Genomic DNA, 48454 nt, shown 5'->3' with positions numbered 1-48454 from the left:
AAAAACAAACAAAATGAAATCAACAATAGTGAAATAGATCTGGTCATTTTCTAACACCTCAATGTATTTTAGGTGTAGTATTCCCAGCTTCATTAAAATTAAATTGACATTGCTTGTTCAACTAAACCTCGCCGTTAGCCATCCATGACGCGCCAAAAATCAACACTTCACCACAGAAAATGAAAGATGATTAAGTTCTTTCATGGGAGTTGAATAACTTAATAATCAGTTGTTTGGAATAGCACACCTTATTTTTAAATGTTGGAGTTGGGAGGCGTAAGCTTAAAAGCAAGGTATGTTGAGATTGTGGTAGCACATCATTAAGTTGATGTGCTTTGTTAAGTCTCTCAGACAGCGCTCAGACGACTCGAGTATCAGTTAGACATACACTTGGTTGCATGGGTTGCTATCAGGTAGGTTCTCAGAGCTACTTTCCAATTCTTATGAACGTTGATCAAGAGCAGGGAGCATAACAAAAAGGACTTGTGTATGATATTACGCACAAGTCCATAGTTTGAAGTGTGATAGGATGTTGTTCCTCTTGTTGAAAAATGACTCATAAAATTATTTTTTCTCCAAGATAATCTAAATCCCTTTTTAAGTTAAAAATAATAAGTATTCTATGAGACCTTTCTGTAACTCGACCAAAATCTACAATTTGTTGTATTTCAACTATGTCATTTGTATAAATTTTTTGTGAGTCTCTAACTTCGGTAATCTTTTCGCCTAAATTGTCAATAGATTCCCAATGTACAATGTTAAGTTCAACTACTCCTTGATAAGAAGCTTTTATACTCAAATCATCATCTCCCTGCATCTTAAATAACTGAAAATTATGTCTATTAAGAATGATAACACAGAAAAGTTTGATTTGGTAGATAAATAGAAAAATTTACCAGAGGTTTATTTCTATTACAGTAGTCCACACAATAAGGTCAAAACAGATTCTTAATAAGAACAGCGACGCTTCTTGCACAATCGCGCCCGATTGTGCAGGATCGTTATTCAACTAAGAATATATTTTTTAAGGTATTTGCATTATCATTATTTAGTTCTCCGTGACTTTTGTATTTATCAATGCTAGCAATTGTTCCTGTACCAGTATTTTCATTGAACCAAACTCCTAATTCCCTCAATCTTTCAGGCTTTTTATCATCAGTGTAAAAAAATGTAGCTTTTACATCTGGATTTCTAGCCATGTTAACCCCTGTATCTTCCCATTTAATGTTTTCGATTGTTTTCTTTAATAAATCAACCGTTTCATTATCTGTTATCATTAAAACTTCTTCGTAATTTCTTTCTTTACTTAACTTTTGAAAATCTACTCTTGTTAATTCCCTTTCATCTTCACTATAACAGGCAACTAAAAACATTGTTGCAAAAAGAAAAATAATAGTTATTATTCTTTTCAAATTCATAAACCTCCAATATTAGTTTTCAATACGCAAATATTCGGAAGGATTTCTCATGACAAAATGTTTTTCAATAGACATTAGGACTTCATCATTTCCAGGTAATGAAACCGTGGCAATTGCCTCTTTAAACGATAACCATTTATATTCGCTGTGTTCGTAATTTAATGTGACTTCTTGTTGTTCTTCAACATATCCAACAAATACAGGTGCAACATAAATATAATTTTCTTTTGGTGAAAATATTTGATCAAATTTGTTAGTAGTATATAATAAAATCTTTGAAATACCTGTTTCTTCTTTGACCTCTCTTACAGCAGACTCCCAAGCCATTTCTCCTTCCTCGATACCTCCGCCAATATAACACCAAACATTATTTAATACAGATGTAGACCTTTTCAATAACAGTACTTTATACTCTTTTTCAATCTTTTTTAAAAGTACAATTGCAACACCTGTACATTTTATTGGAACTTCACCATAATCTCCACTCATTTACTCACCTCGTAGTGTTTTTCTATAACCCTTAAATTTCCTTTTTGCTTTAAATAGAATTATTCATAATCTCAATATAGAGAACGAAACTTAGTGGTAAATGTTTCCTTAAAGTGTATAAAAACGTCCCTCAAGAATATGGCCCGATTGTTGAATACAAGTTAAACAACACTGTTCAACTAACCTGCCCCTTTAGTTTAAGTAAATTTCTTCACAATCTCCAAAGAGTTTGGGGCCGGGATCCTGTTTTTTGCGGCCCGGAATTTTACGTTGTGGTACAATATGTTAATTAATTACAATACTTTCTAAAAGGAGGATACATAATGAAAGCAACGAAACTCGTATCATTAGCAATACCTATTCTATTATTAGTAGGTTGTGCGGTAGAAAATAAAGAGTCTACTCCTAAGACTGAGCAGGTAAGCAAATCAACAATGAAAACAGTAATATCAGAGAAACAGTATCCCTATTATATTTGTGAACAATTAGTAGAGTTTCAATACTTGAAGGATTTATTCATAGTAAACTCGATGAAAGCTACGAAAGACAAAGAAAAAGAAAAAGATATTTTAAAAACAGCAAACAAGATGGATGAGATTTTAGACAATATGGAATATATAAAAGTTCCTGATAAATACAAAGACATTCACAAAGACATACAATTAGGGGTAACAGATGCAAGAAAAGGAACAAAGACTATTAAAGACGCTAGTAAAGAGGATAAACCGAATATGCAAGAAGCTGTACTAAAAAGTATGCCACATTTATCAGGTGTAGATGGGGAATATTGGAAAAGGGCGGGTTATGAGTTAAGTAAGGAAAACAAAGATGCTTATGTTAAAGCACTTGAGAAATTAACGAAAGAACATTCGGAAAATGACTTCCGCTAACGATAATTATGTAAATGAGCTGACCATATGGGCGGCTCATTGTATTTTTTGCTTAGCATGGGTTTTTTCCAAAATGCTGGCGGTACCCCAATCAATCTTTATTTTAAATAATCGAACTTTGTTTTAAATGATCAATCTTTTTTATAAAACTACAGTATTTTCAGATAATGACTCCTCCCAACCTTACAAACCATGCTATGACTGACTTTTAACAAAAGTGTATAAAAAGCTGTATAAATAATGTTCATAAGAAAAGCCACGAAACGTTGATTTAACAACATTAGCGGCCTTTGAGTTCGTCTCCAAACTTGTATTTGGGAACGTTTTTTTGAATGTTTATGTATTTACTTATATTTACAAAACAAGTAATATGTAATAAATTTATTACATATGAAACATATTAATAATGGTGATGAATTACTTTTGTTTTTGGAAGCTTTATCTAATCCTCATAGATTAAGAATTATTAGCATTTTGTCTAATGGTAAACAGTACGTTAGTCAGCTTGCTAGAGAGCTTGGTATGAGCAGACCCCTTTTGTATTTGCATTTACAAAAGCTTGAAGAAGCAAATCTTGTTTCAAGTGATATGGAATTACTAAAGAGTGGTAAAGCTGCGAAATACTATATGCTAAATTCTTTTAAATTACAGTTAAATGAGGAGCTTATTTCAAAGTTAGAACCAACGCTTACTCTCAAAAAAAATAAGAAGATGGAGGATTAAATCAATGTCTCATGGTGCGACAGGTGTAAATGCAGGAGATACAGTAGCAACAATTATTATGTTAGGATTTATGGTAGTTCCAATTTTTTTAGTAGTTTTATTTTACAGAGCGTATAAGAATAACGTTAAACGTGCAGAGGAACGATTAAATGTTGAAAAACAGCAAACATTTAATTTACAAAAACAAGTGGATGAATTAAATGAACGAGTAGGGAAAATTGAAAGTTTATTAAAAGAAGTAGATTAATAGTCAACAAAAGCCTTTATCCGAAATGATTGGAAAAAGGCTTTTAAAGTCCAAAAGTGTCCTTTGGGTACATTTCATTGAGATTCTATTTATATGTTACCGCCATTCAGAACAAGTGGATCGATCAGTCTTCTTTAAAATTATTTTTCGCAGCGTCTCAGAGTGTTATTTTATTATCACAAGATCAAACTACGACATTGTGAACTTCACCTGTAAAAAACATCGATAATCCCATCAATGAAATTAAGATACCAATATAAAATGGCCAAGGGTTATCTTCTTTTTCCTTATCAAATGTAAAGTAGGTTAGTATACAAAAAATCAAAGTAATTATGGATAGACCGTATTGTGGGAAAAGGAATGCCAATATACTAAGAACAACCGCCATCATGCCATACGGATTTTGGATTCGTATATGCTTCATTTGTTCCTCAGTTAATTCCATATCTTTGTCTCCCCAAATATCAAATTTTTTCATTTTGTTAAGAAACTCAATTATTTTTTTAAAGATATCCATAATTCTCCTTTGAAATTAATAATAATTCTTTGAAAATGGTACGAAATAACAAATATAATAGTTTCAAAATTTTGGGGTTTTTATTTTAAATAAAGGCGTGATTTAGATGCATTTATTGAATAAGTAGCTAAAAGCAAATACCCCATTCAAATTACTTCAATAATACTAAGATAATCTCTTCTTCATTTTCCCCTTTATAAGTGAGCTTTTCATCACGTCCACGTTATCCAAAAAGAAAATAAATCCCAATCCCTAAAATCCCCTCATTATCACTCAATCAAATTATACCAAAATAATCCAAACGTTTGTTGAACTACTCTTCCCCTCCATTCAGAACAAGTGAATCGAACAGTCTTCTTTAAAATTATTTTTCGCAGCGTCTCAGAGCGTTATTTTCTAATAAAAACAGCGACAAGCACTGTTAAATCAGTATTTGTCGCTGTTTGAAATGTTACCAACCTTTTGTTTGGGAACGTTTTTTGAGTAACATATACATGAAGCATTAATTAAGCTTCTCCAATTCCCATGGCTAATAATAATAGAAACGCAAGAACTAAAATCACTAAATTTGCGATTAACCCGATTAATCCGATTAATAATTTACTTATGCGTCCTTTAGACATCCATAAAGATATTACAGAAAGTATAATACCTATAATGGATAAAACCCCTGAAATATTAATTATTAAGTAAATATCAGCATTCGGACCTCTTTCTGTATAGTAAAAAATAACACTTACTATCGCAGGCAATATAGATAAGAATCCTAAAGTTGTCCCTACTTTGCTTTTATTCAAAATCCATCCCCCTTACATTAAGCTCTCCCTTTTTCAATATAGACATAAATTGTAATTAAATTGTTCCCAAACCCTCGTTTGGTCACATTTCTTAACTTAGCGTTGTAAATCCCCATAATTTTGAAGGTACTCCTTGTTGCACTAAACTGCCCCGTTAGCTCAATAAGAAAAAAAGATGCTGCCGCAGCAACATCTTTTTTAACTCTTGCACTCGTTAGTTTAAGAAGAACAGCGACGCTTATTAAACAATCACGCTCCCTTATCAATTAGTCGACTCAACTTTAAACACTAAATAACCATCTGTTGAGAAATTCGCCAGGTGGCTAATTCGTTTTATAAGCGATTATAGTTACGAAAGTAAAAATTATTTTTCTACTACTTGCATAGCTCCTTGAAAAATAACAAGCATTCACTCATCAAGAAGAAGTGTTTTATGCAGGAAAATGATCTTCAAGAAACGCACTCCGTTAGTTGAAAAAAATCCTTTAACTCTCCCGCCTACATTGTATAGTGCTTTCTTTTTCAGAAATACCCTTTTGTATTGTAACTTTATTTATTTTAACACCATTTTCTGGAGTATCAGTCAACGTGATATAGATTCTATCAAAGGGAGCGTCACCATGATGTGCACTATAATTTAACGCACTTGCATGAACTATATGTCTTCTTGTATCGCCATCCAGTCTTTCAACTTTATCTATTTTTGGACACATGATAAAATCTGAATAAGTTTCAGCGAGATAGGAAAAATATCTGGTATATAAAGTTTCTTCAAGCAACTCATCTTTAGGTGACCCAACACTTTCATATTTCCAACCAACTAAGAGCCAATCATAAAATTCTAGTGATTTCAATCGAACCTTTTTGTTATTTCGAGTATATATAACCTCACCATCTGCTATCGTGCATGTTTTTACATGGTTTTCGGACACACAATTATATGCAGGTTCAATAACTGCAACGTCCCCATCTTTCATTTTTATTTTCATTATCGAGACTATGGGAGTTTTATTTAACTCAATTACTCCTTCGGAAGGACTTGCTGTGTTTATCCAGTTAACAACCTTACTGATAATCACTTCCTCATATCCATCATTTTCTTTAAATAAACGAGTTTCCTCATTTAAACGGTTTACTTGAATAAATGAAACAGCCTCTTTTTCTAATTTTGGTTGAAAACTCGCTTGTACTAATAGTAATTGCATCGAGAAAAATAATCCAAAAATCACCGTGACTAGTATAACTAACTTTCTCAAGAATTATCGCCACCTCTATTGTGAATTTTGTAGGTATTTTCCCCTTATATTAAAAATAAATACTTAAAGAACAAAGATGCAAATCAAACAGATTACGATACAAAAAGGAACGTTATTCAATAGCCCTTCTTGTTCAACTAAACTGCGCCGTTAGTTCAATAAAGAAAAAAAGAGCTGCATTATGCAACTCAATGATCTTCAAGTAAAGCCCCTGTTTGTTTAATAAGAAAACATTATTTTTTTACAATCGGTATATAAATATTAAAATGCGGATCATTCGGATCACGATCAACTGGATAATGTTCATGTTTAATCGGCATATAAGGATCATAATAATCTACACCAGCTTCTCTAAATGCGGAATAGTCACTATCAAATAACCATTGATGTAAATCCGTATAGGTCTTTTGTATATCTTCTCCTTTATTATGTGTCGTCTTCACATACATCCATTCAGGAACCCATATTTCAATCATCCCATCAGGAATTTCCTGCTCCTCACTCACTTCATACACCGCGTAATGTACAAATCCATTCTCAATTACATGATAAGATAGACCTAATTGAACATTTGGATTCACCTTATTCTCTAACTCATCAGCACGGTCTTCAACTTGTTGAATGACATTTTTTAAATTCGGTACAATTTCAGAGAATGTTCCCTCCCATTTTAATCCTACTGTCCGATAGGCAGGTAACGTTATAATTTCATAACTCAATTTATTCTACCCCTTTCTCCTAAAGCGTCATAAATTCCTTTTAACATTTTTCGCTATCTATTTGGAGAATACCTTCTTTCACTAACTTGCTCCGTTAGTTCAAAAAAAAAGAGCTGCATATGCAACTCGTATCGGAAAATACCGCCATTCAAAATCAATAATATCCTTTGAATTATTCTGTTTTGAAAGCTGCAATAACTCTTTAGATTCTTTACTATCCCTTGTAAAAGGTTTTTCGCATACAACATTTATTCCTCTTTGCAATGCGTATTTCACCATTTCAAAGTGATGAATTGGTATTGAACTCACAAACTCAAGTTCCTCCTTCTCTAACATATCCGTCCAATTTTGATAATGAGCAGGAGGATTTTCACCATTTAATAATTCTTCAGGTAATTGATGACACTCCATAGTGCTAACAGCAGTAATTTTCATCATAGGATGTATTTTACATGATAGGGGCTTGAACTTTTAAACCAAAACCGCCCCCGATTATTCCAACTTTCATATATATATACCCTTGTTTGCTCAACAAAAGTCCCTATCCCGTTATAGTTCGGATCATCCTCTTATTTTTTGAGCGGTTTAACATTATATATATGCGTCTCTGATTTCCCTTCAACAATTGTACTACCGATTATCCTAATGATATTGCCAACTTCATCGTTTTCTACACGTAATCTTTCCTCTTCGTACAATTCCAATAGTGGATCGATATTATAAAAGAAATCCACTTCAGAAAGCCAATTGTTTTCGTAAGTGTATTCCTCATACTGAAGATCGGCAAATTCCTCCGTCCAGCAACCACTTCGTTCATACTTCATCAATTTTCCGTTTTCGTATATGCACTTGGACACCACTACTAACTCGCCTGAATTATCAAATTCTAAACCATAAACAATATCATCAATGTATATCAAATACTCTTCGTCAAATCTACTGTCTGGAGTTGTAAACTCATTCACACCCTTTACTCGAAGTAGCCTGCCGTCCTTATCAAAGCCATATTCGTATGTGTAATTCCCGAATTTAGGTTTCTTCTTTTTGAACAGTCTACCCCTTTTCATCCCACCAACGATTAAATCTAAAACGGGGCTCGGACAGTAGTATCCACGATGGATTGTTTCTCCTCCTTTAGAATACTCTAACCTTACAATTTTCTTCTCCGTAGCATTGCGTAAATCTAACAATTTGTCCGCATACTTATGTTTAATACTGACCAACTCTGCAATAACCTTTACAAAAACATCTAACTTTGATTGATCGATTTTACCCGAATCCTTTATTTGCTTTTTTACATCTACTAACCAATCATTAAATTCCGCCATAATATTCTCGAACTCATCCACATTAACACCTTCCTGTTCTATAAGTATCTTTAATTAACGCACCTCGTAGTTGAACAAGATAAATGTTTACCTCTTTCGACTTTCTAACCAAGGTTGAATGTATCATCATCTGAAGATAAAACATCTTGCACATGTGGGACAATTTTCTTCTGGAAAAGTTAAAAGTAACTCTAATACGCTTGGTGCCACTGGCCAATTCATATCTTGAATCCATTCGAGAAGGTTTGGCAGCAAAGGTAATATTTTATCTCTATCTATTTTTTAATCATTTCTACTCTATCATTATCAAATTTATGTCTTGGCAAAATATCTTCAAAGTTTTCCATATACATCCCTCCCTTAAATTTATATATATTAGATGGAACTAGATGAGTAGCATGTCGTTGTATGCTGATTAATAGGGGACTTGAAAAAAAATAACGCTGGTGACGCTAGACTTTCAATAACATTAATCCCATCCGTAAACTACAATTAAAACTACAAAAACAATGGCACAGATTATAGTAAAAATAGACCATGCTTTCATTAGGGTAACTAAACAACCTTTGCTATTTCTGTCAATATATAATCCTCCGATATTCATTGTTAATAAAAGTATTACACTTATTATTAATTTTATATCCATTTCTATCTCCTTTAAATTAGATGATGTACCTTGTTTTCTATATACATGACTTGCAAGATTATAACAATTCATCTTCTTGTACTTCGTAATATTAAACCGGCGGACGTGATTTCGTAATTACATACTAAACGATACCACCCGTTAGGTTGGTCGTTCCGTAAAAGGGAGTGGAGGGGGATGTACGGTATGGTACAGGGGACCCCCGCATTGAATTTAATAACTTTTCTATATCATCGTATTTAATGAGGAAATCCTGTCCTAATATTTTGATATCTTTCATCAATGTATTCTCCGTTAGTAAATAACTTCTCTACTTGTAGGAGAAACACACCCGCTCTAATTTCTTTCCATAGAATACTTGACCTATCAAATCTTAACAATGTATTGTTTTATTTTATATATGTAATTTTTTCCTCATTCAACTAAACTGTTCGGTTAGTTCAATAAAGAAAAAAGAGTTGCATATGCAACTCTTTGATCTGATCTTCAAGTAAAGCACCCGTTACTTAATAAACTCTAAATCTTTTGGCGTTTATTAACCTTATTTCTTAAATACGTTATCAATGCAAAATAACGCTACCTTTTAGAGTTCCAATTTCTTAAGTCGTTTAAAATCCTTATTCATACAGGAATTTTTCAATTTTCTACTTCTTAACAAATCTTTAATGTTAGAGACATTGTATGAGAGTTGAATGTAAAAGTAGTTAATAAACTCTAAAATTGCAAAAATATATATGAAGAAGGTGATTGTTAAACCATCTAATGGCAAAGATGGATACCATTTTATGAAATCAAAAGCAAACACAATAATTGTGGTCATAATTATAATCATATTCACTGTTTTTAAACTATGTAATTGTCGAACAACCTGAATCGGAGTTATAGGGTTATTCTCATTTCTTATTCTTTTAAGTTTTACATACCAATAAATCGTTCCTTGTAACAAAAGAAACTCTAAGAGAATAAAAGATACCCAAAATGAATATAGAGAATACAATTGTAGATTGGGAAATGCGTAATTTATTAGATAACTAGTAGGTACAAAAGTGATTATAGAAAATAATTCCCCTGAATATAAATAAGCCAACCTATTTTCTAATGTTTTTTTCATCCTTACCACTCACCTCTTTCTTATTATTCAATTTACTTTTCTATACGAATTCACAACCTAAAATTTATAATATTATCCTATTTCGTTATTCTACAAACCTGCACCGTTAATTCAATAAGAAAAAAAGAACTGCATATGCAACTCAATGATCTACAAGTAAAACACTTGTTAATTTAAGTACAATGTTTCACAAATTGATAACTTCCTTGGAATTTAATACAACAAAAAGGTTCTAAAACCAAAGCCTTTTTAGTTAAATTCACCTTTTAAATCCACCTTCTGAATGAATAATCTGACCTGTAATCCAATCTGCTTCATCGTTCACTAGAAATTTAATAGTTTTTGCAACATCTCTCGGTGTTCCTATTCTACCAAAAGGAAACATCGGTTTTAATTCATTTTTTATTTCTTCTGTCATCCAACCTGTATCAGTTGGACCTGGATTTAATGCATTAACCGTTATTCCTAAAGGGGCTAGTTCAGCCGACAACGTAATAGTTAAAGCATCAACTGCTCCTTTTGTTGTTGCATAAGCTAATTCGCCAGGCATTGGTCCTTGAAACTGACCTGAAGTAATATTGACTATTCTTCCACCTGATTTCTTATCAAACCTTTGAGCAAATCTACTACTTAATAATGTCGTTGCACGCACATTTACCCCAGTTGTTCATATCATGCCTCATGTCTATAATTTAATCGCTGATAGTAAAGTGAATGCAGGTGATATCATTACACACGTCCTCCCTCTTGAAAAAGCAATACATGGTTATGAAATATTCGATACAAAACAGGAAGACTGTATTAAAGTGGTTTTAAAACCCTAAAATATAGCGTTTAGGTACTTTTGTCTCTCTATTACAAAAGTACCTTTTTCTGTTGACTTGGGGGTACATTTATACTTGGTACTTCTAACTTTTATTAATCTTGCACTAATCTGCCTTCCTAGTAAACTGCCCTAATGACGGTCTCAGTGTTGCGTTAAAGCACCCGTTGTGGGTCACTCTCTTTTTATTCTACGTTAACATCAAAAACAAAAGTTTGTTTTCCTTTAGACCATATTGTTATAAGTTGATAAATATAATATCCACTTTCCGATGGCATCTTAATTTCATTATCTTTCATTTCGACAATATCAGTTGTACCATCTTCATTCAGTTTAGCTACCTTAATTGAAGTAGGATTTTTATCAATTTCAAATTTTAATGTATCGTCTTTTTCAACTTCTATTGTTTCGAATAGTTCAGCTAATTCATTAATATCGGCAGAACTTTTTGTACTAATTTCAACATTGTCTTCTTTCCACTGGTAATCACTTTGAATCATTTTATATTGTTCCCCGTTCATAATCACTTTGCCTTCTGGTTGACTAAGAGTATCGGTTGGGAATACATTGCATCCAGTCAAGATAATAACTATCAATATGGATAAAATTAATTTATTCATTTCATTACTCTCCTTTATTTTTTCATTTAATTTCATAATTTTCTTTTTATTTTAACATATATATCCAATAAATCTGTTGGATGTTATTAAAGTAAACTGCTTGTTCGTTTAAGTACATTTCTTCGCAATTTCCAAAGTGATATTATCATAAATTCCCAATAAAAAACCTCACCTCTTAAAATGAATAGAGGTGAGATGTTTTTAATCAAACTTTATTACAAATTATTTATCTTTATTATTAATGATCAAATTTTTTTTATAAAGCTACAGTTGCCATTTTAACTTCTTTCATCGGGTTGTATCATACACCTTTTCTCAAGCTTTTCTTGACCAAATGACAACTGGAATAAGGAATAAAGATAATAGACCTCCAGCTAAAGATAATGTCGCATAACTCGCATTAGCTACTACCATGCCTGAAAGAGCACCGCCTGAAGCTCCTGCTAATGCAATTAAAACATCAATTTTCCCTTGCGTTTTGGCACGAGTAGAAGGTTCGGTCGAATCAACTATTTGAGCAGTGCCACTAATCAAGCCGAAGTTCCAGCCCAACCCAAGTAAAGAAAGAGCAATGATTAATAGAACCATCGAATCACTCGGTGCAAATGCCGCTAATAAACCAGCAAATAACAAAGTAACTCCTGAAGCGATGCTCATGGCTGTTCGCCCAATTTTATCAACAAGAACGCCTGTTACGAGCGACGGAAGATACATAGAACCTACATGAAATCCTATAACAATTCCAACCGCAGCTAAACCGTGACCATGATGTTTCATATGTATTGGTGTCATTGTCATGATAGCAACCATTACAATCTGGGTAAGTACCATCACTGTTGCACCGACTGTAAGACCTCTTTTATTGATAGTTTTTTCATTAAAGGTTTGCGTCTTATTTCCATATTCATTCTCTCGTCTGTGCGCTTCTATCATTTTTGCAATTTCTAATGGATCTGGACGTAACATAATAAAAAGGATAAGACCTGCTAAGATAAATGCTGTTGCTGATAAAATAAATGGACCCGCAAGCGACGGAACACCAATGGAAACAGCAAATTTTCCCATAACATCTACTAAATTTGGACCTGCCACAGCCCCGAACGTTGTCATCATCATTGTTGTGCTGATAGCCGTTGCTCGTTGTTTATTATTGGCTAAATCTGTCCCGGCATAGCGAGCCTGTAAATTCGTCGCAGTCCCTGAACCATAAATAACTAGAGAGGCGAATAATAAAATAACACTATTCATCATAGCAGCAATTACTACACCAATTGCACCAAGTCCACCGACAATAAAGCCTGTCGATAAACCTGTGCGACGCCCATAACGTTGTGATAGTTTTCCTACAATGAAAGCCGCACCCGCCGACCCTAAAGTAAATAAAGCGGATGGTACTCCTGCATAAGCATCTGTTCCTAGCATTTGCTGAGCTAAAAGTGCCCCTACCGTAATACCTGCAGCTAGCCCCGCCCCGCCAAAAACTTGTGAAAGACTAACTATGATTAGCACTCGTTTATATAAGCTTTTTAGCTTTTCAGGGGAATCAATATAACTGTCTGTAATTTCTTGTGCTTTTCCAAGCATTTTTCAACACCTTCTTTTTACTTTTCTCAATGATTGACCATATTAAAGCAGCGTTCGCGGACCTAAATGTATTCCACTCTTTTTCCGTTTTTTTGTCTCCAAAATATGCTCTAATTTAATTATTGCGCGGATTGAGCCATTCTTTAACGCTTAAAGACGAAAGCCTCTATTCCAACTCTTCGATAGGAATAGAAATAGTAAAAAACCCCAAATCTCCACGAAATGTAGATAAAAACATAATTTAAAAGCTAGAGCTGTCAAAAACATGTACAAATTTGACAGTTCTTATTTAATGGGCATGCATTACAACATTCTTTTTCTTTGAATAGAATAAAAAAGTGATCGTTAAACTTAAGCTAATAATACCAAAAACAAGCCCCAATCCACTTAAACCAACTAAATCTAGCATCATGCCTGTTGACAATAAGACGACTTGAAAGATGACAGAATCAATCATATTACGGAATGAGAAAAATCGCCCATGAAAATCTTTTGGCACTTGCTTTTGAAAAATCACCATTGTCGTTGGGAAAAAACAGCCTACTGAAAAACCAAAAACGCCAAAAGCCACTAATGCTAAAAATTTAAAATCCGCGAATATTAGCATGAGCTCCATCGAACCGATGATAAATGCTAATATAAAAAGTAGTGTTCCAGTGTTCAGCCGTTCTGTAATAAATTTCAAACCAGCTGCACCTAGCATAAAACCTATTCCCTCAACTGTATATAGTAATCCTGATATTGTCGTTGAATGATGAATCTCAGAAATTTTCATAATCACTAAATTAAAGGAACCTAAAAATAATGTTGGAATTAACATTAAAACAAGTGTCATTAAAACAACAGGGTGCTCGCTCACCATCGGTAACACTTCTTTAAAGTCGCCCTTTTCTTTAGTTGATGACGTTTGTTGTGCCGTTTCATCTAATTGTAGGAAGTTCGTAATAACAAACATCATGATATAGACAATAAATGAAATGATGTACAACCATTTCAGATCAAAGAAACTTAACATGAATCCCGCGGCGGCAGTCCCAATAATCCTTGAAATCGTTCGAGCATTCATTTGCCAAGCATTTAATGTAATTAAATCCTTATCCTTAACAATCATTGGAATAATAGATTGTAGAGCAGGCATATAAAAGGCGGCTGCTATTTGCAACGTAATTAAAAAAAGAATCATCCACATAACCGAATTTGTATAAAGTGCCACAAACATAAATAAAACACTGATAATGCGCCCTATACTAGCCCACTGTACAACCGTTTTTTTCATCGATTTGTCAATAATACGCCCGGCCAACGGACCTACTACTAAACCCGCCAATATACCGCTAGAAATAATTAATGATTTGTAAAAGTCAGAGGGAACGACCTTTTGCATGAAAGCTAGATTCCCTATAATGCCAGCCCACAATCCTAGACCTACAACAAATTCACCTAATAAAATTATCCACACATTCCGATTACGCCACATGCTGATCTCCTTGTTGTATTCATTAATTAATAAATCGTAACAAAATTACAAATATTAGTACATAGTCATTTTACAATAACTTCATTAAATGTATGTCTTGAATATACTTAGATTGATCACATCTAAAAATATTGTCATCATGAAGAAAGCAATAAAAAAACATCGTTTGATTCCCTTATCAAACGATGTCTAATTGTATATAAACGCTTTTAGTTTGCATAAAGCTATTTTGCAATTTTTAATTGAGAGACCCGTCTTTAGCAATTTATGAGGAGCCTTAAAACTGACACTACGCAAAATTAGAAAGATCTCACTTTCCATTCATATTAATTTTCTTACAAGGCGACGCCAGCCTATCCAGAAAATAATAACCATCATGCCTGCACCAACAGACTCGGTCAGTTTCCATAAAAGTATAAGAATTAACAAAAAAATTAACGGAAGAATCGTTAGCTTTAAATCATCTAACTTTTTCATTTCATGCACTCTTCTTTCTAAAGTGACATAATTAGTACTCAACATATTTCTGACAAGCACAAAACACTAAAATTTTTCTTGTTTTAAAAGTGCTGGTGTTTACTCTCAAATTTACATTTTTGTATGAAATATCTCCCCCATCCTACATTTACATAACATGGATATTGCTTATCTACATCATATTCTGAAGGTAGCGTAATGGAAACCACATGCTTTTTTATTTTCACTTGATGCTCCTCCATCAAAATTTTCAGTATCTTTTCTTCTTTTTTCCAAATGATGCAGCTTTTTAATAACAGTCGTTGATAGCAGCACTGAATTCTTTACATACTCGCTTTCCCATATTTCAGCTGATACTTTTCCATTACTCGGCTAAAGAACGAGGCTAGAACTTGCTGAAATAACATACCAAGCACTACAGGCATAATCGTTTTTGCAGGAAAGTATGTAGTCGCTATTACGACCCCTACAGCAATATTACGCATCCCTCCTGTAAAAACGAACATCGTAACAATGCTTTTATCCTTCCAAAGCATATGCCCTAATATTAAACAAAAAGCATATCCTGAAAAAGCAATTAGAAAGACGACCAAAGTAACACTAACAAGCTCCACGTTCATATTTTTAATGTATGGGGCAATTGCACTACTATTTATCATCACGATACTAAATAAGCTAAGTTTTGAAAAAGGGGCTAATTTTTTACCTAGTGTCAATTCAATTTTTCCTTTAGTAAACTCATTTAATGCTACTCCTATTAGAGAAGGCACAACAATCATCCAAAGTAAATCTAGAATGAGACCAACAGTATCAATTTCAATTGTTTGCCCTACAACAATATGAAGTAATGCAGGAATGACAACAGGTGAAATGAGTGTATCGATTAAAATAATTGCAAGACACAATGCAAGATGACCCCTACAAATACTAACCCAAATAAAGCTTGTTACCCCTGTTGGTATAGCGACTGCTAAAACAAAACCAATTGTCAGTAGATGATCGTGAAAAATAATGTTTGATACAAAATAAGCCCAGATTGGCATGAGTAGGTGTAAAAATGCAATAACAATTAATATAACTGTTGGGTATTTATTAAGACTTTTTATTCCTTCTAAATTCATGCTTAAACTACCTGCAAATGTCATAAAAGCAAATAGCCACGGCACGAATAATAATAGCTGATGCCCTACGTTCGCAAACAATACACCAATCACTAAGCTAAACGGTGTTAAAATAGGCATCCATTTTTGGAGGAATTTATTTAAACTATTTAACATCTCTTTTTATTCCTTCCTACTTTCATAAAAAAATAGTTTCCTTCAGTCTATAAACTAGAAAAATTTGCAGTTTATATCCATATCCTTCAAACTATTAACATGACTAGAAAGAAAGGATGACTGAGACAAATGAAAAAATTAGTGTGCGTGTTATTGCTTTTCATAGTTTTTATGGCAAATGAATACACTGTGCAAGCTGCTGGCTTTAAAGATGTGCCAAAAGATCACTATGCCTATGATGCCATCATGTGGGCAGAGGAATATGATATCATCAATGGCTACACAGATGGTACATTTAAACCGAATGCAACCATTACAGAGCAACAATTCGCAAAACTACTTGTAAATTTTTATGAGCTTGAATCACCGTTGGTTAAGCTAAAAAAACAGACCCCAACTGCAATCTGGTCTGATGAATTTTACAATCGACTTGCAAGCTATGCTGTTCCATTAAACGGGTATTTCGATAATACTATTAGAGCGGCTAATGTGAAGCGCGGTGTTGTGGCACAGGCCATTACACATTTAGCTAATGGTAAAAGTGGATTAGATCAATCCATACAGTTTTTACTCGATTATTACATTTCCACTGGTCAAAACTTTCAGTATGAAAATCGCAATTTACAGAAGTTTTTTGGGGTAACAAATTTTATGACACGAGCTCAAGTCGTGACAATGCTCCACCGAATGGATGAAAGAAATTTTTATGAGATTTCAGAGGACGCACAAGCAAGTCATGATAATAAAAGTAATGATTCTTTAAATACACGCGCGAAAAATGGCCAAAATCAATTAGATAAAATAATGCAGCTGACAACACCTGCTAAAAGTGCTTGGAATGGTACCTATTCATACTACTATAAATGGGGGAATGGCATAACTGATTTTAATCGTCGTGATGCCTATATTTCAAACGCAACAAGCAAAAACTTTCATATTTTCATTACCTCAAATGATGGCATAGCTGCAGGGAGTGTCGATGGGACAGCGACGATTACATCTAACACAAAGGCCGTGATGAATAAATCCTCAAACGGCAATCGTTGTGTATTAGAATTTGAACGTCTTAATAATGCACTTAAAATTACCGAGGTAGATTGTCGTACAGAGCATGATGAAGGAACTAATTTTTCTGGTACTTTAAAGAAACAATAAATTTCTCATAGGTCAACTGGAAATCTTCAAACTTATATAAATAACAATAATACTCTTTCATAGTGAAAAGAACTAAAAAGTGCGAAATGGATTAAAAAATTCATTCGCACTTTTTGGCCTACGTTATTCCTTTCAACACAATGATTCTCCCTTTTTCTATAAAATGCAAGAATATGGTCTACACATCCATTTTTTCAAACAGTCAGCAAAAGGAAAAGGATTGTTCAAAATGAAGTCCAGATTCAAAAAAATGCCATTATAACTCCTTATACGTCTTCATTGCAATTTCTATAAAATCAGCAAGGTACAGAGATATATGTTTATTCTTATGCCAAGCGATATCCGTAAAAATATCTGCTAAATTCACGGATGTATCCAGTTCTATTAAACATCGGTTTTCTAACTCCTTCTCCACCACCATTTTAGGTAAGAATGAAATACCTAAACCTGCCATCACACATTGCTTAATGGCCTCAATACTTGCAAACTCAATCATTTGTATTGGTAGCGCACCTTCCTGCTGTAGCTGTACTTCCAATTGATTGCGATAAGAACAACCGCTTTCCGTCAACAGCATCGTTTCATTTGAAAGTTGCTGTAAAGAAAATACGGCTCTCTCCTCGTTGCTATCAATAGGCGCACCAACAAAAACTAATTGCTCTTGAATAAGTCGCTCACGATGTAACATAGGTGTTTCCTTATATGCATCCGTAATAAATGCTATATCTAGATTGCCTGACTGTAATAAATCTTTGGCTATTTCTGTTGTATGTACAGGCTTAAAAATAATTTTGACTTGTGGATGGGATTTCTGAAATTGTTGTAAAACACTTGGCAGACGGTATACACATTGACTTTCCTGTGCACCTATTTTTAATATCGCTTGTGTTTGTTCATTTAATACAGCTTTTTTCATCTCCATATTTAAATCTAGCATTTTTTGGGCATACTGCTGTAATCGTTGGCCCTCCTCCGTAAGGGTAATGCGTTTTCCAAGCCGCTCAAAAAGAACTACGCCAAGCTCTTCTTCAAGCGATTTAATTTGTGCTGTAATACTCGACTGAGCATAATCTAGTAGCTGTGCTGTTTGCGTAAAACTTAACGTTTTCGAAGCTGTTAAAAACGTTTGCAGCTGCTTAATATCCATCTTCCCCACTCCTAAATCGTTTTTTTCGATACATTCCATCGAAACATTCAGCTTTATCGATAATAAAGATAAGTTTACACTAGTTATAACCTTAGAGATAGAGGAGGATTCTTATGAACATCACCGCATTTATTGGTAGTTCTAGAACTGATAGTAATAGTGAACAACTAGCCGATTATGTATTAGAGGGCTTAAACCATAAAAAAATAGATCTGAAAAATTTAACGATTGAGCCCATTTACGATTTGCGCCATGATAACAAAGGTTTTCAGTTTGTAGATGATGATTATGATCAAATTATCCATGCGTTGTTAACAAGTGATATCGTTATTTTTGCCACGCCGATATATTGGTACAGCATGTCAGGCATAATGAAGAACATGGTGGATCGATTGAGCCAGGCTATTCGAGATGAGCGTTTTCCACAGCTAAAAGAAAAATTACAAACTACCGAGGCCATTGTTCTTGCTGTCGGTGGTGACTACCCACATATAAAGGGACTACCAATGATTCAGCAATTCCAGTATATCTTTGACTTCTTAAAGATGCCGTTCTCCTCGTATATAATTGGAGAGGCAAACAAACCTGGTGACATAAGTCACGATGAACAAGCACTTGCGCAGGCGTCTATTTTAAATAAGCAGTTAAAAGCACGTATCTATCCGATATAAAAAACCGACCTGAAAGCGGCTATGCTTTTAGGTCGGTTTTTTATGTTAAAAGAAAATAATTGAAAAGAATCTTAGTGAAAAAAACGGGCTATTACTATAGTTAACGCTAGTTTCTGAGAAAGCTATTTCGCTATCCCATGCTTTTTAAATTAAACTGTAATCTAAAAAAACGACCACATTTTAATGGTCGTTTGTAAATTCAAGCTCTTTAGGTGGTTCGCCTTTTTTATTCATCAGGCGCATACGGATTGGCTCAATTTTAAGTGTAATCATTTCATCATGGTTACCAACGAAGATGCTTGTAAAAAATTCGGCTATCTTATTTTTTATTCCTTCCTCTAGAATTTCTGTTAGCTTTCCTTCAATTTCAACGTACGTGTCACCAAAGCCCCCATTTTCGTATCCATATAATATATGTGTATATGGGTTTTTGCGGAGCTCCTCCATTTTTTCAGAATGTTGGTTTGTTACTGTGTATAATACAAAATCTTCATGTTGGAATGTCATATAGCGTGAGTATGGTTTGCCATTCTCCACGGTTGCCATCGTCCCTATTTTTTCACGATTTAAAACTTCTAGTATTTCATCTCGTACAGAGGTCATCTCATCCCATCCTTTCTTATCCCTACTATTTTGTCCTTATTTAGCTTACCTAATCATATTTTTTGAAAAATATGAATTGACAATCTTCGTTTTATTTTAAAATCTATTGTTATAATAATTTGTTGAACAACATGAATTTTTAGAGTGAGGGTTATAATGATGAAGCAAGCATTTTTCACACGGTGTCTGTTCTTCTTAACGGGTATTTTGCTTTTATCCTTAGGTATAACATTGACAATTAAAGGTCAGGTTTTTGGTGTTGGTTCGTGGGATGTGTTACATATTGGGCTAGCTAAAACTTTAGGATTAACCATTGGTACTTGGTCCATTCTCATCGGATTAGCCATTATAGCATTTGATATGGTAGTAACGAAGAAGTTTCCACTTCCCGGTACATTTATAGATATGTTTTTAGCAGGGATTTTTATTGATATTTTTAACTATTGGATTCCAGATATAGATGGTTTTTGGATGCAACTATTATCGTATATATCTGGCTTAGTATTACTTGGCTGGGGTTGCGGTATGTATATGGTGGCGAATTTAGGGATTGGCCCTCGTGATTCATTAATGCTTCTAATGGTCCATAAACTTGGCTGGAGTGTCACACGCTCTCGAACAACAATGGAAGTAACAGTTGCTATACTTGGTTTTTTACTTGGCGGACCAATTGGAATTGGAACGGCTCTAATGGCTTTTGGACTTGGGCCAATTGTACAATTTGCTCTTACATTCAACGAGAAATTATTTACGAAATGGACTGGGATCAAAAGCGCCGTGGTATAAGCTTACAAGACAATGCAAAAAGTGCATTGTCTTTTTTTTATTCAGTTGCAATATACAGTTCAACTATATATAATCAAACTATATAGTTGAACTGTATATGAGGTGAACTTGTGAAAAAACATAAATTACTACCTTTATCCGAAACCATGCATTATATTCTACTCGCCTTACGTGAACCGCTTCATGGCTATGCGATGATGCAAAAAATCGAGGACATGAGCGCTGGTAGTGTAAGGATTGCGGCTGGTACTATGTATGGAGCCATTGAAAATTTGCTGAAATATCATTGGATTGTGCCTGTAGAGACACAGGATACGAGACGCAAGGTTTATCAAACAACAGCTGAAGGACTAGCAATATTAGCGGCCGAGCAACAAAGATTACAGCGCATTTTATCTTTATATGAGGGAGCTGATAGACATGATAAAGTTTAAAATTTTTTTTGATATTGAAAAGGAAGAACAATGGTTAAATCATATGTTGTCCGAAGGATGGGTTTGTGCAAATGTAATTTCTGGAGGCTTTTATACATTTAAAAAGACAGATAATCTTGAACGAGTTATCCGTATTGATTTTCAGCAGGATCTTAAGAAAGAAGAACGCACTAATTATAAACAATTGTATGAGGATTTTGGATGGCAATCATTAAAAGAAAAGTCGTATGATGGTTCTTATTATTGGTTAAAAAGAAAAGATGGCAACGATGAATTATTTTCCGATAATGATTCGCAAATTGCTAAATATAAACGACTAATGAAACATTCCAGTAATTGGGCAATAATCTTTTTTATATGGCTAATGATGTTTTATTCAAATGATAACTTTTATCCTTTCAATATAAAAGACGCTTATTTTACGCCAGGTTTATGGGATAAAGAAGGTTTTTCTTTCGCCTTTTCCTTCTTATTTGAAACACCCCTTGCCATTATGCGGTTTATCGTACCTTGGCTATTTTTCATAACTTTCAGTATGTACGTAATCATGTATTTCCGCTATCGCCAATCCATTCAGCAGTATACAGAATAAACAGCAAGGAGCCGCTTACCACGTGTAAGATGGCTCCTTCTCTGTTTTTATTCTTCTGAAGCAGATGGATTTTTCCCAGTAGCCTCGATTACTTCAGGGGTTCCATCCACTGTGTCTTCCTGCACATTTTCAGCAGCAGGCGGTGTAATCGTCACTAATGTATAGTCATCTTCCTGTAAAATTTCAAAGGAAAACTTTTGACGAATATCTCCTACATAAAGTGATGTTCCGATCGCTACATCCGTCACATCAACCTCTATTGTTTCGGGGATATTTGAAGGATTTACTTTTATTCGAACTTCTCGATTAGGTTGTAATAGGAATCCACCATCCGCAACGCCAATGGCCTTCCCAGTAACCGTTACTGGAATATCAACCTCTAGTTCCTCGGACATATTGATGGACTTGAAATCTACATGCTTTACATTGCCTTTTAACGCACAGCGTTGCACTTCTGTTAATACTGCATTGATCCGTTTACCGTCTACATCTAGTTGAAAGACATTTTTATTGCCAAACTGCGCTAACATTTTTGCAAATTGTCTGGCATCCATTGATACTGCTGTTGATTCCATTTGATAGCCATAAACAACTCCTGGAATAGCACCGTTCTGTCTAAGTTGAGTCAATGACGAATTACGCCCTTTATCGCGTTTTTTTACAGTTAAAACAGTATTCATCGTATTTTCCCCTTCCATGGAAACTAGTCTCATAAAAGGTTTTGCCCGTTCTATAGATTTTTATACATAGACATAGTATAGATTTCCCTAACGTTCGTCATTCATGGATCCAACAAAAAAGCCGAGACATTTGATGCTCGGCTAAATTTACATATTATAATCTTCCAGCTGCGCTCAAAGTCACTGCTAATAATTTAGCAAACTCTCCACGGCTAATAAATTGATTTGGTAATAAATGAGGACTGTCATTTAGCGCACCGATGGCATACAAAGTCTTAGTATGCTGCAATGCTTCCCCCTGAAGGTAGTAGCCATCCTGATAAGGTAAAACCACATATTCTTTTTCTTGAACATAATCAATAGCTTCTAATGTTCGACCAAGCATTAAAATGGCCTGTTGACGTGTAATTTTTCCATTTGGATCAAATGTAGTTGACGTTTTACCATTTATAATTCCTAAAGAATGTAAGGCACCAACATAACCACTATACCAAGATTTTTTGACATTAATGTCTTTAAATTGTTTTGTCGGTATTTGTTGAAAGCTAAATGCACGGGTTAACAATGCACTAACCTGGGCACGTGTTAAAGAATCGTTGACACCAAAATGATCTGCTGTTTTGCCTTGAACAATGCCCCGCTTCGATAAACTAGTAATATACGAACTATATGGTGAATTTCCTAGATCACGAAAATTATTTGGCTGTGAATAAACAAATGTTAATTCTGCATTATTGTGAATCGTTGCAATTACGCGATCCTTTAAATCTCGATAAGCAACTGGCTCCATTTCACCTTTTTTAACAACCTGTTTTAAGACCCCATTCTGACCATTTTTAAAAATTTCCACTTCTAAGGGCTGACGGTTATTGACAATATTAGCTTTAACACTAAAAGTATCTCCTTTTTCTGATGCGTTAATGGTAGCACCATACGCAGAGTACACTGTCATATTTGGCGTTTGCATATGTACATAATCGGTTGGCTTTTGATAGGCATGTACCTGCATTGGAATGACCAATGCTATACCAAACAATCCTACTAATACACCCTTTGCTATTTTTCCTTTCATCTTATATCTCCTTTCTTTCCATCTAAGACTGATACTATCTATCCAAAAAACTACACTTCATTTGTTCGGGTTTATGAACAGTTGAAGTGTAGTGAGAATATGTACCTACAAAATTTCGACTTTGTGACCTAATAACAAATGTAAATCATGAAGTTTTTTTATTTCATATTGTGGTTGAATATCGCTTGTATTTTTTATATCACGTATATTAAACCAACATGTATCAATTCCAGCTTGAAGCCCACCTTTGACATCAGATGTTAAGGAATCACCAATAATCAAGGTCCTATCCTTATTTATATGATCAATACGTTCAAAAACATAATCGAAAAAAGCTGGCATTGGTTTTTGGTAGCCTGTTTGCTCCGAGATAAAAATCCCTTTAAAAAATTGTGCTAAATTTGCATCCTCTAGTCGTTTATTTTGGGTCATTGTTTTACCATTTGAAACGACATATAAATCATAGTCATCTGCAAGCTGTTCGATGACTTCATAGGCACCATCTACATAATGATGCGCCTCTTTCAAATATTTTTGGAAAATCGCTTCAAAGTACTCCCCATCCACATCTAGACCGAATTCCTTTAAAGCAATCGAAAATCGAGTATTATGTAATGTATTTTTAGAGATCTCACCACGTTCAAAAGCACGCCACATCGACTCATTAATCTCCTTATAACGGGCAATCATCGTTGGCGTCATAGCAATATTTTCCTGATTAAATAATCGGTCAAGCGCTGCATTTTCAGCTAAGTCAAAATCTAATAATGTATCATCCACGTCAAACAATAATGTTTCATATTTAGTCATGTCATTTCCTACTTTCTTTGGTACTGTATTACCATTTACTCCTTCTATCATAACGTAAATTTACCCATTCATCCACTTTCCAAAATTTTAGGATATTTCATGGAAGGAGGAGAGCTAATATTTCCTTCATTGGGTAACAAAAATGATCATCTTGCCTAAAAATAGCCCTTTCGATAATTTCATATTTGAATTTATTAACGAATATGAGACAATAGAGTGCTAGAAAGGAAGATGTAAGAATTATGACGACCCTACAAAAAATTACGCCTGCCTTTGATCCATGGGAAGCGTATTTAGATGTTGAACAACATGGGCAAATGACCCTATCCAATATTGAATTTACAACAACAACTCTTTGTAATATGCGCTGTTCACACTGCGCTGTTGGCTATACATTACAAACTAAAGATCCTGATGCTTTACCAATTGAGCTAATCATTAAGCGTCTCGATGAAATTCCACACCTTAAAACAATTTCGATTACTGGTGGAGAGCCGATGATGTCTAAGAAATCCGTTCAAAACTATGTATTACCTTTATTGAAATATGCCCATGTTCGAGGAGTACGCACACAGATCAACTCCAACCTGACATTGGAGCCTGAACGTTATTTACTGATTGCCCCTTATTTAGATGTACTACATATTTCACATAACTGGGGTACTATTGATGAATTCGTTGAGACAGGCTTTGCCATGATGGAGCGAAAACCTACTTATGAACAACGTGCAGCTTTATTCCAACGCATGATCGATAACTCAAAAATGCTTGCTGATCACGGCGTAATGGTATCGGCAGAAACAATGTTAAACAAAAAAACTTTGCCGTACTTAGAGCATATCCATAACCAAATCATCAACGAAATGAAATGCGCACGACACGAGGTGCATCCGATGTACCGAACGTAAAGAATCTCATGTTAGCGTTACAGCTACTAAACACTTATTAATAAAGGAATTCTATCATATTTATCACCACTATTAATATTAAACATAAAAAAGAAGCTACTCATCAAGAATAACTTCTTCCTAAAATATATCTTATTATGTGCATTATTTAATGTACTTTAATAACAACCTAGCAAACAAATCTAAATTAGGCTCTCCAATATATAAATATGTACGTCCATCTTTCTCGTATTTATTTACTTTTGAATTAGGCGGTGCTAATTTTAAACTCCATTCAATAAACTCTTCTTCAGTTACTACCTTGTCCATTACATATCATCCTTTCTCACATAATCTATAAATTCAAATTTCAAACCGTTTTCTTCATGTTCTTCTTTATGTATTATTTTAAATTGTTGTTTTACTTTTTCGTAAGGAAAGAATACATCTCCCTTTTTATTATCATAAATGTATGTAATATAAATTTTATCAGCATATGGTAGTACTTGTTCATATAATGAATTTCCACCGCAAATCCATAGATCTTTGTCTTGGCTACCAGACTCTAGATAGTGATTTAACACTTTGTCGAATGAATTTTCAACAATTACTCCTTTTGGAGCTTTATAGTTCTTATTAGAAGTTAAAACTACATTTAAACGCTTATCTAACGGACTTGATAACTCTTCAAATGTAGTTTTACCCATTAAACATATATTAGGATGACCATTGTTATTTTGAGTAAGCTGTTTAAAACGTTGAAGATCCTTCTTAATTCTATATAGTAAATAACCATTCTTACCTATAGAATTTGTTTCATTAATTGCTGCTATGATATTGATACCCATGTATTCCTCCAGTTTAAATTTGACTCAATTTAATGTTAAGTAGTAATATCAAGATGTGACGACTAAACCGAATTTTCCTGATTCACAACAAAGTCACATACATGAGTGAATGTCCTTATTGGTATTTCACTCTTTTTATTTATCTTTCTTGGCATGAATGATTTTCCTGTTATCGTATACAGTAACCACTTCCCATCCATCAGATTCTAATTGTTCTACCTCACTGTAATTTTTGTAATTGTAGTAAATATGTTTTTCTTTTGTTGAAAATGAAGATACTAATATTGCAAAAACTAATATTCCTATACCTATGTAAATATTTATTTTGGAAAAAGCATAATCTTTAAAATAAACACTCAATGGGATCATTATCATTAGCAATAAAACTGCCACTACAACTGTCCATAAGTAAGGATTAGCTATCCACTCTTTAATTATCAATTGATACTCCTTCCTTTTTTGTTTATATGATCACACTGCTAATTCAAATTTAAGTTGTGGCAAGATTGGGTTATAACCAATCAACTCAAAATCCTTTTCTGAAATGTCATAGAAATTAGTACCATCAGGGACATTTAGAATTAACTTAGGTTGAGATTGAACCTCTCTAGATTTTAATTCTTCTACTCGCTTCAACATTTCTATAGCGTTATCAGAGTGCTTGTCATAGACATGGAGATTTTGAGTTAGCATATTAAACTTACCAACTTTCATTGAAGTGTGTTTAGCTATCATCATTTGAAACGCTAAATATTGCATCCTATTTATGTGTCCTGCTGTTAGGTAATCACTGCTACGAGATGTTAATGTCATATCTAAAAAGAAGTCATCTTTTACTTTTCTTACTGTAAACATAGTTTGATAGCAGCATGGATTCAAACCATTAGATTCCTTAAAATCCTCATTCTGCCACATGGATAAGATATGTCTACGACCAAACTTGTTATTCATTAAACCGTCTAATAAATTATTCATTAAGTCATATTTCTTTACTGTTGCGCCATATCTAATACCTATTGAACCGTCTCCGATATCAAATTCATTCCACCAGTCAATATTGTAATTGTCACGTAATAGCTTCAAATCGTTACTTTGATCTTTATAAATCCATTCAATTTCTCTAATGGCACTTTTAATTGCAATTGGACGTAATTCTGTAATAGGAGTCTCACCTTTTGAAATATCATATGTTTCAAATACTGGACTGATAAATGCGCTATATGCGGGAGTTCCGTCTTTCCATTTAGGTCTAGGATTATCGTCCATACATCCTTCATTAGCCAATCTAGTTAAGTTTTCAATCAGATACTTTTCTGCTTTATTTAATTCGGTCAATCAAAGCTCTCCTTTTATGTATAAAAGTAATGAGAGCAGAAATTAATCTACTCTCATATGAAGTTATGTATTTTATTTATTAAGTAATTTCTTTAATGCTTTCTTAAGTTTACCTTTCTTCTTTTTAGGTTGCTCCACTTCTAATTCAGGCTCAATCAATTCGATCTTCTCTTCTTCAATTTCACTTTTGTTATTGTTTAACTCAACTTCGTCAATCTCGTCTCTGCGTTCTTGAACATACTCTTTATAAGAGTTAATTACCTCATCAGCAACTTTTTCTACTGATTTATCAAACTGTATAAATTTATTATTGAATCTTTCTGTACCTGTACCATAGAAATCTTCAGCAGAAATTACACCATTACCATTATATTGAGGTGCAAAAGGCACTCCTTTTTGTTTAGCTTCTAACTTTCGTTCTTTACGTGATTTCATCATAAATATCTTTCTCCTTTTATTTTTTATGTATATTTCATACTAACTTATTAAAACTCATCTTGCTTTTCTAAATCACTACTAATTAAGTTTCCAATAATAAAGGTGCTACCACAATTTTTAAATTCAATACTGTTTTTGATAACTGTTCCATTTTCAGGATTGTATGTATAACCTTCTTGTTTGAACTTATTAATTAAAGCATCATTTACGCTAATTCCAATTCCGTGTGAAGAAACTATTACTCTATTAAATCCGTCTTCTTTAACTCGTTTTACAATGCGCTCTGATAGTTCAATCAAAGAATAAACGTCTAACTTATACTCTTTAATTCTATTTTTATCACCACTATCAATTGTAATAATAGTAGCCTTTCCACCAAATAACATATCTACAATAATCATTTTTTCCATAATTAATATTCTCCTCTGACGTTGGTCGTCACCCAATATTTTATCTTTCAATAAAATCCATGATTTATTAAAAGTGTGTTATTTACCACTACTACCTAAAGCACCTGCCCCACGCTCAGAAGGAATATTCAACAAATCCTCATATGAAATTACTTCTTCTTTAACTTCTGGAACAATTTCAACTGCCATTTGACATACTGCTTTAGTAATTGGGTATTTAATTTCATTTTCAGTTTCTACTTTGTCTGTAACTAATTTTGAAATTACAATATTTTTATTAGTTGTATTTTGCAACTTTAAGAAAACTTCGCCACGATACCCACTATCAACTTGACCACATCGAGGTACTAATCCAATTGATCCTGTTGAACCACGTTCACGCTTAAAGTCTAAACGATATTTAAAACTTACTGCCGTTGCAATACCTGTATTAAAGCCTACAATTTCATGTGGTCTAATCGTTACTTCATCTTCATTAAAGAGGACATAGATGTCATAACACCCATCCTCTTTTCGTTTTGTCGGAATAATCGCTTCCTCTTTAACTTTTGCAAAATATAATGTGTTGTTTAAATCCATAATTTATATTACCCCTTTTTTATGTATTATCTTTGTTTGTGTAATGCTTTATCAGATCATGCTTCACAACTACTACATAGTTTATCTTTACTAAATTGTTGAGATGCATTTGTGCTATGTTGATAGTAAAGAGTCTTAATCTTATTCTTCCATGCAAAGATATGTAGTTCATTAATTTCTTTAGCAGACATTTTAGGATTGACCATAATATTTAAGGATTGTCCTTGGTCAATGAATTGTTGTCGCATAGAAGCCTGTTCTAATATTACATATTGGTCAATCTCGGCAAAAGTCTTGAATACTTCTTTTTCGAGGTCTGAGAGGAAAGTTAGGTGTTGGACTGAACCATCATTATCTCGAATATTTAACCAAGTTTCACGATCATCCTTACCATATGATTGTAGAACATTTTTAAGATACGGGTTATGAATAGTTACTTTAGCTTTAGCTACATCTTTTACATATACGTTAGAGAATTGGGGTTCAATCGACTGACTTACTTGACCTAAAATAAATGCTGAAGAAGTTGTTGGAGCTATGGCGTTCAAACATGTATTTCGTCTACCATAGCCTTTTAATAATTCAGGTTCTCCAAATAGTACAGCTAATTCTTTAGACGCTTTGTAAGATTTCTTTTGAATAAATTTATGCATACGTACGTTTAATTTTGATGCTTCTACACTTTCAAATGGAATCATGTTAAATTGTAAATATGAGTGCCAACCTAAAGTACCTAATCCTAATGCACGATGATTCTTAGCGAAATTGTAAGCACGCTCCATGTAAGTAAAAGCGTTACGTTTTTCTTCTTCATCAGAATCTCGCATAGCTTCTAAATCACTTATAAACTCAGACATTACAGCATCTAAGAAATAAATCATTGTTTCAACAGCATCAGTATCTTTCCACTCGTCAAAGTGTAATAAATTCATTGATGATAAACAACATACAAATGATTCTTTTTCATTATTAGGTAACTTAATTTCTGTACATAAATTTGAGTGATTAATTAACATACCAAGCTCTTTATATACATCCACAGTATTATTATTAACTGTATCGGTGAAGAAGATATAAGGATAACCAATTTCTACTCTACTTTGAAGAACTTTAGCCCAGATTGTACGTTTTTCATAATCACCATTAATCATTTCTTTCATCCACTTATCAGTAACTGTCACACCATGAGTTAGTTTTTGAATAGGATTCCCTTCACTACCTATTTTTAAGAATTCTAAAATGTCATCATGATCAATTGGCAGATATGGAGAAAAAGCTCCTCTACGCATAGAACCTTGACTAGCGATATCCACTAATTTGTCAAACATATCCATAAAGTGAACTGCTCCTGATGACTTACCATTATTCTTAATTTCAGCACCTCTAGGTCGAATATTACCAAAGTAACCAGATGTACCTCCACCAAATTTACTCATCATACCTACTTCACCATGAGTAAATAAAATACTAGCCATATTGTCTTGAATATCACTACCAAAACAAGAGATAGATAATCCTTTTTTATTTCCAAAGTTAGACCATACTGGAGAAGATAATGAATAATAACCTTTACCTAGATAATCATAAAATTTATCAGAAAATCCTTTGATACCCAATATTTCTTCTGATTTATCAGAAATCTCTTTCATACGTTGTTCAGCAGAAACTCCTTCTTGTAAATAACCACCATTTAAAAATTTTCTACTATTTTCATTTATCCATTCAAATGCCATAAAATAAAAAACTCCTTCATTAAATAAAATTTATTGACAGTTTTATAACATGTCAAGGTTGTCGTTAACTTTACTCTATACTATTGTTATCTTCATTAGTGCCGTCAAACAGGTCATCAGCAGTTATACTTTTTTGTCTTTTTGAATAATTGACTGAACGTTTGTCAAAAAAGTCAACATGTTTAGTAGTAACTAATTCATCAGTGAACCAATCAGTTTGCTCAACTAATCCCATATCCACTTCAAAGATAGTATTGAATCCAGTATTAACAAGAGATTCATTCATTCTATTTTTAATAAATTCTTTAACTATAGCTTTTGGAAGGAATTCTAAATCACCTAATTCGTAAATCCAATCCAAGACCTCTTCTTCAGCTTTATATGTATTACGACAAGCATCATATACTTTATTAGTTAATTCTTCATCAAAATATTCAGGATGTTCTTGTCTAATAATACCAACTAGTTCAATTCCAAATAGTCCATGAATTTGTTCTTCCTTAGATGTAGCTTCAATAACATTAGATACACCTTTGAATAAGTTTTTATGTTTATTAAATGACATCATGATTAAGAATTGAGAGAATAAAGATACATGCTCAATAAATAATGAGAATAGTATTAAAGATAGTGTAAAGTCCTTGTTATCTTCAGTTTTGAGATATTTCAATGATTGTTTTAAACTATTAACTCGATTAGATAATGCTGGAATTTGCTCAATCTTATCAAACTCATCATTCAAACCTAAAATTTCCAATAGGTGAGAATAGGCATCACTATGTCGTACCTCTGATTCACCAAATGTAGAACCAACAGCTCCCACTTCAGGTTTTGGCATACGTTCATCTAGTCGTCCCCAAAAGTTTTTAACAGCAACTTCTACTTGTGAAATAGCTAACATAGCATTCTTAATTACATTACGTTCTTCATTTGTGATATTGATATGATAATCATTAATGTCTGACGTAAAGTTAAATTCAGTATGTAACCAATATGAATGTTGAATAGCTTCTTTATATTTTAATAATTCAGGATATTCATAAGGTTTTAAGTTGGTACGTGGTTTAAAGATGTCTAATTTACGTTCCTGATTACGCTTATCTCGATAGATAATATATGCCTTAGCTGTTGCTTTGTATTCAGAATTTAGTAAAGTTAATTCTACTAAATCTTGAATATCCTCCACGCTCAATTCTTCTAATTCTGTATAAGATGGATATATAGTTTCTAATACCGTTTGAGCTAGATTCTTTGATTCTTGAATATCAAACTCTCCAGTTTCTAAACCTGCTTTATGTATAGCGTTAACTATCTTATCTAACTCAAAATCAACTAATGAATTGTCTCGCTTTTTAATTACCTTTAACATTAAATAAATCAAATCCTCCCAAATATATTATTAGTCTTCTAATAGTTCTTTAACTACTTCAATTGGTTGTACACCGATTAATTTGATTTCAGAAACACCATCATTAATTAGCATTACTGGAACACTAGATAAATCATATTTTTCAACTGCATCAGTATCTACTGCAATATCAATTACATCATATTCTATATTTTCCATATCTAAAATGAATTGCATTTTATTACAATCTGGACACGTCGGAGTTGAACGCTTAATTAATGTTAATTTATTTTTCAAAATACCATCTTCTTTCTATTCATATGTATAGTCTTATGTATTTATTATTTTAATAATTAAGTAAGATCTGTTCTACAATTTCTTTAGTAGTCATTTTACCTGTATCAAATTTTACTACTTCTAAATCTTTAATTTTATGTAATGCTTCTTCATATTTCTTTTTAGCATACTTTAACTTTTCTAATGAAACATAATCATCACCACGGTAGTTGAATCGTTGTTCCAATATTTCGTCATCTGCATATAAGTAAATGACAATTGCCTTACCTTTCATTTCTTGTTCAATAAATCTACGTTGATCATCAGATAACATAGCAAAGTCATCATACATCAGTGAGTAAACTTCATTACAATAAGTGAATCTGTCAAATACTACACTATCCATCTTAGTAAACTCTAGAAACTTATTAAATAATTCATCTTGCGTACATTTACTGTGTTCGAAACTTGATCCTCTCACAACTTTAAACTCTGTAATGTCAGATAACATTTCCACTAAACTTGTCTTGCCACTACAATCTGTTCCAATTACAATATAATTTATAATTACCAACTCTTTCTTTATGTATTTTAATATGTATTGTTGTTTCCATAATTTAAATCGCTTAATTCTCTAGGTTTATACTTTTTATTAGAACTATTGTTAATTATCTTCCTTACTTCGCCTATGGCAGTATTTAATGTTGAAACTGACAATTTATCTTTTGTTAAATCATTTGCCAATTTTACAACTTCATATAAATTTTTAGCCTGTCTACGTTCGTTTCTAATAATGTGTAATCTTCGATAAGCTGTATATCCTTGATTTGCAGGTAATTTAACAAATTCGATATGATGCAACAAATCTTCTTGCTCTCTGTCCTTACAACTAATTACTTTAGATAGACTTGCTACTTCTCTAGGTAGCTTTTCTAAAAAGTTCCTTACAAACGTTAAGTCTTTTTCAAATTGTTTGATGTCTTCCAATTCAATCACCTAACTCTCGTTTAAGGTATTGTTCAAAAGTAATTCCTTCATTTTCTAATACTTTGTTATTTACAAATTTATAACCGTAATACTCTAATGCTGAATCGCTGATATTCATGATTTCATCTCCTTTACTTATTTATATACTTATTATAACATCCAATTACTATATTTCAAGTATATTTTATGTATTTTATTATTTAATTTTAATAACCGTCCATATAGCTTACTTCAAAATACAATCCATACTTATCTTCACCATAAATAAACTGTAAATCTGGATACTTTTTAATTTTACTAGATATGTATTCTGTTGTATACATGAATAACCATTCTAAATATTTCAAATCAAATGCACTACAGTATATTTTGTGGTATAGCTCTAATTCAAATTTAAAGGATTCATCTCTCAACGTATTAGCATTCATATAATATCTAATTGCAGTTTTATTATTGTAAGTAAATTCATCTTTAATGTGATTGTACAGATATTTATAAAATGGCTTCTTAAATACAGTATCTCTAACTTTAGATTTAAATTTTCTAATTCGATTATTCCACTTTATTTTACTTCTAAATGTCATTATTCTTCACCTTCTTTAGAGTTGAGCAGAGAAAGAGTATTATCAATCTCCGCTCAATAATTATGTATTTATTTTAGACTTCCAATAACTCTAATTTGAATGTTATGTCGTCCCAATTGAGATGCGCGAGCTTCTGATTCAACTAAAATATCAGCATTAAATCCTTTTATTCTACCACCAGTATCCCCAACAACAGCTTTGAAGCTTTCATTAGGAGTTTTTACTTCGACAATAGACCAAAGAGGAATCGTATTTGGATCTAAAGCAATGATGCGATACCCATTATAATATATTGTATTTTTCACGTTGATACCTGTTGCAGTAATACCTGAGCATTGATAACAGTCTGCACCGTAATAGCTTCCATTGAACGTCATCCAATTACTATTTACACTTTCATTACTTTCTCTACTTTTTGTCTGTTGTTTCTTCCTTTTTTCAGCTTGTGCTAATCTAATTTGCTCTGCTTTTTTAGCTTCTTCTATTCGTCTAGCTTCAGCTAACTCTCTTTCCTTTTCGATCCTAGCTAATCTTTCTTGTTCAAGTTTAACTTGTCGTTCTTTTTCTATGCGTTGACGTTCTAACTTTTTTCTCTCCTCTTCCTTCAAACGCTCACATTCCTTATGGAAAGATTCAATTTGATATGCAAATGAATTCTTTTTAATTTTCTCCATACGTTTTATGACATCTGAAGATTCTGGTGTACCATCTTTATTACTCTCATCTACGACATGGGATGCAAACCAAGCCCATCCAAATGTACATGTAATAAGAGTTGGTACTGTTAAAGATTTAGTTAGTTTGTTCATTTATTTGCTTATTCCATACAAAACTGTCTCATTTGAAGCTCTTAATGACAATTAATATTGTGCGCTTCTCTTGCAGAAATAAACTCCCTCACTTTCCGATTTTATGTATTTTATTATAATAAATATCATAATCTACTAAATTGTTATTTATCAATCATTTATATTTCCATAGATTAACACATCAGTTTTACCTGAATTATTAGCTGTTGAAATTATATAACCATTGTTCAATAATACTTCGATCAGTTTATTTTCGTCATATCCTGATTTAACTGTTAAATTATAAGGTGATTGTTTGACAGTATCTATAGAGTGTTCAATTGAGTTATAACAAACTTCCCTTTTTCGAGTAACTACTGTCCCATCTTCCTTTATTTCATATCCACTATTGTATAGTAACTTTTTAAATTCATGAGTATAAGCATTTTCACTACCAAAAGTAACCTTAGTTGGCGAATCAGATTTGAAACGCTCATATAGCTGTTTTGGAATATTTTCATCATATCTATAATAATTGACTGAAACGTTTCTAATCTCCACTTTCACATAAGACATGTCATCTGTCGTTAAAACATTCATAATTGCCATTGAACCACTCCTTTTTATGTATATTAATAAATAAAATATGGTTATTATTAAATCGTTTTATTTTCTAGCTTAATCAACAATTCTGTCCAACCATCAACCAGATTAAACTCGTTATGTTTTAAATGAAATCCAATCTTATTGAGAACGAATTTTTGAATATCCTTTAATTTTTCATCAATAATACTTTGATAATCTTCACTCCATTTTGAAATAACATTTAAGTTAGCGATACTGTTAAGTAAATGTGTTAATTCTTTAGGACTGTATGCTTTTTCATACACATTCAACATTTGTAATTGAATCAAATGACCATCCAAAACTTTTTCTGTATCCAAATTTAGATAATGGCTTTCTGATTTTTCTTCAGATTCGTCATTTTTCATTGATTTAAGTTTTTCTTCTGCTTCTAATCTACTTTTCTCAGTCAGTTCATTTTCTAACACTTCACCAACCTGATGTCTTGTATAGTATAAATAAGTTCCCTCAGTACTTCTTACGACTTTCGTAACCTTCACTTCTTTACCTTTATTGACCAAATATAGAGTATCGTCAGATTTCAAAACAGGAGAGTCTAATTCACCTTCCCATATTACTGGTGTTTCAAATTTTTCATAAGTCTCTACTATTTCTCCAAATGAAACTCTGTATTTTTTAACTAAAGTTACTCCTAATACCTGTGCATAATGTTTATCCATAATATTACCTCCAGTGTCGGTCACTACCCAATATTTTTATGTATTTTTTCGTAAAAGCAAACTATTATTTAATTTTTAATAATTGGTTTTAATTCATACCACATTACTTTTCTGTGATACATTTTATCGTTATAAATACTGACATATCCCCTCTTGTCTCTTTTCTCCGTAACTATGTATTCTCCTGTAAATTCAGGATGATATCTATTTTCCCAATAGACAGTTTCTTCAACTTCGAAGCCTTCTCCAAATAAATACTTCTTTATTACTTTTAATATTTTCATATTCACTTGCCTCATTTTTCTTTTATAAAATCAAAATATTATTTAAATTAAACCACCTTTATTCTTCTTTATCTTCTCAACAAATTCTGCTGCAAATTGACTAGCTGAAGTATTACAACCATTTACCGTAATAGCAATATGACACTTATTTTGATCATCAATTTCGTTTAATCGTTTATCAATATTCTTTTTCGCTTCTTCGAATTGTTTATCAAGAAGTTTTATACATTTCTCATGTCTTTCATTGTCCTGATTAACTGCTTCTTCAGCGCATTGTTGAACATATTTTTTATATGCATCGATTAATTTATTTGCAATATCTTCTATTTGAATTTTATTATTCACAAAATCATAATTAACCTCTACATTACTTGGTACATCCCATTTATAATTTTCAATTTTCCCTTCTGCTAAATTATTACTGTCCGTTTGTTTGAAAACGATAAATTTAGATTCTCCTTTTACAATTACCTCGTTCAACCGTTCATAGTTGTTTACTGATACTTCTAGTCCCAATCCGATGAAATCATCAATATTAATAGTTAAAGGATTATTTAAATCCTTCTTCAATTCCTTTAATAGGTTAATTTTATTTTTTAAATTACTAATTGTACTAAGATTAGACGCAATATGATAAATTTCATATAAAATCTTTGCTTCATTTTCTTTAATACGAATTTCAATCTCTTTATTGACACCTTCTTTAAACTCATTTATTTCCTTCTCGTACTTCTTTGTTAAATAAGCGTTATAAGCGTTTTGTAAAATTGTCATAATCAATTTTCTCCATTCCATTTATGTATTTTTGTTATTTAAATAATATTGTCATTTTATCTAAATTCTATATTAGGAATATGATAATAAAGTAATATTTCCATCATATTCCTAATATATTTAATACTTATTTTTCTTTTAACTCTAACTCAAAGCTATTGCCATCATTATCTGTACGAATATTAAATACATGAGTGTACTCACTGTTATCAATATTGCCAACTTCAAAATCTAAGCCTGACATTAATACTGAGTTATTAATAATAACTTTAAAGTCATGGGAAACCACTCCGTCACCATTATACAAGTCTCCTTCAGCAATCAACTTAAACTTCTTCTCATTTTCATCATTGTATAATGGCTTAAATTTAATTTTAGTTGATTTGGAAGATAGCTCTTTTTCGAAGTCAGTTGCGCTTTCATTCACCTCCACTTCGCCTAATGCTTTAATCAAGTCGACATTAAAATCTACAATTTCAATTGCAAAGTAAGAATTTCCATATGCATTATGTACTAGTTTACCTTTAACTGCTTTGTCTAATTTAGTGATGAATTTTCCTTTAATGTCAAATACTTTTAAATCTAATACTTGTACCAAAAATGATGATGTCATAACTAATTATCCTCCTTCTGATTTACGGTATCTAAATTTGTACCAAAACGAATATCGCCAGATTCATTAATCTCAAATACTTTTCGACCAGATCCACCATATCCAATCAGCCCATTCTTTGTTAACTTAGTCTCAAGTCCTGATCCTAATGTCTCCATAATGCGTAATTTAGTCTTTTCTAATTCAATTTGAAATTTAAGTGCTTCACGATAATCTGAATTATTATATGGTGTAACTTTTTGAATATCGACAGTCTTTTCAATCAAACCATTCAATCCTACTAGTAATTCTTGATATAAATTTCCAACATAAATTTCTTCCATAAATATTCTCCTCTAGCGTAAGTCACCACCTATTTTATTTCTGTACTGTCATAAGACAAATGAATCTTAATCCAGTAGTACGATTCTTTTGCTTCTTTATAGTCCATTATCATTAAATTATGTATTCCTGTTTTGAATAGAAACCACAGATGATTCCAATCATGTTTTTCAAAGTTGAGCAACCGTTTAATCATATTAGCTAATCACAACCCATAGCATGTAACCAAAGTAAGCTAAAGTTAAAAATCGTGATAAATAAGAACGAATACTTGTCTTCTCTTTTAACTCTCGCTTTTTACCAGTAATGCGTGAAAATAAAATTAATAGCATAGATATTAGGAATCCAATTACATAAATCACAATCATGAAATATGTAGGATATAGAAATGGATCATACTTTAGTGCATATAGAAGGTAAATTAAATAACCGAGTAGATAAGTTAATCCAAATGTGAAGTAGAGGAAACACCCTCCCATCATTTCATTATCCTTTATTTCTCCTTTTTTATTTCTTACACTCATGTTTCTAAACATATCTGTACTAAATGTTGCTAAAGCCCACCAAATAATTATTGCAATTGTGAAAAATAACATTCATTCATCTCCTACTTCCTTCTAATTGTATTCTTATACTTAGGTTTACGATTTTCTGTAAGTTTTTCAAACTTAACTTTCCATGTACTGATCACACGTTTAAGCTGCTTAATTTGCCTATTCTTATTAACGAGTTGCTTCTGTTCGGTTACTGTTTTCCCATCTTGCATAAGACTCAACTCCGTTTATGTATTTTTAAACTTTAAAGCAACTTTACCGATTATTAGTTCTTTGTCTTTCCATCTAAAACCTATTCTCTCCTTTGTACTATGTTCATACCAATAAGTTTCACATATGGCAATCATAAATAGCGTTTTATAATTTATCACTGGAGCAAATGTATGAATAAGCTCACCGTCAGCATCTTTTGAGACATATGTAATGAATCCAACCCCTTTAACTAAACGCTTTTTTCTAGTTAATACTTCCAGAGTTATCACCTTTCTTTAATACTAATCTTTTATATAAAATTTATTTGTCTTCTTCATTCATCATGTCATAAGCTTCACTGAATCCGCCCCAATTATCTACTCCACATGCCTCTAAACAAGATAAGAATTCAGCTCGTTCTAATAAGTAATCATATTCTTCTTTTGTAATTGTAATCGTCTCTTTTGTCATAAATTGATCTCTCCATTCTTTTATTTATTATTCAGGTATAACACACTTTATTAATTCTTTTTTCAATTCATAAATAAACATATCTCTGTTTAGTTCATCTGCCATTTCTTGTGCAAGCTCAACAGAATCATCATATTTATTAAATGAACCATAAGGATTGTCGTTTTCATCGTAAATCTTGTAAGTAGTTGTCAATTATTAAATCCTCCTAATTTAATAATAGTGTGATTTTATTTAGTCATTTTTAGTTTCATAGTGATTTGTCAAAATTACTCCTTTTTCGTTCATTTCTTCATATTCTCCAATTTCAATATCTAAGTCATAATCCATATAATCTTGCTTCAACTTACCTTCTGCTTCTTCGTATGTAGATGCTAATACAATTGAATTTGAATAAATAGTTCCGTTCATAAATGAAATTCTATATACTTTTAGGTCATTCATAGTCATTCCCCCTTTAAGTTGTTTATTTCAGCAATTCTTGGTTTTCATAAACATTACCGACTACTTCTAAATTATTTGTAAAATCTAAAGGTGCATAAATCTCTTCTTTTCGACCTTCTAAATGTTTTTTAGTTTCATATGTAAACCAAGCACCTTTAAAATCGACTACGCCTAATTGTGAAAATCCGTCTCTTTGGTCATAATCTATAATTCCACCACCACTATCTCTGTTTGGGATATGTTCAACTTCTTCCCAAGTACGTACAATATCCCCTCCAAAGATTTTCTTACCATTCTTGTCCTTTACTCCTGTATACTGACATTTTTTATAACGTCTATCAGCGCCTATGGAAACTAAGAAAATAACATTCATTCTTTTATCCATACCTAGTACCTCTCCATTAGGTAAGAGAACAAAATCTTTTATCCATTCTTTATCATACAAATCGAAAACTTTAAAATTAATCTCTCTCATGCTGCCACCTCTCTCTTTTTCACAATTCTCATATTCATTTTATTTTACTAAATATGGTATAAACTCTTTATTTATTGTATTTCTGTGTTTATTTAAGAATTAAAATATAATAAATCATAATTTTCATGTGATACATCAATCCAGTATGTTTCTACTTCATCTTTGTAAATATTAAAATCAGTCAAAGCTTGAAGATAACCCTCTATTCTTTCGTTAATTTTATTATGATAATAGTCGCCACTCATAATTACTTTTTTACTTTCTAAATCAAATAGCGCCCTTTCCTCTTCAAAATCTTCATTTACATAAATAACTAACTTTAACATGCGATCACTCCTATTTTATATTCATTAGATAAAATTTAATTTTTATTTAAACTTTTATGTATTTTATTTTTTAATATCCACCTTGTCTGCTTTTTTCTTTCGATTACTGATTCCTAAATATTGATTAACTCTTTTTTGTGCAAGATCGATATAAAATTTTCTATCTAACTTATCTGGTGTTAATTTATCTGTAACATCGTCATTGTCAATAAAGCATTTGTCAGGAGTGTTCGCGAATTTCTCAGGATTCTTACCTTCTTTACGTTTAAATAATCCACCGTCATTATCATCAGTTGAAGCAAATACTCGGAAAGTTTTATCCTTTAGAATTTCACCATTCTCATCCCATGTTGTTTTTTTATTCATTTTACCAGTCAATTCGTTTAATACTTTCTTCTCAGAAAATGTACAGTCTTTCATTGCGTATTGATAAGCACTTGTTAGCTTTACAATCTTTTGAAACTTATGTAATGACGTACAATTATTTATTGTTTCCTCTACAGCTTGATTTTTTAAGAAGTAATTTTTAATAGCTTCATTTACGATAGGTAAGTCATAATCAATTTCATTTAATTCTTTAACATAAGACCCTTTAGATTTGTATCTTGGTTTTCCAGAAGGATAATACAAATCACCCTCTGGTACAACAATATAATTATTTACGTCCTTTTGAATTATTTTCTTGTACTCCTCTAACTCTAAACCTAATCGAGTACGACTTTCCCACTCTTCTTTAGCTTCCATGATTTTTTTAAAGTTATAATCATGATTATCTTCATCAACATAGAAGAATACACCGTCAGTATTTAAGTTGAATAATGTACAATAAGGTTCTATTTTCTCCATGAAATCAGTAAGTAATAACTGACCATGTACACACACTGAATACATCATTCTCTTATCGCATAAGTTATTATACTGATCACCAAACGTACCGTAAGTAGTATTAAGTATGAGTTTAAGTGATTCTTGTAAAGAATTACCCTCTTTTTTCAATCGAACACGTTCACTTCTAACATATCTGAATTTTTCATCTGACTCACATGCTCTACTCATTAAACCATACTCTAAAATCAATGACGGATAAAGGCTGGTCACATCTAGAGAATAAATTTTACCTTCGTGTATTAAATTTGGTATCGCACCATGTAAACCACCTAAAGCGTATTTAGTAGGTACTCCTGAAATTTCTAATTCTACTTCGATTTTAGGTTTACCTTTTTCAAATTTAGTAGGTACAAATGTCCCGTTTTCTACACTTCTAAAAAAGTCTAAAACCTCAGTGTACTTTTCCAATTTTAAAGTATCTGGATAAATAAATTCAAAGTCATCATTTAAACCTTCTAGTTTCTTAGCTTCTAAAATATCAGCAGTTAATTGAGCACCAGTTCTTGATATTTTATTAAAAGGTAAATCGAACATTTCTATTAAATTGAGATACGCTGTAAATGTATTTTTAGTTTTTTCAAAGAGTTTAATGTTTTCTTTATTGTCATGTAAACAATATCGCATTAATTCCTTCTCTTCTTCTTTAGTTAAAGGTCTATCTATGTCCCAAGCAATATCCGCCTCTTTAATTTCACTTCCCATAAAAGCTTCTAATTGTTTTAAACCTTTGTTTAATTGAATTGTATCAAAGTTGTTAATTGGATAAGTCCAAGCATTAGGTACTACTTGATACCCTTTTTTACCATGAGTAATTAATTGTTCAGTAATATAACCTGCATCCATACCTAACATTAAACCTTTAAAAATGTACTGATCGTATCCTCTTGAGTTATATCCTATAAACACATCCTCTTTAGTTGATTTATAAAATTCTCTTAACTCTTCAACGTCATTTTTAATCAGTTTAATTTTACGAGTCTCGTAATCAACAAATATAACAAACCAATATTTCATACCTGTTTCTGGAACAACTAATTTAGATAAAACTTCAAAGTCGTAAAAAATTAATCTACGACCTTTTAATAATTCACTCAAGTATATCACTCCTTAGAAACTTTTCTTGAATGGATTTTCTTTGTTGTATTGAGTAATGAACTTGCACGTTTTTCTGTGGCTGCATAAAGTATTGCAATAGAAAGTTCCTTCTTTATCGAAATCTAAAGGTTTCCATTCATTTTCATTATGTATATCCTTACTTTCAATTTCTTCTATAGTGTTTACTACGTAATCCTCTACTTCTTTTATTACTTCTGCCGTTGCTTCATATTCAACAAAGCAATCTTGTAGCCAATATTTATCACTAATTATTTTAGGTAAATCTTTAAATGAATTATTTGATTCAGCAAGCATCAAAATCATACCTACTTCAATTTCATCCATTCCAGAATTCAACATTTCTTTTTCAAATGTATTTTTCATTTCTTTAATTAATTTACCACGATTGACCATTTTCTTTTTGATGTTGCCATTCTTCAACTTCCAACAAACATTTATGTATTTAAGCATCGCCCATTTGATTTCATTAATTTGGATATCTGAAGTACTTTCAAGACCAAGTTTATAAATTACTAATTGTCTTCCTGCATGTTCTAATTTCGAACCTGTAAACTTTGATGATGTCTTCCAGTCAATAATATTAATTTTTTCATCTAGCTGCTGAATAGCATCAATATACCCAAGTAAATAATATTCTCCTATTTGACTAACAAACATTTTCTCTAATGTAAAGCTTCCATCCAACTTATTAAAATTCTTTGTAAAGTGATCCATATCTTTTACAAATGAATTCTTAATTACTTCACTAGGGAAATCTAAATCCATTATTTCTAATTCCAACAATTTATTATGTAATTTTTGATTGAAATCAGATGTGTCTGTGATGTTCTCACGATATACATTTTCAATATAATCGTGCATTTCACTTCCAACTTCACCGTAGCAATTACTAATTCCTCTGTTCTTTTTTATGTATGTATTATAGTATTCAAAGTTACATGTATTCATTGTATTAATGCGTGAAATTGAATAAATTGTTTTTCCTTCGTCTCTCAACTTTTTAACTAACTCTTCTTCTACTTCATTATTAATTCGTTTTATATAAATTACCTCCTATACCTTCTTACTACATTCCACTATTAACTTTCTCATATCCTCTAAAGGTAAATCTGAAGGACTCATTTTTGAACCTTTAGGTAAGTATTTATTTTCTGCATCATATATGTATCCAACTTCATTTTCAAAGAAAGTATCTATTTTCAATTGTTTAGCAATTTCACGAGAAATATCTTCGTCTAATCCTTCATCCATGCAAACCAATATCCTCTTAGGAAATAAAGATTTTATGTTATTTGCTTGGAATTGACTCAATGAACTGCCTCCAAGTCCCAATCCTAAATCTATACCTTTTGACGACAATGTCATTGGGAATTTTTCAGACTCACCTATCATCGCAAAACTAGCATGTTGAATAGCATTATAGTTTTCACTGAACCCAAATAATGTCTTACTTTTTGTGAAAGGTATAATGGGAAACCACTTATTTTCATACTCCTCTATTTTATCTTTATTGAGCCTACCCATAATACCTACTAACTCACCAGATAAGTTTCTCCACGGAACAATAATCCTTCCTGTGCAAACATCATATCCAACTTTATATCTTTCTTGTATGTCGCAACATATCCCGTCATTAAGAAATCTTTCAGAAGGTAAAATTAAGTACTCATTTAATATAGACTCATCATATGTTTGAATATCTCCATTATCATCATCAACTACACTTAATATCTCATTGAAGAATCCACCAAAAGGTAATGATACTTCGACATTTACATCCTCATAATTAATGATCTTTGATATTCGATTCAATGCTTTCGAAAGCGATATATTTAATTTTTCTTGTACAAGAGTAATGATGTCCCCTTTGATTCCTCTTGAAAAACAGTTTGCTGAAAGAGTTAATTTGCTAACTCTAACTGAGGTAGGATTACCTCCTTCTTCCCAAGCACATCTGAATTCATTACCTTGATTAAATTCATCGCTTATATCAGTGAAGCCAACATCTTCTAATATTAGGTTTATTAGCTCATCATTTTCCTTAATTTCTTCTTTTAAATTATGTATGTTCAAATATTCACACCCTATCTATTCTGGTGCATTGGCGTACAATAACCTATTTCTTTCCAAGAGTTCCAAGCTCCATCGAACCTTGATATTACGCAGATATCGTCATCGTCGTTACGTGTTTTATCTAAGAACATAATCCGATATCTCTTTTCTGGATCTAATGTGAGGTATTCTTTACTTCCTGTAATTTTACCATTTGAATCTCTAATATATCTCCAAGGTTTAACGTCATATTTCTGACCACTATATTCATCGTCCCATAATTTACGCATGAGGATGACTTCCGACACTACTTCTTTTACTGCCTTGGCACTAGACAATGTAGCAGATGTTAAATAGCGTGTATTTTCCATATAAATAGCTAACTGCATTGTAATTGTGATATTTACATTTTCTTTTTCCGCAACTTGTAATAATTGTTTGGATGCTTCAATTAATTCTCCTGTAACATTACTTGATGAAGCATCTTCTGATTTAAAAGTATCGAAAATGTTATAGTTAAATCCTCTTTTAGCCATTTTTCTAATTACTCGTTTAACATCGTCAATGCTATAATCGAATATTTTAACAAATTTAATTCTGCCTTTATAATTCTCAGTTATGTATTTTTGAGCCTCTTTGATCATCGCTAATTGCTCATCTGTATATGATCCTGTTTTTTGTTTCTTTCTCGTCAATCCGAAGTAATTTAGCTTTTGAGATAGTACTGTTGCTAAGAATAAATGCCTCCATGCATCAATATTCATCTCATTTGCTATAATTGTAATACTTTCACCTGCATCCAATATAGCCATTACATATGAATTTACTACATAACTTGACTTCCCAGTTCCACTAAAGCCTGCGAATATTTGAACATTTGAACGATGTAATCCCATTGTATGATAATTCATTAATGGAGATGTCGAATGATAACTTAGCCCTCTCTCTTCTCCTGAGTTACATCTATCAACAAAATCATCAGGTATATCTAGGTCAACTATTTCCACTCCTGACCCCCTACCTAAGAAGACATTATCCAACTGATATTCATAATAATCGTATAGCTGAGAAGTTGTCATTTGTTTAAATTTTTCAAGCTTACTCAATACATTGAATCCTTTATCATATAAATTAATCAACATATTACTTTTTGTTAAAGTATCATAGTAAGATTCAACGTTGTCTAAACTAAGGATTTTACACATCTTATCTACGGTTTTAAATCCACCTTTTAAACTAAACTCTTCTGCAAGTAATTGATTATCCTTTAAATGAGCAAATACAGAAGCATTGTCTAATGATTTATATTCTAAGTCTTTCATTTGCTTTCCTATTGAGTAATAAAATTTTGAATCATTTAAAAGTAGTTCTGTGCTTGGATTGAAATCTGAATAGTCATCAAATAACTCTGGATTTTTCCATAAGCAAAACACAAATGAAGCTTCGATAATGTTTCTAGAATGTACTAATTGTTCAGGATATTTCTTTAATTCTTCCACTAACATTCCTCCCTACAAATCGTCATCTAAGAATTGGGAAATATCTTTATTATTTTTATTACTAATTACTGATACTGTGGTAATTTCATCAAATAAATCAGTATCAACTTTACTTGATTCTACTTCAATCTTCTTAATATGTTGTTGATTTCGTTTAAAATCTAGATAGATATCATTCACACTACCTTCAACTATTGTCATTACATAACATGTAGCATGAAATTCACTGGAGAAGTCTTTATTCTTGATTGCCCAAGAAAGAACCTCGTAGTTATTAACGAAAGCCTCTTTTACAACTTGTACTGGATAGAAATTAAGTAACTTTGATACTCTACCATTCAATGTCTTAGGAAACACCATTCCTTTTTCATAATTATAAATTTCATCCATGATCCATTGTATAAGATTGTTTCTTTCTTCTGTCTCTGCTTGTTTTTTAGTTTCATTCATTTCAAATAATTCGTATTCAACCTGATTGCAGAAATATTTATTCTTTCCTTTAATTACTTCCTTATAGAAAGTTTCATTTGTGCCATCTTTTTTACAGTATGTACATTTAACTTTTCTAGCCATTTATATGCACCTCTTTGGTATAAAAATAGGAGGAGAAATATATCCCCTCCTTATGTAATTATGTATTAACTAAATTGAGCTAACGTTGCTTCATAAACTGAAGTTGGAGTATTTTCCACTTCTTTAAGAGATACTTTATTTTCAGTCATATATGTAATTACTTTTTGTTTTACTTCATCTGTTGCTTCATTAGATTCTTCTAAAATTTTACGTGCTAATTCTTTATTACGCTCTACATCAATCTTATCTTTTGCTTTCTCTACTGCTTTTGAAACCTTTTCTTCATACTCTTTTTCTTGCTCTACTTTAACCTCTTCAAACGATTTACCTTTGTTGGATGCATCATTTTCTAGTTCCTTACGAATAGCTTCATTAAGCGCTTCGATGAATGCATCAGCATCTAATGGAATTTGTTCTACTACATCTGCAAATCGTGATTTCGAATCAATATTAAAGTTATTATCACGGAAAGTAACAATACGAGATTCGTCAACAACTTTCCCTACTACTTTATCTGCTCCAACTTTTTGTTTTACTTTTTGCTTCTCTATTGTTCGATCAATAGAAGCAACTCCTAAGAAATGAAGTTTAGTCTTAATTGCATTAAAGTATTTTGCCATCATATTAGAAGTAAGTGTTTCATACTCATCACCAGTAACCAAGTCATTTGCTGATTTACGTTTTGTATGTCCAATGAAATATGGGGTTACTCCAACATCTTTCAATTCCCATAACTTATCGATCACTAATTCCACTGCTTTATCCTCACCTGCTTGGAATCCTCCAAAAGCAGCTTTAATTGATTTAACACGTTTTTCAGCAGATGATTCACGATTGTGCATACGCACAACTTCAGGTTCAATAATGCGGAATAACTCATCAATAGTATCAATTACTACTACACGTAAATCTTTATAATCAGTCTCTTTGTTTTCTACAACGTCTTCTACAAATTCAACCAAAGTAGTGTAATCTGGAATATCCTCATACATTGCTCCTGAAATGGCATCTACACCATCTTCACGACCAATATTTAAAATTAAATAACCGTCTTCTCCTGCTAGTTTCTCGCAAACTTTTTTCATTAAAGTGGTCTTACCTACGCCAGATTCACCAATTAATCCAACGTTATATTTAAGTGGGTCAATTTTTACTACATTTTTCTTTCCGAATTTTCGTGCCATAAATAATATTCCTCCAATAATTTTATGTATTTTTATATTTATATAGAGAGTGAGAACTTAATCTCACTCATTTTTAATTACTATTTTTTTACTTAGAATGGCAAATCATCAGGAGAAATGTTGAATGGATCATCTTCTTTTTTCTCTTCTTTAGTACTTTGAACATCTGATACAGTTGACTGACGTTCTATTGTTGTATAAACTAACTCCTCTACTTCAAAATCTGTTTCAATTGCTCCTGCTGAGAAGTTAGCACCTTCACCCATGTCTTTAATCTTAGGGAACATTAAGCGAATTTCATTTAAATTATCTCCAAATGTTTGACCTTTTGGTTTAAAGTCATCCATTGTAGCCATACCAATTTCAATTAAAGTCTTTTGATCTTCAGTTAAATCTGTTTCAGAGAAGTCCTTAACCTCAGCACCACTAATTACTTTAGCTGAGTAAGGTAACTGGAATACTTTTTTACCTTTTACAGTAAAGAACTTTTCCACAATATTGATATGTGCGTTATGTTTTGTATTCTCTAAATCATATGTAGATGCATTAAGTACAGTTTGCAATGGGAAGAATACGTCTTTACGATGACCAGAATCGTATCCTAAAATATATGTATTAAATGTCATGACTTTTTCTGATTTGAATAAAGACTTATCAATTACATCTTTATCAAAGTATAAATCTAAATCTAACGCTAATTTATTTGCTTCTTCTTCATCAGCTAACTCAAAGTGACTAGGTACGTAGTTAGTGTAGAACTTACCATTCCAGTGTGAAACTTTTACTTCTCCCTTTACTTTGAACTTTTTACCGCTTAATTTA

General features: G+C 32.2%; 62 protein-coding genes and 3 pseudogenes (1 of these 65 cut by a window edge). 10 read left to right on the top strand and 55 right to left on the bottom strand.

Features of this window, described 5'->3' with window-relative positions; translation table 11 throughout:
- Positions 1-556: 556 nt before the first annotated feature.
- The 3 genes from MOK21_RS11480 to MOK21_RS11470 form a co-directional block, all read right to left on the bottom strand.
- Complete coding sequence (locus tag MOK21_RS11480) at positions 557-799, bottom strand: hypothetical protein (RefSeq protein ID WP_249074077.1); 243 nt, start codon at positions 797-799, stop codon at positions 557-559.
- 202 nt (positions 800-1001) lie between these two features.
- The gene (locus MOK21_RS11475) at positions 1002-1412 is read right to left on the bottom strand and encodes a YhfM domain-containing protein (RefSeq protein ID WP_249074076.1); all 411 of its coding nucleotides are present in this window, start codon (positions 1410-1412) and stop codon (positions 1002-1004) included.
- Between the two features lie 18 nt (positions 1413-1430).
- Complete coding sequence (locus MOK21_RS11470) at positions 1431-1907, bottom strand: NUDIX hydrolase (RefSeq protein WP_249074075.1); 477 nt, start codon at positions 1905-1907, stop codon at positions 1431-1433.
- A gap of 323 nt (positions 1908-2230) precedes the next feature.
- Between MOK21_RS11470 and MOK21_RS11465 the strand changes: the two genes are divergently transcribed.
- The 3 genes from MOK21_RS11465 to MOK21_RS11455 all read left to right on the top strand — a co-directional run bounded on the left by MOK21_RS11465 (position 2231) and on the right by MOK21_RS11455 (position 3767).
- Positions 2231-2797: a DUF7018 domain-containing (lipo)protein gene (locus tag MOK21_RS11465; RefSeq protein ID WP_249074074.1), complete on the top strand. Its 567-nt coding sequence runs from the start codon at positions 2231-2233 to the stop codon at positions 2795-2797.
- A gap of 390 nt (positions 2798-3187) precedes the next feature.
- The gene (locus MOK21_RS11460) at positions 3188-3520 is read left to right on the top strand and encodes an ArsR/SmtB family transcription factor (RefSeq protein ID WP_249074073.1); all 333 of its coding nucleotides are present in this window, start codon (positions 3188-3190) and stop codon (positions 3518-3520) included.
- Positions 3521-3524: 4 nt separating this feature from the next.
- A complete protein-coding gene (locus MOK21_RS11455; protein WP_249074072.1) occupies positions 3525-3767 on the top strand; it encodes a hypothetical protein in 243 nt (80 codons plus the stop codon).
- A gap of 184 nt (positions 3768-3951) precedes the next feature.
- Here the strand turns inward: MOK21_RS11455 and MOK21_RS11450 are convergent, their stop codons facing one another.
- The 9 genes and pseudogenes from MOK21_RS11450 to MOK21_RS11410 all read right to left on the bottom strand — a co-directional run.
- On the bottom strand, positions 3952-4284 hold the full coding sequence (locus tag MOK21_RS11450; RefSeq protein WP_249074071.1) for a cell division protein FtsK: 333 nt from the start codon (positions 4282-4284) through the stop codon (positions 3952-3954).
- A gap of 506 nt (positions 4285-4790) precedes the next feature.
- Positions 4791-5081: a hypothetical protein gene (locus tag MOK21_RS11445; protein ID WP_249074070.1), complete on the bottom strand. Its 291-nt coding sequence runs from the start codon at positions 5079-5081 to the stop codon at positions 4791-4793.
- A 485-nt stretch (positions 5082-5566) separates the two neighbouring features.
- Positions 5567-6286 (bottom strand): hypothetical protein, encoded by a 720-nt coding sequence (locus MOK21_RS11440; protein ID WP_249074069.1) that lies wholly within the window; start codon positions 6284-6286, stop codon positions 5567-5569.
- Between the two features lie 284 nt (positions 6287-6570).
- Positions 6571-7056 (bottom strand): GyrI-like domain-containing protein, encoded by a 486-nt coding sequence (locus MOK21_RS11435; protein ID WP_249074068.1) that lies wholly within the window; start codon positions 7054-7056, stop codon positions 6571-6573.
- A 99-nt stretch (positions 7057-7155) separates the two neighbouring features.
- Positions 7156-7494 (bottom strand): Gfo/Idh/MocA family oxidoreductase, encoded by a 339-nt coding sequence (locus MOK21_RS11430; RefSeq protein ID WP_249074067.1) that lies wholly within the window; start codon positions 7492-7494, stop codon positions 7156-7158.
- A gap of 131 nt (positions 7495-7625) precedes the next feature.
- On the bottom strand, positions 7626-8405 hold the full coding sequence (locus MOK21_RS11425) for a hypothetical protein (protein ID WP_249074066.1): 780 nt from the start codon (positions 8403-8405) through the stop codon (positions 7626-7628).
- Positions 8406-8510: 105 nt separating this feature from the next.
- Positions 8511-8606 (bottom strand): hypothetical protein, encoded by a 96-nt coding sequence (locus MOK21_RS11420; protein ID WP_249074065.1) that lies wholly within the window; start codon positions 8604-8606, stop codon positions 8511-8513.
- A 1007-nt stretch (positions 8607-9613) separates the two neighbouring features.
- The gene (locus MOK21_RS11415; RefSeq protein ID WP_249074064.1) at positions 9614-10141 is read right to left on the bottom strand and encodes a general stress protein; all 528 of its coding nucleotides are present in this window, start codon (positions 10139-10141) and stop codon (positions 9614-9616) included.
- Between the two features lie 259 nt (positions 10142-10400).
- A pseudogene (locus MOK21_RS11410) lies at positions 10401-10799 on the bottom strand (SDR family oxidoreductase); the annotation flags it as partial.
- A gap of 1 nt (position 10800) precedes the next feature.
- On the opposite strand from MOK21_RS11410, the pseudogene MOK21_RS11405 reads away from it, so the two are divergent.
- Positions 10801-10965, top strand: a pseudogene (locus MOK21_RS11405) (glutathione-dependent formaldehyde dehydrogenase); the annotation flags it as partial.
- 184 nt (positions 10966-11149) lie between these two features.
- On the opposite strand, the gene MOK21_RS11400 reads toward MOK21_RS11405, so the two are convergent.
- The 5 genes from MOK21_RS11400 to MOK21_RS11380 all read right to left on the bottom strand — a co-directional run bounded on the left by MOK21_RS11400 (position 11150) and on the right by MOK21_RS11380 (position 16399).
- Entirely contained in the window at positions 11150-11584 is a 435-nt protein-coding gene (locus tag MOK21_RS11400; protein ID WP_249074063.1) for a hypothetical protein, read from the bottom strand.
- Positions 11585-11899: 315 nt separating this feature from the next.
- Positions 11900-13168: an MFS transporter gene (locus MOK21_RS11395; protein WP_249074062.1), complete on the bottom strand. Its 1269-nt coding sequence runs from the start codon at positions 13166-13168 to the stop codon at positions 11900-11902.
- 289 nt (positions 13169-13457) lie between these two features.
- On the bottom strand, positions 13458-14645 hold the full coding sequence (locus MOK21_RS11390) for an MFS transporter (protein ID WP_249074061.1): 1188 nt from the start codon (positions 14643-14645) through the stop codon (positions 13458-13460).
- A gap of 321 nt (positions 14646-14966) precedes the next feature.
- Positions 14967-15122, bottom strand: coding sequence for a hypothetical protein (locus tag MOK21_RS11385; RefSeq protein WP_249074060.1), 156 nt, complete (start codon positions 15120-15122; stop codon positions 14967-14969).
- 323 nt (positions 15123-15445) lie between these two features.
- Positions 15446-16399: a bile acid:sodium symporter family protein gene (locus MOK21_RS11380; protein WP_249074059.1), complete on the bottom strand. Its 954-nt coding sequence runs from the start codon at positions 16397-16399 to the stop codon at positions 15446-15448.
- Between the two features lie 129 nt (positions 16400-16528).
- On the opposite strand from MOK21_RS11380, the gene MOK21_RS11375 reads away from it, so the two are divergent.
- Entirely contained in the window at positions 16529-17554 is a 1026-nt protein-coding gene (locus MOK21_RS11375; RefSeq protein ID WP_249074058.1) for an S-layer homology domain-containing protein, read from the top strand.
- A 256-nt stretch (positions 17555-17810) separates the two neighbouring features.
- On the opposite strand, the gene MOK21_RS11370 is transcribed toward MOK21_RS11375, so the two are convergent.
- Complete coding sequence (locus tag MOK21_RS11370) at positions 17811-18701, bottom strand: LysR family transcriptional regulator (protein ID WP_249074057.1); 891 nt, start codon at positions 18699-18701, stop codon at positions 17811-17813.
- Between the two features lie 113 nt (positions 18702-18814).
- Here MOK21_RS11370 and MOK21_RS11365 point away from each other — a divergent pair, with 113 nt between their 5' ends.
- Positions 18815-19372 carry a flavodoxin family protein gene (locus MOK21_RS11365; RefSeq protein WP_249074056.1) on the top strand — a complete coding sequence of 186 codons (558 nt, stop codon included), beginning with the start codon at positions 18815-18817 and terminating at the stop codon, positions 19370-19372.
- A gap of 180 nt (positions 19373-19552) precedes the next feature.
- Here the strand turns inward: MOK21_RS11365 and MOK21_RS11360 are convergent, their stop codons facing one another.
- Complete coding sequence (locus tag MOK21_RS11360) at positions 19553-19975, bottom strand: pyridoxamine 5'-phosphate oxidase family protein (RefSeq protein WP_249074055.1); 423 nt, start codon at positions 19973-19975, stop codon at positions 19553-19555.
- A 159-nt stretch (positions 19976-20134) separates the two neighbouring features.
- Between MOK21_RS11360 and MOK21_RS11355 the strand changes: the two genes are divergently transcribed.
- The 3 genes from MOK21_RS11355 (at position 20135) to MOK21_RS11345 (ending at position 21787) form a co-directional block, all read left to right on the top strand.
- Positions 20135-20761: a YczE/YyaS/YitT family protein gene (locus MOK21_RS11355; protein WP_249074098.1), complete on the top strand. Its 627-nt coding sequence runs from the start codon at positions 20135-20137 to the stop codon at positions 20759-20761.
- Positions 20762-20907: 146 nt separating this feature from the next.
- On the top strand, positions 20908-21195 hold the full coding sequence (locus MOK21_RS11350) for a PadR family transcriptional regulator (protein WP_249074097.1): 288 nt from the start codon (positions 20908-20910) through the stop codon (positions 21193-21195).
- Complete coding sequence (locus MOK21_RS11345) at positions 21182-21787, top strand: DUF2812 domain-containing protein (RefSeq protein WP_249074054.1); 606 nt, start codon at positions 21182-21184, stop codon at positions 21785-21787. Before MOK21_RS11350 ends, MOK21_RS11345 begins: the two co-directional genes overlap by 14 nt.
- Positions 21788-21834: 47 nt before the next feature.
- Here MOK21_RS11345 and MOK21_RS11340 read toward each other — a convergent pair whose 3' ends face one another.
- The 3 genes from MOK21_RS11340 to MOK21_RS11330 all read right to left on the bottom strand — a co-directional run bounded on the left by MOK21_RS11340 (position 21835) and on the right by MOK21_RS11330 (position 24349).
- Positions 21835-22467, bottom strand: a complete 633-nt coding sequence (locus tag MOK21_RS11340; RefSeq protein WP_249074053.1) for a 50S ribosomal protein L25/general stress protein Ctc — start codon at positions 22465-22467, stop codon at positions 21835-21837.
- Positions 22468-22621: 154 nt separating this feature from the next.
- Positions 22622-23539 (bottom strand): S-layer homology domain-containing protein, encoded by a 918-nt coding sequence (locus MOK21_RS11335; protein ID WP_249074052.1) that lies wholly within the window; start codon positions 23537-23539, stop codon positions 22622-22624.
- Positions 23540-23644: 105 nt separating this feature from the next.
- The gene (locus MOK21_RS11330) at positions 23645-24349 is read right to left on the bottom strand and encodes a YjjG family noncanonical pyrimidine nucleotidase (protein WP_249074051.1); all 705 of its coding nucleotides are present in this window, start codon (positions 24347-24349) and stop codon (positions 23645-23647) included.
- Between the two features lie 242 nt (positions 24350-24591).
- On the opposite strand from MOK21_RS11330, the pseudogene yfkAB reads away from it, so the two are divergent.
- Positions 24592-25248: pseudogene (gene yfkAB / locus MOK21_RS11325) on the top strand (radical SAM/CxCxxxxC motif protein YfkAB); the annotation flags it as partial.
- A gap of 153 nt (positions 25249-25401) precedes the next feature.
- Here the strand turns inward: yfkAB and MOK21_RS11320 are convergent.
- The 33 genes from MOK21_RS11320 to MOK21_RS11160 all read right to left on the bottom strand — a co-directional run.
- On the bottom strand, positions 25402-25566 hold the full coding sequence (locus MOK21_RS11320) for a hypothetical protein (RefSeq protein ID WP_249074050.1): 165 nt from the start codon (positions 25564-25566) through the stop codon (positions 25402-25404).
- On the bottom strand, positions 25566-26084 hold the full coding sequence (locus MOK21_RS11315) for a dihydrofolate reductase (protein WP_249074049.1): 519 nt from the start codon (positions 26082-26084) through the stop codon (positions 25566-25568). Before MOK21_RS11315 ends, MOK21_RS11320 begins: the two co-directional genes overlap by 1 nt.
- A gap of 135 nt (positions 26085-26219) precedes the next feature.
- Positions 26220-26525 carry a hypothetical protein gene (locus MOK21_RS11310; RefSeq protein ID WP_249074048.1) on the bottom strand — a complete coding sequence of 102 codons (306 nt, stop codon included), beginning with the start codon at positions 26523-26525 and terminating at the stop codon, positions 26220-26222.
- Between the two features lie 30 nt (positions 26526-26555).
- Positions 26556-27419, bottom strand: a complete 864-nt coding sequence (locus MOK21_RS11305) for a thymidylate synthase (protein WP_249074047.1) — start codon at positions 27417-27419, stop codon at positions 26556-26558.
- Between the two features lie 72 nt (positions 27420-27491).
- Positions 27492-27857, bottom strand: coding sequence for a hypothetical protein (locus tag MOK21_RS11300; RefSeq protein ID WP_249074046.1), 366 nt, complete (start codon positions 27855-27857; stop codon positions 27492-27494).
- Positions 27858-27904: 47 nt separating this feature from the next.
- On the bottom strand, positions 27905-28267 hold the full coding sequence (locus MOK21_RS11295; protein ID WP_249074045.1) for a hypothetical protein: 363 nt from the start codon (positions 28265-28267) through the stop codon (positions 27905-27907).
- Between the two features lie 78 nt (positions 28268-28345).
- Positions 28346-28846: a dCTP deaminase/dUTPase family protein gene (locus MOK21_RS11290; RefSeq protein WP_249074044.1), complete on the bottom strand. Its 501-nt coding sequence runs from the start codon at positions 28844-28846 to the stop codon at positions 28346-28348.
- A 56-nt stretch (positions 28847-28902) separates the two neighbouring features.
- Positions 28903-30579 (bottom strand): ribonucleoside-diphosphate reductase subunit alpha, encoded by a 1677-nt coding sequence (locus MOK21_RS11285; protein ID WP_249074043.1) that lies wholly within the window; start codon positions 30577-30579, stop codon positions 28903-28905.
- 70 nt (positions 30580-30649) lie between these two features.
- The gene (locus MOK21_RS11280; protein WP_249074042.1) at positions 30650-31948 is read right to left on the bottom strand and encodes a ribonucleotide-diphosphate reductase subunit beta; all 1299 of its coding nucleotides are present in this window, start codon (positions 31946-31948) and stop codon (positions 30650-30652) included.
- Between the two features lie 30 nt (positions 31949-31978).
- Positions 31979-32224 (bottom strand): glutaredoxin family protein, encoded by a 246-nt coding sequence (locus MOK21_RS11275; RefSeq protein WP_249074041.1) that lies wholly within the window; start codon positions 32222-32224, stop codon positions 31979-31981.
- Between the two features lie 49 nt (positions 32225-32273).
- Positions 32274-32609, bottom strand: a complete 336-nt coding sequence (locus MOK21_RS11270; RefSeq protein ID WP_249074040.1) for a hypothetical protein — start codon at positions 32607-32609, stop codon at positions 32274-32276.
- 185 nt (positions 32610-32794) lie between these two features.
- A complete protein-coding gene (locus MOK21_RS11265; protein WP_249074039.1) occupies positions 32795-33190 on the bottom strand; it encodes a hypothetical protein in 396 nt (131 codons plus the stop codon).
- Between the two features lie 206 nt (positions 33191-33396).
- Positions 33397-33537, bottom strand: a complete 141-nt coding sequence (locus tag MOK21_RS11260; protein WP_249074038.1) for a hypothetical protein — start codon at positions 33535-33537, stop codon at positions 33397-33399.
- 305 nt (positions 33538-33842) lie between these two features.
- Positions 33843-34583, bottom strand: a complete 741-nt coding sequence (locus tag MOK21_RS11255; RefSeq protein WP_249074037.1) for a 3D domain-containing protein — start codon at positions 34581-34583, stop codon at positions 33843-33845.
- A gap of 150 nt (positions 34584-34733) precedes the next feature.
- Positions 34734-35171, bottom strand: a complete 438-nt coding sequence (locus MOK21_RS11250; RefSeq protein ID WP_249074036.1) for a hypothetical protein — start codon at positions 35169-35171, stop codon at positions 34734-34736.
- Positions 35172-35218: 47 nt separating this feature from the next.
- Entirely contained in the window at positions 35219-35866 is a 648-nt protein-coding gene (locus tag MOK21_RS11245; protein WP_249074035.1) for a hypothetical protein, read from the bottom strand.
- A 68-nt stretch (positions 35867-35934) separates the two neighbouring features.
- Positions 35935-36150, bottom strand: a complete 216-nt coding sequence (locus tag MOK21_RS11240) for a hypothetical protein (RefSeq protein ID WP_249074034.1) — start codon at positions 36148-36150, stop codon at positions 35935-35937.
- Positions 36151-36192: 42 nt separating this feature from the next.
- On the bottom strand, positions 36193-36924 hold the full coding sequence (locus MOK21_RS11235; protein ID WP_249074033.1) for a hypothetical protein: 732 nt from the start codon (positions 36922-36924) through the stop codon (positions 36193-36195).
- Positions 36925-37051: 127 nt separating this feature from the next.
- Positions 37052-37537, bottom strand: a complete 486-nt coding sequence (locus MOK21_RS11230; protein WP_249074032.1) for a hypothetical protein — start codon at positions 37535-37537, stop codon at positions 37052-37054.
- A 2-nt stretch (positions 37538-37539) separates the two neighbouring features.
- The gene (locus tag MOK21_RS11225) at positions 37540-37860 is read right to left on the bottom strand and encodes a hypothetical protein (RefSeq protein WP_249074031.1); all 321 of its coding nucleotides are present in this window, start codon (positions 37858-37860) and stop codon (positions 37540-37542) included.
- Between the two features lie 195 nt (positions 37861-38055).
- A complete protein-coding gene (locus MOK21_RS11220) occupies positions 38056-38454 on the bottom strand; it encodes a hypothetical protein (RefSeq protein ID WP_249074030.1) in 399 nt (132 codons plus the stop codon).
- Positions 38455-38925: 471 nt separating this feature from the next.
- Positions 38926-39075, bottom strand: a complete 150-nt coding sequence (locus tag MOK21_RS11215; RefSeq protein WP_249074029.1) for a hypothetical protein — start codon at positions 39073-39075, stop codon at positions 38926-38928.
- 27 nt (positions 39076-39102) lie between these two features.
- Positions 39103-39270, bottom strand: a complete 168-nt coding sequence (locus MOK21_RS11210; RefSeq protein WP_249074028.1) for a hypothetical protein — start codon at positions 39268-39270, stop codon at positions 39103-39105.
- Positions 39271-39309: 39 nt separating this feature from the next.
- Positions 39310-39525, bottom strand: a complete 216-nt coding sequence (locus MOK21_RS11205; protein WP_249074027.1) for a hypothetical protein — start codon at positions 39523-39525, stop codon at positions 39310-39312.
- A gap of 16 nt (positions 39526-39541) precedes the next feature.
- On the bottom strand, positions 39542-39994 hold the full coding sequence (locus MOK21_RS11200) for a YopX family protein (protein WP_249074026.1): 453 nt from the start codon (positions 39992-39994) through the stop codon (positions 39542-39544).
- Between the two features lie 92 nt (positions 39995-40086).
- Complete coding sequence (locus MOK21_RS11195; protein ID WP_249074025.1) at positions 40087-40320, bottom strand: hypothetical protein; 234 nt, start codon at positions 40318-40320, stop codon at positions 40087-40089.
- Positions 40321-40383: 63 nt separating this feature from the next.
- A complete protein-coding gene (locus MOK21_RS11190) occupies positions 40384-42303 on the bottom strand; it encodes a hypothetical protein (RefSeq protein WP_249074024.1) in 1920 nt (639 codons plus the stop codon).
- Between the two features lie 12 nt (positions 42304-42315).
- Entirely contained in the window at positions 42316-43320 is a 1005-nt protein-coding gene (locus tag MOK21_RS11185; protein WP_249074023.1) for a PD-(D/E)XK nuclease family protein, read from the bottom strand.
- A 57-nt stretch (positions 43321-43377) separates the two neighbouring features.
- Positions 43378-44397 (bottom strand): hypothetical protein, encoded by a 1020-nt coding sequence (locus MOK21_RS11180; protein WP_249074022.1) that lies wholly within the window; start codon positions 44395-44397, stop codon positions 43378-43380.
- Positions 44398-44408: 11 nt separating this feature from the next.
- Positions 44409-45875 carry a DnaB-like helicase C-terminal domain-containing protein gene (locus MOK21_RS23890; protein ID WP_249074021.1) on the bottom strand — a complete coding sequence of 489 codons (1467 nt, stop codon included), beginning with the start codon at positions 45873-45875 and terminating at the stop codon, positions 44409-44411.
- 12 nt (positions 45876-45887) lie between these two features.
- Positions 45888-46448 (bottom strand): hypothetical protein, encoded by a 561-nt coding sequence (locus MOK21_RS11170; RefSeq protein ID WP_249074020.1) that lies wholly within the window; start codon positions 46446-46448, stop codon positions 45888-45890.
- Positions 46449-46513: 65 nt separating this feature from the next.
- Positions 46514-47632 carry an AAA family ATPase gene (locus MOK21_RS11165; protein ID WP_249074019.1) on the bottom strand — a complete coding sequence of 373 codons (1119 nt, stop codon included), beginning with the start codon at positions 47630-47632 and terminating at the stop codon, positions 46514-46516.
- Between the two features lie 92 nt (positions 47633-47724).
- Positions 47725-48454, bottom strand: partial view of a P-loop NTPase family protein gene (locus MOK21_RS11160; protein ID WP_249074018.1) — the 3' portion only. The gene runs 515 nt beyond the window's last position; the window shows 730 of its 1245 coding nt (coding positions 516-1245); its start codon lies off the right edge, out of view; it ends in the stop codon at positions 47725-47727.

The organism is Lysinibacillus sp. BPa_S21, from assembly GCF_023337795.1.
In the GTDB taxonomy this organism is placed as follows: domain Bacteria; phylum Bacillota; class Bacilli; order Bacillales_A; family Planococcaceae; genus Lysinibacillus.
This window is presented reverse-complemented; position numbering and strand designations above follow the sequence as displayed.

Coding starts and splice junctions, on each gene's coding strand:
- MOK21_RS11470 (WP_249074075.1), bottom strand. CDS start 1,907: ATGAGTGGAGATTATGGTGAAGTTCCAATAAAATGTACAGGTGTTGCA.
- MOK21_RS11465 (WP_249074074.1), top strand. CDS start 2,231: ATGAAAGCAACGAAACTCGTATCATTAGCAATACCTATTCTATTATTA.
- MOK21_RS11460 (WP_249074073.1), top strand. CDS start 3,188: ATGAAACATATTAATAATGGTGATGAATTACTTTTGTTTTTGGAAGCT.
- MOK21_RS11455 (WP_249074072.1), top strand. CDS start 3,525: ATGTCTCATGGTGCGACAGGTGTAAATGCAGGAGATACAGTAGCAACA.
- MOK21_RS11450 (WP_249074071.1), bottom strand. CDS start 4,284: ATGGATATCTTTAAAAAAATAATTGAGTTTCTTAACAAAATGAAAAAA.
- MOK21_RS11440 (WP_249074069.1), bottom strand. CDS start 6,286: ATGCAATTACTATTAGTACAAGCGAGTTTTCAACCAAAATTAGAAAAA.
- MOK21_RS11430 (WP_249074067.1), bottom strand. CDS start 7,494: ATGATGAAAATTACTGCTGTTAGCACTATGGAGTGTCATCAATTACCT.
- MOK21_RS11420 (WP_249074065.1), bottom strand. CDS start 8,606: ATGAATTGGCCAGTGGCACCAAGCGTATTAGAGTTACTTTTAACTTTT.
- MOK21_RS11415 (WP_249074064.1), bottom strand. CDS start 10,141: ATGAAAAAAACATTAGAAAATAGGTTGGCTTATTTATATTCAGGGGAA.
- MOK21_RS11400 (WP_249074063.1), bottom strand. CDS start 11,584: ATGAATAAATTAATTTTATCCATATTGATAGTTATTATCTTGACTGGA.
- MOK21_RS11395 (WP_249074062.1), bottom strand. CDS start 13,168: ATGCTTGGAAAAGCACAAGAAATTACAGACAGTTATATTGATTCCCCT.
- MOK21_RS11390 (WP_249074061.1), bottom strand. CDS start 14,645: ATGTGGCGTAATCGGAATGTGTGGATAATTTTATTAGGTGAATTTGTT.
- MOK21_RS11385 (WP_249074060.1), bottom strand. CDS start 15,122: ATGAAAAAGTTAGATGATTTAAAGCTAACGATTCTTCCGTTAATTTTT.
- MOK21_RS11380 (WP_249074059.1), bottom strand. CDS start 16,399: ATGTTAAATAGTTTAAATAAATTCCTCCAAAAATGGATGCCTATTTTA.
- MOK21_RS11375 (WP_249074058.1), top strand. CDS start 16,529: ATGAAAAAATTAGTGTGCGTGTTATTGCTTTTCATAGTTTTTATGGCA.
- MOK21_RS11370 (WP_249074057.1), bottom strand. CDS start 18,701: ATGGATATTAAGCAGCTGCAAACGTTTTTAACAGCTTCGAAAACGTTA.
- MOK21_RS11365 (WP_249074056.1), top strand. CDS start 18,815: ATGAACATCACCGCATTTATTGGTAGTTCTAGAACTGATAGTAATAGT.
- MOK21_RS11360 (WP_249074055.1), bottom strand. CDS start 19,975: ATGACCTCTGTACGAGATGAAATACTAGAAGTTTTAAATCGTGAAAAA.
- MOK21_RS11355 (WP_249074098.1), top strand. CDS start 20,135: ATGAAGCAAGCATTTTTCACACGGTGTCTGTTCTTCTTAACGGGTATT.
- MOK21_RS11350 (WP_249074097.1), top strand. CDS start 20,908: ATGCATTATATTCTACTCGCCTTACGTGAACCGCTTCATGGCTATGCG.
- MOK21_RS11345 (WP_249074054.1), top strand. CDS start 21,182: ATGATAAAGTTTAAAATTTTTTTTGATATTGAAAAGGAAGAACAATGG.
- MOK21_RS11340 (WP_249074053.1), bottom strand. CDS start 22,467: ATGAATACTGTTTTAACTGTAAAAAAACGCGATAAAGGGCGTAATTCG.
- MOK21_RS11335 (WP_249074052.1), bottom strand. CDS start 23,539: ATGAAAGGAAAAATAGCAAAGGGTGTATTAGTAGGATTGTTTGGTATA.
- MOK21_RS11330 (WP_249074051.1), bottom strand. CDS start 24,349: ATGACTAAATATGAAACATTATTGTTTGACGTGGATGATACATTATTA.
- MOK21_RS11320 (WP_249074050.1), bottom strand. CDS start 25,566: ATGGACAAGGTAGTAACTGAAGAAGAGTTTATTGAATGGAGTTTAAAA.
- MOK21_RS11315 (WP_249074049.1), bottom strand. CDS start 26,084: ATGGGTATCAATATCATAGCAGCAATTAATGAAACAAATTCTATAGGT.
- MOK21_RS11300 (WP_249074046.1), bottom strand. CDS start 27,857: ATGATGAAATCACGTAAAGAACGAAAGTTAGAAGCTAAACAAAAAGGA.
- MOK21_RS11295 (WP_249074045.1), bottom strand. CDS start 28,267: ATGGAAAAAATGATTATTGTAGATATGTTATTTGGTGGAAAGGCTACT.
- MOK21_RS11290 (WP_249074044.1), bottom strand. CDS start 28,846: ATGGATTTAAACAACACATTATATTTTGCAAAAGTTAAAGAGGAAGCG.
- MOK21_RS11285 (WP_249074043.1), bottom strand. CDS start 30,579: ATGGCATTTGAATGGATAAATGAAAATAGTAGAAAATTTTTAAATGGT.
- MOK21_RS11280 (WP_249074042.1), bottom strand. CDS start 31,948: ATGTTAAAGGTAATTAAAAAGCGAGACAATTCATTAGTTGATTTTGAG.
- MOK21_RS11270 (WP_249074040.1), bottom strand. CDS start 32,609: ATGGATAGTGTAGTATTTGACAGATTCACTTATTGTAATGAAGTTTAC.
- MOK21_RS11255 (WP_249074037.1), bottom strand. CDS start 34,583: ATGAACAAACTAACTAAATCTTTAACAGTACCAACTCTTATTACATGT.
- MOK21_RS11250 (WP_249074036.1), bottom strand. CDS start 35,171: ATGGCAATTATGAATGTTTTAACGACAGATGACATGTCTTATGTGAAA.
- MOK21_RS11245 (WP_249074035.1), bottom strand. CDS start 35,866: ATGGATAAACATTATGCACAGGTATTAGGAGTAACTTTAGTTAAAAAA.
- MOK21_RS11240 (WP_249074034.1), bottom strand. CDS start 36,150: ATGAAAATATTAAAAGTAATAAAGAAGTATTTATTTGGAGAAGGCTTC.
- MOK21_RS11235 (WP_249074033.1), bottom strand. CDS start 36,924: ATGACAATTTTACAAAACGCTTATAACGCTTATTTAACAAAGAAGTAC.
- MOK21_RS11230 (WP_249074032.1), bottom strand. CDS start 37,537: ATGACATCATCATTTTTGGTACAAGTATTAGATTTAAAAGTATTTGAC.
- MOK21_RS11225 (WP_249074031.1), bottom strand. CDS start 37,860: ATGGAAGAAATTTATGTTGGAAATTTATATCAAGAATTACTAGTAGGA.
- MOK21_RS11220 (WP_249074030.1), bottom strand. CDS start 38,454: ATGTTATTTTTCACAATTGCAATAATTATTTGGTGGGCTTTAGCAACA.
- MOK21_RS11215 (WP_249074029.1), bottom strand. CDS start 39,075: ATGACAAAAGAGACGATTACAATTACAAAAGAAGAATATGATTACTTA.
- MOK21_RS11205 (WP_249074027.1), bottom strand. CDS start 39,525: ATGACTATGAATGACCTAAAAGTATATAGAATTTCATTTATGAACGGA.
- MOK21_RS11200 (WP_249074026.1), bottom strand. CDS start 39,994: ATGAGAGAGATTAATTTTAAAGTTTTCGATTTGTATGATAAAGAATGG.
- MOK21_RS11195 (WP_249074025.1), bottom strand. CDS start 40,320: ATGTTAAAGTTAGTTATTTATGTAAATGAAGATTTTGAAGAGGAAAGG.
- MOK21_RS11170 (WP_249074020.1), bottom strand. CDS start 46,448: ATGGCTAGAAAAGTTAAATGTACATACTGTAAAAAAGATGGCACAAAT.
- MOK21_RS11165 (WP_249074019.1), bottom strand. CDS start 47,632: ATGGCACGAAAATTCGGAAAGAAAAATGTAGTAAAAATTGACCCACTT.